Below are 57,671 nucleotides of genomic sequence, written 5' to 3'. Positions count from 1 at the left end.
GCTGCGCGGAGGAGAGACGAGCCACTTCGATGATGCCCGCCAGCGAGGCCAGCAGACCACAAAGCGAATAGACGATGATTTTGACTTTACTGACGCTGATACCCGACAGACGCGTTGCCGCTTCGTTGCCGCCCAGCGCATAGATATAGCGACCCAGGCGAGTATGATGCAGCATGTACCACGCCGCCAGGAAGACGATGCCCATAATCCAGACCGGCGTCGGAACGCCCAGCGGGCGGCCAATCCCGAACCAGCCGAAGAGATCGGCGTTATCCGTAAAGCCGGTATTCACCGGGCTTCCGTTGGTGTACACCATCGTGACGCCGCGCAGCAGAAGCATCATCACCAGCGTGGCGATAAACGCCTGCACGCGACCTTTTGCCACGATCACGCCGGTCACCGCGCCAATGGCGGCGCCTAACGCCAGCGCCGCCGCAACGGCCACCAGCGCATTCACTTCAATCCCTACAATTGAAGCGGCAACCGCGCCGGTAAGCGCCAGCAGGGAACCAACGGAAAGATCGATGCCTGACGTCAGGATAACCAGCGTCATCCCGACGGCCATGATAGCGTTGACGGACGTTTGCTGGAGAATGTTAAACAGGTTATTAACGGTAAAAAAGTTGGGACTCATGGTAGAAACAATCGCGATCAGCACCAGCAGAGCGATGAGCGATTTCTGCTCCATCAGCCACGCTTTAGTGAAATAACGGCGACCAGAAACAGCCTGGATAGTCATCTTTTTTACTCCTGATTCACGCGATTAAGCTTGCCCACAGCGGCAGCCATTAACACTTCCTGGGTGGCCTGCTCGCGAGTGAATTCACCGCCGAGATGCCCTTCATGCATGACGATAATGCGATCGCTCATACCCAATACTTCTGGCATCTCAGATGAGACCAGAATGATGCTCAGGCCATCGGCCTTAAACTGGTTGATAAGCTGATAAATTTCTTTCTTCGCGCCAACGTCCACGCCGCGGGTTGGCTCATCGAGGATCAGCACTTTGGGGCGGGTCATCAGTCCACGCGCAATGGCGACTTTCTGCTGATTGCCGCCAGAGAGCAACCCGATAGCCTGCTCCATCGACGGCGTTTTCACATTGAACAGACGGATAAAGTCACTCACCGCCTGCTGTTCATCTTTATGTTTCAGGTTGCCGCCAGCGCGGCTGAAATAACGCAGCGCGGTGAGCGACATATTCTCTTTTACCGACATGCCGAGCACTAAGCCGTCGCGTTTACGGTCTTCAGAGATATAAACAATACCGTTAGCCAGGCCATCCTGCGGTGAACGGGTAATCACTTCATGCCCGTCGAGCGTGACGTAACCGCTGGTGCGCGGCAGCGCGCCGTACAGCACTTTCATCAGTTCCGTACGCCCGGCGCCCATCAAACCGGAGATCCCCAGAATTTCCCCTTTGCGCAGAGTAAAGGAGACATTATTAACGCCGGGGCCGCACAGGTTATCGACTTTCAGGCGTACCTCGCCTGGCGCTTTATCCAGACGCGGGTACTGATCTTCAAGCTTACGTCCGACCATCATTTCAATCAGCGAATCTTCGGTCAGCGATGCCACTTCACGCTCGGCAATAAACTGCCCGTCGCGGAAAACCGTCACGTCATCGCAAATCTCGAAGATCTCTTTCATGCGGTGGGAGATATAGACAATGCCGCGTCCCTGCGATTTCAACTCGCGGATGACGCGGAACAGCGATTCCGTTTCGGTATCAGTGAGCGCATCCGTGGGTTCATCCATAATGATGACTCGGGATTCGAAGCTCAGTACCTTGGCGATTTCGACCATCTGCTGATCGCCGATAGAGAGTTCGCCCACCAGCCTGTCGCTTTTGAAGCGCAGATTGAGTCTGGCAAGCAGAACATCCGCTTCGGCATACATCTTTTTCCAGTCGATTTTGCCAAAGCGATTTACAAACTCACGCCCCAGAAAGATATTCTCGGCAATCGTGAGCTGCGGGATCAGGTTCAGTTCCTGGTGAATGATGCCAATCCCGGCTTCCTGCGAGGATTTTGGGCCATTGAAGGTCGTTTCTTTACCCAGCCACAATAACGATCCCGCATCACGGGTATAGATACCGGTCAGGACTTTCATCATGGTGGATTTGCCCGCGCCATTTTCGCCCACCAGCGCCATTACGCGGCCTGGATAGACATTTAACGCGGCGCCAGATAGCGCTTTCACGCCCGGGAACGCTTTATCGATCCCTTTGAGTTGCAGTAATGCGTCCATGATGGCCTCAGAACGTGACGCCGGCACAGAGAATAATATTCGCATACGGGGAGCACTCCCCGCTGCGAATCACCGCCTGACTGTCTGCGGTTAGTTTTTTAAAATGTTCATGCGTGGTGTAACGAATTTCTATGGTGTTTCCCTGGTGTTGTTGCAGTTGCTCAATATGGCTGAGCAACGTTTCGTGGAGTTGCGGATTATGTTCTTTGATTTCCGTCGCGAGAATAGCCGCCTCAACCTGCATTTCACGGGTCACGACATCCAGTACCTGCATAAAAGAAGGTACGCCCTGGGTTAACGCCATATCGATACGCGTTGTACTGGATGGAACAGGTAAACCTGCGTCACACACTACCAGCGTATCAGTATGCCCCAGACGGGAGATGACCGATGAAATATCAGAATTAAGTACCGCGCCTTTCTTCATTTTCTTTCCCCACTAGCGAAACGTTTCGCTGGTAATAAGTTTACTCCCGGAAGTGAGCAGAAAACCATCATGACGTAACGGAATTGTGATCGGGGTCGAAACGTTTCGCTAAGTGAAATGCGACGGGGATAATTGCTCGGCGGCGCAGCGCCGCCCGGCATTTTAAAAGGCTTAAATCTCGACCTGCGTTCCCAGTTCGATAACCCGGTTCGGCGGGATTTCAAACTGATCCGGCGCACGCAGCGCATTACGCTGCAACAGCAGATAGAGCTTGCCGCGCAAACGCAAATACCACGGGCGTTTGCCGAGGATCAGCGATTCATGCGACATAAAGAAAGAGGTTTCCATCATCCGGCAGCTCAGCCCTTCCAGCCCGCAGCGGTGGAACACTTCCTCAACGTTCGGCGTTTCGCGCCAACCGTAGCTGGCCACCACGCGCCAGAAGGTTGGCGACAGTTGCTCAATCTGCACCCGGCGAACATTGTGTACGTATGGCGCGTCTTCCGTGCGTAGCGTCAGCAGAATCACGCGTTCATGCAGCACCTTGTTGTGCTTGAGGTTATGCAGCAACGCAAACGGAATGACGTTCAGCGCGCGGGACATATACACCGCCGTACCGGGGACGCGTACCGGAGGCGATTTCTCCAGCGAGGCGATCAGGGCTTCCAGGGAGTTACCGTGCTCATGCATACGACGCAGCAGACGGAAACGCTCGCTCTTCCAGGTCGTCATAATGATGAACATCACGATCCCCAGCGTCAGCGGCAACCAGCCGCCCGACAGCAGCTTGTCGAGGTTTGCCGAGAACAGCGGAACATCAACGCACAAGAACGCCACCAGAATCAGCGCGACAAAATACTTATTCCAGTGCCAGTTTTTACGCGCCACGGTGGTAGAAAGAATCGAGGTCAGCACCATCGTACCGGTAACGGCAATACCGTATGCCGCCGCCAGGTTGCTGGAACGCTCAAAGCTGACAATAACAATAACCACCGCAAAATAGAGCATCCAGTTCACGAACGGAATATAGATCTGCCCGGACTCCATTTCGGAGGTGTGGATAATGCGCATGGGCGACAAATATCCCAGCCGCACCGCCTGGCGCGTCAGCGAGAAGACACCGGAAATCACCGCCTGAGAGGCGATAACCGTCGCCAGCGCGGCAAGAATCAGCAGCGGGATCAGCGCCCACTCTGGCGCCAACAGGAAGAACGGGTTCTTAATCGCTTCCGGGTGTTTGAGCAGCAATGCGCCCTGACCAAAGTAGTTTAACGTTAATGAAGGAAGAACAACCGAGAACCAGGCCAGACGAATCGGCAGTTTGCCGAAATGCCCCATATCCGCATACAGCGCCTCAACCCCGGTAATCGAAAGCACCACAGCACCCAGCGCAATAAACGACACCGTTTTGTACTCAAGGAAGAACTTCGCCGCCCACATGGGATTGAGGGCATGAAGCACATCCGGGTTAGCGATGATACTGCGCAGGCCGAGTCCGGCCAGAATCAAAAACCACGTCAGCATAATCGGCGCAAACAGCTTACCGACCATCCCCGTTCCGTGTTTCTGAATCATAAACAGCAGAGTAAGCACAATAATAGAAAGCGGGACGACCCAGGTATCCAGTTCCGGCGCCACAATTTCCAGACCTTCAATGGCCGACATGACTGAGATCGCGGGTGTAATCACCACTTCGCCGTAGAAGAAGCTACCGCCAATTAACCCCATAATGACCAGCGTGGACGTCATTCTCGCCGACGTATTACGCCCGGCTAGCGACATTAAGGTCAGAATCCCGCCCTCACCGGCGTTATCTGCGCGCATGACAAAAGTCAGATACTTGATGGAAACAACAAAGATCAGCAGCCAGAAAATCAGCGACAGAAAGCCAAATACGGCATCACGTTCAACACCAAAACCAAACTGACCGGACAAGCATTCACGAAGTGTATAAAGTGGGCTGGTACCAATATCACCATAGACAACCCCAATCGCTGCGAGAGTGATCGCAGACAATGATTGTTTATTATCAGTGCTCATAGACTCGTCTTTCGTTTATACATGGCATCTTTCAAACGACAAGGCTCCCGGGGATCCACTCCTTTGCCACCTTGATGCAGTTTGAATGATTTAGTGTATATATATGAAATGTGTGCGTAGTCCCTTGGCCCACAAAAAAGGCGCACAGTATGCACGATTAATCGCAAAATCGTACCCCTAATCGACGTCAGATTAACCTGGCGCAAAGAAAAAGAAACGATGCTTCAGTCTATTATTGCTTCGTGGCGAAACGTCTATACTCGCTGTTAACATGATACATCTGGCGGAAGGACGCCACCTTATTATGGCTCACCCACATTTATTAGCGGAAAGAATTTCCCGTCTGAGCAGCGCCCTGGAAAAGGGACTTTATGAACGTAGCCACGCCATTCGCCTTTGCCTGCTGGCAGCGTTGAGCGGTGAGAGCGTCTTTTTACTTGGCCCGCCAGGCATTGCCAAAAGCCTGATAGCCCGTCGTCTGAAGTTCGCCTTTCAGCACGCCCGCGCCTTTGAGTATCTGATGACGCGTTTCTCCACGCCCGAGGAGGTTTTTGGTCCTCTCTCCATTCAGGCGCTAAAAGATGAAGGTCGCTATGAGCGTCTGACCACGGGTTATCTTCCTGAAGCGGAAATCGTCTTTCTGGATGAGATCTGGAAAGCGGGCCCGGCAATCCTGAACACTCTGCTGACCGCCATTAACGAACGCCATTTCCGTAACGGCGCGCACGAAGAAAAAATTCCGATGCGCCTGCTGGTGGCGGCCTCAAACGAGCTTCCCGAAGCAGACAGCAGTCTGGAGGCGTTATACGACCGTATGCTCATTCGTCTGTGGCTGGATAAAGTACAGGATAAAGCGAATTTCCGCTCCATGCTGGTAAGCCAGCAGGACGAAAGCGACAACCCGGTGCCGGCCTCATTACAGGTGACTGATGAAGAGTATTATCAGTGGCAAAAGGATATTTCCGCCATTACGCTGCCCGATCATGTATTTGAACTGATTTTCACGCTGCGCCAGCAGCTTGATGCGCTACCGGACGCCCCCTATGTCTCCGACCGTCGCTGGAAAAAAGCCATTCGTCTGTTACAGGCCAGCGCGTTCTTTAGCGGACGCGACGCCGTAGCGCCAATCGATCTTATCCTGCTGAAAGATTGCCTGTGGTATGACGCGCAAAGCCTGAATCTGATGCAGCAACAGCTCGAAATATTGATGACCGGGCACGCCTGGCAGCAACAGGCAATGCTGACGCGCCTCGGCGGCATTGTGCAACGTCGCCTTCAGTTGCAACAGCAGCAAAGCGATAAAACAGCCTTTACCGTTGTTCGTCAGGGAGGAATGTTCAGCCGCCGTCCCCATTACGATCTGCCGCCAGAGGCGAGCGCGCCAGTGCTAACCTTGCTTTTGCAACAACCGCTTAAACTGCATGATATGGAAGTTATTCATATCGCTTTTGAACGCAGCGCCCTTGAGCAGTGGCTGGCAAAAGGCGGAGAGATCCGCGGCAAACTCAACGGGATCGGTTTTGCCCAGACGCTGAATATGGAAGTTGATAGCGCTCAGCATCTGGTGGTGCGCGACGTCAGCCTACAGGGCAGCCGTCTGGCGCTACCGGGCAGTTCAGAAGAGGGAATGCCCGGCGAAATCAAACAGCAGCTTGAGGCGCTGGACAGCGAATGGCACCAGCAGCACAGCCGGTTCAGCGAACAGCAAAAATGTCTGTTTATCCATAGCGACTGGTTAGGTCGTATTGAAGCCAGCCTACAGGATGTTGGTGCGCAGATCCGCCAGGCGCAGCAATGCTGACACTGGACACGCTGAATGTCATGCTGGCGGTCAGTGAAGAGGGGATTATCGAAGAGATTATCCTCACTTTGCTGGCCTCCCCGCAGCTGGCTATCTTCTTCGAGAAATTCCCCCGATTAAAGAGGGCCATTTCCGACGATCTTCCCCGCTGGCGCGAAGCGCTGCGCAGCCGTCTTAAAGACGCGCGCGTGCCGCCGGAACTCACGGAAGAGGTGATGTGCTATCAACAAAGCCAGCTTCTCGGAACAACGCAGTTTATTGTGCAATTGCCGCAGATATTAGCGTTGCTGCACCGGCTACATTCGCCCTATGCCGGGCAAGCCCAGCAACTGGTGGACAGTAACGCCACTTTTACGCCAGCGCTGCACACGCTTTTTCTGCAACGCTGGCGTTTAAGCCTGATCGTGCAAACCACGGCCTTAAATCACCAGTTGCTGGAAGAGGAGCGCGAGCAATTGCTGAGTGAAGTGCAGGAACGCATGACGCTCAGCGGGCAACTGGAGCCGGTCCTGGCGGAAAATGACCATGCAGCCGGCCGCCTGTGGGACATGAGCGCAGGGCAACTCAAACGCGGCGATTATCAGCTGATCGTAAAATATGGCGACTTCCTGGCAGAACAACCCGAACTGAAACGCCTGGCGGAACAGTTAGGCCGCTCCAGGGAAGCCAAATCGGTGCCGCGCAAAGATGCGCCGATGGAGACATTTCGTACGCTGGTGCGCGAACCGGCGACCGTTCCAGAACAGGTTGACGGCATTCAGCAAAGCGACGACATTCTGCGCCTGTTGCCGCCTGAGCTGGCAACGCTCGGCATTACCGAACTGGAATATGAATTCTACCGACGGCTGGTGGAAAAACAGCTGCTCACGTACCGTCTGCACGGCGAAGCGTGGCGTGAGAAAGTGACTGAGCGCCCGGTCGTTCATCAGGATTTTGACGAACAGCCGCGCGGGCCATTCATTGTTTGCGTGGACACCTCCGGCTCAATGGGCGGATTTAACGAGCAGTGCGCGAAAGCCTTTTGCCTGGCGCTGATGCGCGTCGCGCTGGCGGATAACCGTCGCTGCTTCATCATGCTGTTTTCCACAGAAGTCGTGCGCTATGAACTGTCTGGCCCAGAAGGCATCGAGCAGGCCATCCGCTTTTTGAGCCAGCGCTTTCGCGGCGGCACGGATATCGCCAGCTGTTTTCGCGCCATCATTGAGCGGATGCAGGGGCGAGAGTGGTTTGATGCGGATGCGGTAGTCATTTCAGATTTTATCGCCCAGCGCTTACCTGACGATGTTGTGAATAAAGTAGGGGAGTTACAGCGGGTACACCAGCACCGTTTTCATGCAGTGGCGATGTCGGCACATGGCAAACCCGGCATCATGCGCATTTTCGACCATATCTGGCGCTTTGATACCGGGATGCGAAGCCGCCTGCTACGACGCTGGCGGCGTTAGAGAATTACAGCAGGGAAGCGACGCTTTCACGAACCTGCGCAGGCCACACGCCGCACTGAACCTGACCAATGTGCGGCAGTTGCAGCAGCAGCATCGTCAGGCGAGACTGACCAATACCGCCGCCGATCGTTTGCGGCATCTCGCCGCGCAGCAGCGCCTGGTGCCACTCCAGACTCAGGCGATCTTCATCTCCGGTCAGAGCAAGCTGGCGTTTCAGCGCATCGGCGTCGACACGGATCCCCATTGAGGAAAGCTCAAACGCATCTTCCAGTACCGGGTTCCAGACCAGGATATCGCCGTTCAGACCAGCATGGCCCAGATCAGAAGCAGAACTCCAGTCATCATAATCCGGCGCACGCACGTCGTGGCGTTTACCGTCACTCAGTTTCCCGCCGATACCGACCAGGAAAACGGCGCCAAGCTCTTTCGCGATAGCGCGTTCGCGCCCTTTCGCATCCAGATCCGGGTAACGTGCCAGCAGCTCCTGGCTGTGAACAAAGTGGATCTGCTCCGGCAAGAACGGCGCCAGACCAAATTCTTTGCTTACCGCAGCTTCGGTTGCCTTAATGCCTTCCCAGATAGCCTCTACCGTGCTTTTCAGGGTGGCGAATTGACGCTCACCGTCGCCCATAACGCGTTCCCAGTCCCACTGGTCGACATAGACGGAGTGGAGCGGGGAGAGGCGGTCTTCGTCAGGGCGAAGGGCTTTCATGTGCGTGTACAGCCCTTCACCCGCGCTGAAGTCGTGTTGTCCCAGCGTCTGGCGTTTCCACTTTGCCAGTGAATGCACCACTTCAAACTGGGCATCCGGCAACGCTTTCACTTTTACCTGTACCGCTTTTTCACAGCCCGACAAGTTATCCTGCGTGCCATCTCCTACGCGGCTAAGGATCGGCGCCTGAACTTCAATCAGACCCAGACGCTCCTCCAGTTGACGGGAGAAGTGAGATTTCACGAAGCTAATTTGACGTTGTTTGGCGATGTAAGCGGTTTTCATTTTGTATACTCCTGCGTCCTGTTGCCTATGATTAAGCAACAGATTGAGGGTGATATTCAATAATCCACAAACAAAAAGCCGACTTCACTTTTGATTCGATAAAATAAGACGCTAAAATAGAGTGAATCACTAATCTACATAAGAAAAACCTATGGAAAATTATCAGATCGACAATCTGGATCGCGGCATCCTGGAAGCGTTAATGGCAAATGCGCGTACGGCATACGCTGAACTGGCCAAACAATTTAGCGTCAGCCCGGGGACGATTCACGTTCGCGTAGAAAAAATGAAGCAGGCGGGGATCATTACCGGCGCGCGGATTGACGTCAGTCCAAAACAGCTCGGATACGACGTCTGCTGTTTTATCGGCATTATTTTAAAAAGCGCGAAAGACTACCCATCCGCGCTGGCGAAGCTCGAAAGCCTGGACGAAGTGACCGAAGCGTATTACACCACCGGCCACTACAGCATCTTTATTAAGGTTATGTGTCGATCCATCGACGCCCTGCAACAGGTACTTATCAACAAGATCCAAACAATTGATGAAATTCAGTCCACCGAGACATTGATCTCCCTGCAAAACCCGATCATGCGTACTATCCGGCCGTGATCGGCTTTTTTAATCCCACATTTTTCCACAGGTAGATCCCAGCTCGCTCACAGCGTACAATAGCCCCTCTTTATAAGGATGGGCTCGTATGGCAGACATTACTCTTATCAGCGGCAGCACCCTTGGCGGTGCCGAATATGTTGCAGAACATCTGGCTGAAAAGCTGGAAGATGCAGGTTTTTCAACCGAAACCTTGCACGGTCCGCTATTAGAGGATCTGTCAGCGTCAGGAACCTGGCTGGTTATCAGCTCCACGCATGGCGCGGGCGATATCCCGGATAACCTTGCTCCTTTCTATGAAGCGCTTCAGTCGCAGAACCCCGATCTTTCTCAGGTTCGTTTCGGCGCCATCGGCATCGGAAGTCGTGAATATGACACATTCTGCGGCGCCATCGATAAAATAGAGGCCGCGCTCAAGACATCAGGCGCAAAACCGATCGGGGAACCCCTCAAGATCAACATCCTTGAACACGATATTCCTGAAGATCCGGCAGAGGTTTGGCTGGGATCCTGGATTAATTTACTCAAAATAGTGTAAAGATCGTGCGATCGAGTGTGGATAACTCTGGTAAGAAGCTTGGATCAACCAGTAGTTATCCAAAGAACAACCGGTGTTCAGTTTTTGAGTTGTGCATAACCCTTCATTCTGATCCCAGCTTATACGGGCCAGGATCACCGATCATTCACAGCTAATGATCCTCAACAACTTGTTGATCTTATTCAGCGGATCCTGGTTATCCACAGACAATCGCGATCCTAATAAGAGATCACAATAAAACAGATCTCTAAATAAAAAGATCTTCTTTTTAATACCCAGGATCCCGGGACTTTCTCCAGCGGCTAAAGTTGAGTAGAATCCACGACCCGGGCTTCAATCCACTTTCACACCGCCGTATGCGAGGCAATTACCATGTTTTATCCGGATCCTTTTGACGTCATCATCATTGGCGGGGGTCATGCAGGCACTGAGGCCGCAATGGCCGCAGCGCGTATGGGGCAACAGACCCTGCTTTTGACACACAATATCGACACGCTGGGGCAAATGAGCTGCAACCCGGCCATTGGCGGTATTGGGAAGGGACACCTGGTAAAAGAAGTGGATGCGCTCGGTGGGCTGATGGCGAAAGCGATCGACAAGGCGGGTATCCAGTTTAGGATACTAAACGCAAGCAAAGGTCCGGCCGTTCGTGCAACTCGCGCACAGGCGGATCGCGTGCTATATCGCCAGGCGGTGCGTACTGCGCTGGAGAATCAGCCGAACCTGATGATCTTCCAGCAGGCGGTCGAAGATCTGATTGTTGAAAACGATCGCGTCGTGGGCGCAGTTACCCAGATGGGCCTGAAATTCCGGGCTAAAGCGGTGGTTCTCACCGTCGGGACTTTCCTTGACGGCAAAATTCATATTGGTCTGGATAACTACAGCGGCGGCCGTGCTGGCGATCCGCCATCCATTCCACTGTCTCGTCGCCTGCGTGAACTTCCGCTGCGCGTCAGTCGTCTGAAAACCGGTACGCCGCCGCGTATTGATGCGCGCACCATTGATTTCAGCGTACTGGCGCAGCAGCACGGCGATAACCCGATGCCTGTGTTCTCGTTCATGGGCAACGCGTCCCAGCATCCGCAGCAGGTGCCGTGCTACATCACGCATACCAACGAAAAAACCCATGATGTGATCCGCAACAACCTCGATCGCAGCCCAATGTATGCCGGTGTGATCGAAGGGATCGGCCCGCGTTACTGCCCGTCGATCGAAGATAAAGTCATGCGCTTTGCCGATCGCAACCAACATCAGATCTTCCTGGAACCGGAAGGACTGACCTCTAACGAAATTTACCCGAACGGTATCTCCACCAGCCTGCCGTTCGATGTGCAGATGCAGATCGTCCGCTCAATGCAGGGGATGGAAAACGCGAAAATTGTGCGTCCAGGTTATGCCATTGAGTACGATTTCTTCGATCCGCGCGACCTGAAACCAACGCTGGAGAGCAAATTTATCCAGGGATTGTTCTTCGCCGGGCAAATCAACGGGACGACAGGTTACGAAGAAGCGGCCGCGCAAGGTTTGCTCGCCGGTCTGAACGCCGCCCGTCTGTCTGCGGACAAAGAAGGCTGGGCGCCTGCGCGTTTTCAGGCTTACCTCGGCGTGCTGGTGGACGATCTTTGCACGCTGGGCACCAAAGAACCGTACCGCATGTTTACCTCCCGCGCGGAATACCGCCTGATGTTGCGTGAAGATAACGCCGACCTGCGTCTGACGGAAATGGGCCGCGAGCTGGGCCTGGTGGATGATGAGCGCTGGGCGCGCTTCAACGAGAAGCTGGAGAATATCGAACGCGAACGTCAGCGTCTGAAATCCACCTGGGTAACGCCGTCGGCGGAATCGGCCGGCGAAGTGAACGCTCACCTGACTGCGCCGCTGTCGCGTGAAGCCAGCGGCGAAGATCTGCTGCGTCGCCCGGAAATGACCTACGCGCAGCTGACTTCGCTGACGCCGTTCGCTCCGGGTCTTGATGATGCGCAGGCCGCTGAGCAGGTTGAGATTCAGGTAAAATACGAAGGCTATATCGCCCGTCAGCAGGATGAGATCGAAAAACAGCAGCGTAACGAGAACACATTGCTGCCTGCAACGCTGGATTATCGCCAGGTTTCTGGTCTGTCGAATGAAGTTATCGCCAAGCTGAACGATCACAAACCGGTCTCTATCGGTCAGGCGTCGCGCATTTCCGGCGTTACGCCCGCGGCGATTTCAATTTTGCTGGTGTGGCTGAAGAAACAGGGAATGCTGCGTCGCAGCGCTTGATAACACTAATTTGGCGGGGGCGCTTCGCTTGCCCGCCCTACAAATTTGTAGGCCCGATAAGCGAAAGCGCATCGGGCATTTGATTATTAACAGGTAACGACCGTGCTTAACAAACTCTCCCGTCTGCTGGATGAAGCAGGCATTTCGCTTACCGATCACCAGAAAAATCAGCTGATTGCGTATGTCGATATGCTGCACAAATGGAACAAAGCCTACAACCTGACGTCAGTGCGGGATCCTAACGAGATGCTGGTACGCCATATTCTGGACAGCATCGTTGTAGCGCCGCACCTGCAAGGGGAGCGTTTTATTGACGTCGGTACGGGACCGGGGCTGCCGGGGATCCCGCTCTCCATTGTCCGTCCTGAATCGCATTTCACGCTGCTGGATAGCCTGGGCAAGCGGGTACGCTTTCTGCGCCAGGTTCAGCACGAACTCAAGCTGGAAAATATTACGCCAGTGCAGAGCCGCGTCGAGGAGTTCCCTTCTGAGCCGCCGTTTGATGGCGTGATCAGCCGTGCATTCGCCTCTCTCGATGACATGTTGAGCTGGTGTCGCCACCTGCCGGGGGAAAATGGCCGCTTTTATGCGTTAAAGGGTCAGTTGCCGGAAGAGGAAATCGCCTCACTGCCTGCGGCGTTCAGCGTCGAGTCCGTGGTTAAACTGCGTGTCCCGCAGCTGGAAGGCGAACGTCATTTGGTGGTCATTAAGCCAAACAAAATTTAATTTTTATCAAAAAAAATAGAAAAAAAACGGGCGCTCGCGTGTTAACAATCGCGAGGTAACGAATAGTTATACCTTGTTACTGTTAACCATGAGTTCACCGTTTTGTATCATTGCTACAACGTAGCTCTTTTTATTAAAAAATGAATTAATCAACATTGAAAATATCAGGTTGCTAAAAATTGAACCTAAGAATCACTCAGGTATGTTGAATTTTTATTATAAATGTCAATGAATGGTTTTTGGCTTGTAACCGGGTGTTTTTTAAATAGTGAGTGATTTTAGGCTTAAATATCAGAAAGATGAAAAGGCATCATTTGCCAAGTAAATAAATACTGCCGGGGCGAATATGCTCAATATGTGATCCGAAGCACGCTTTATCACCAGTATTTACGCGCCATTTGCAGTTTTGCATGATCGTTCACAGTTTGATGAAAAGTGATAAATGTGCACCAGGGAAAAATATTTAAACATTTATTCACCTTTTAGCTACTTATTGTTTGAAATCACGAGGGCGCACCGTATAATTTGACCGCTTTTTGATGCTTGACTCTAAGCCTTAAAGAACGTTTTATACGACACGCGGCATACCTCGAAGGGAGCAGGAGTAAAAACGTGATGTCTGTGTCGCTCTTGAGTCGAAACGTTGCTCGTAAGCTTCTGTTCATTCAGCTTCTGGCGGTAATAGCAAGTGGATTGCTGTTTAGCCTCAAAGACCCCTTCTGGGGCGCTTCCGCCTTATGCGGAGGCCTGGCAGTGTTGCTGCCTAACATGTTGTTTATGATATTTGCCTGGCGTCACCAGGCGCATACACCTGCGAAAGGCCGCGTGGCCTGGTCATTCGCCTTCGGCGAAGCCTTCAAGGTGTTAGCGATGCTGGTTCTACTGGTGGTGGCGTTGGCGGTTTTTAAGGCGGTATTTTTGCCGCTGATCGTTACGTGGGTTTTGGTGCTGGTGGTTCAGATACTGGCGCCGGCTGTAATTAACAACAAAGGGTAAAAGGCATCATGGCTTCAGAAAATATGACGCCGCAGGATTACATAGGACACCATCTGAACAACCTTCAGCTGGACCTGCGTACATTCTCGCTGGTGGATCCGCATAACCCCCCAGCCACCTTCTGGACGCTCAATATTGACTCCATGTTCTTCTCGGTGGTGCTGGGTCTGTTGTTCCTGCTTATGTTCCGCAGCGTAGCCAAAAAGGCGACCAGCGGCGTACCAGGTAAATTTCAGACCGCGATTGAGCTGGTCATCGGCTTTGTGCATGGTAGCGTGAAAGACATGTACCATGGCAAAAGCAAGCTGATTGCGCCGCTGGCCCTGACGATCTTCGTCTGGGTATTCCTGATGAACCTGATGGACTTACTGCCTATCGATCTGCTGCCGTATATCGGCGAGCATATCTTCGGTCTGCCGGCACTGCGTGTCGTTCCGTCCGCTGACGTGAACATCACCCTGTCGATGGCGCTGGGCGTATTTATCCTCATTCTGTTCTACAGCATCAAAATGAAAGGCATCGGCGGCTTCACGAAAGAGTTGACGCTACAGCCGTTCAATCACTGGGCGTTCATCCCTGTCAACTTAATCCTTGAAGGGGTAAGTCTGCTGTCCAAACCGGTATCACTCGGTCTGCGACTGTTCGGCAACATGTATGCCGGTGAGCTGATTTTCATTCTGATTGCTGGTCTGTTGCCGTGGTGGTCACAGTGGATTCTGAATGTGCCGTGGGCCATTTTCCACATCCTGATCATTACGCTGCAAGCCTTCATCTTCATGGTTCTGACGATTGTCTATCTGTCGATGGCGTCTGAAGAGCATTAATTTTACCAACACTACTACGTTTTAACTGAAACAAACTGGAGACTGTCATGGAAAACCTGAATATGGATCTGCTGTACATGGCTGCCGCTGTGATGATGGGTCTGGCGGCAATCGGTGCTGCGATCGGTATCGGCATCCTCGGGGGTAAATTCCTGGAAGGCGCAGCGCGTCAACCTGATCTGATTCCTCTGCTGCGTACTCAGTTCTTTATCGTTATGGGTCTGGTGGATGCTATCCCGATGATCGCTGTAGGTCTGGGTCTGTACGTGATGTTCGCTGTCGCGTAGTAAGCGTTGCTTGAATTAAGAGCAATATCAGAACGTTAACTAGATAGAGGCATTGTGCTGTGAATCTTAACGCAACAATCCTCGGCCAGGCCATCGCGTTTGTCCTGTTCGTTCTGTTCTGCATGAAGTACGTATGGCCGCCGTTAATGGCTGCCATCGAAAAACGTCAAAAAGAAATTGCTGACGGTCTTGCTTCCGCAGAACGAGCACATAAGGACCTTGACCTTGCAAAGGCCAGCGCGACCGACCAGCTGAAAAAAGCGAAGGCGGAAGCTCAGGTAATCATTGAGCAGGCGAACAAACGTCGCGCTCAGATCCTGGATGAAGCCAAAACTGAAGCAGAGCAGGAACGTACTAAAATCGTGGCCCAGGCGCAGGCGGAAATTGACGCCGAGCGTAAACGTGCCCGTGAAGAGCTGCGTAAGCAAGTTGCTATCCTGGCTGTTGCTGGCGCCGAGAAGATCATCGAACGTTCCGTGGATGAAGCTGCTAACAGCGACATCGTGGACAAACTTGTCGCTGAACTGTAAGGAGGGAGGGGCTGATGTCTGAATTTGTTACGGTAGCTCGCCCCTACGCCAAAGCAGCTTTTGACTTTGCCGTCGAACACCAAAGTGTAGAACGCTGGCAGGACATGCTGGCGTTTGCCGCCGAGGTAACCAAGAACGAACAAATGGCAGAGCTTCTCTCTGGCGCGCTGGCGCCGGAAACGCTCGCTGAGTCGTTTATCGCAGTCTGCGGTGAGCAGCTGGACGAAAACGGTCAGAACCTGATTCGGGTGATGGCTGAAAATAATCGTCTGAACGCGCTCCCGGATGTTCTGGAGCAGTTTATTCACCTGCGCGCCGCGAGTGAGTCCACCTCTGAAGTTGAGGTAACTTCCGCCACCGCATTGAGTGAAGAACAGCTTGCGAAAATTAGCGCTGCGATGGAAAAACGTCTGTCACGCAAAGTTAAGCTGAATTGCAAAATCGATAAGTCTGTAATGGCAGGCGTTATCATCCGAGCGGGTGATATGGTCATTGATGGCAGCGTACGCGGCCGTCTTGAACGCCTTGCAGACGTCTTGCAGTCTTAAGGGGACTGGAGCATGCAACTGAATTCCACCGAAATCAGCGAACTGATCAAGCAGCGCATTGCTCAGTTCAATGTTGTGAGTGAAGCTCACAACGAAGGTACTATTGTTTCTGTAAGTGACGGTGTTATCCGCATTCACGGCCTGGCCGATTGTATGCAGGGTGAAATGATCTCCCTGCCGGGTAACCGTTACGCTATCGCACTGAACCTGGAGCGCGACTCTGTAGGTGCGGTTGTGATGGGTCCGTACGCTGACCTTGCCGAAGGCATGAAGGTTAAATGTACTGGCCGTATCCTGGAAGTTCCGGTTGGCCGTGGCCTGCTGGGCCGTGTGGTTAACACCCTGGGCGCGCCAATCGACGGTAAAGGTCCGGTTGAGCACGACGGCTTCTCTGCTGTTGAAGCTATCGCGCCGGGCGTAATCGAACGTCAGTCCGTTGATCAGCCAGTTCAGACGGGTTATAAAGCCGTTGACTCCATGATCCCAATCGGTCGTGGTCAGCGTGAATTGATCATCGGTGACCGTCAGACCGGTAAAACCGCTCTGGCAATCGACGCCATCATCAACCAGCGTGATTCCGGCATCAAGTGCGTCTACGTGGCTATCGGCCAGAAAGCGTCCACCATCTCTAACGTGGTTCGTAAGCTGGAAGAACACGGCGCGCTGCAAAATACCATCGTTGTGGTTGCAACCGCATCTGAATCTGCCGCACTGCAATACCTGGCGCCGTATGCCGGTTGCGCAATGGGCGAATACTTCCGCGATCGCGGCGAAGATGCGCTGATCATCTACGATGACCTGTCCAAACAGGCTGTTGCTTATCGTCAGATCTCCCTGCTGCTCCGTCGTCCGCCAGGACGTGAAGCATTCCCGGGCGACGTATTCTACCTCCACTCTCGTCTGCTGGAGCGTGCTGCGCGTGTTAACGTTGAATACGTTGAAGCCTTCACGAAAGGTGAAGTGAAAGGGAAAACCGGTTCTCTGACTGCGCTGCCGATTATCGAAACCCAGGCGGGTGACGTTTCTGCGTTCGTTCCGACCAACGTAATTTCTATTACCGATGGTCAGATCTTCCTGGAAACCAACCTGTTTAACTCTGGTATTCGTCCTGCGGTTAACCCGGGTATCTCCGTATCCCGTGTTGGTGGTGCAGCGCAGACCAAGATCATGAAGAAACTGTCCGGTGGTATCCGTACCGCGCTGGCACAGTATCGTGAACTGGCGGCGTTCTCCCAGTTTGCATCTGACCTTGACGATGCAACCCGTAAACAGCTTGACCACGGTCAGAAAGTGACTGAACTGCTGAAACAGAAACAGTATGCGCCGATGTCCGTTGCGCAGCAGTCTCTGGTTCTGTTCGCGGCAGAACGTGGTTATCTGGCGGATGTAGAACTGGCGAAAATCGGTAGCTTCGAAGCCGCTCTGCTGGCTTACGTCGACCGTGATCACGCTCCGTTGATGCAAGAGATCAACCAGTCCGGTGGCTATAACGACGAAATCGAAGGCAAGCTGAAAGGCATCCTCGATTCCTTCAAAGCAACCCAGTCCTGGTAACGTCTGGTGGCCTGCCTTAAGGCAGGCCGCAAGGCATTGAGGAGAAGCTCATGGCCGGCGCAAAAGAGATACGTAGTAAGATCGCAAGCGTCCAGAACACGCAAAAGATCACTAAAGCGATGGAGATGGTCGCCGCTTCCAAAATGCGTAAATCGCAGGATCGCATGGCGGCCAGCCGTCCTTATGCAGATACCATGCGCAAAGTGATTGGTCACCTTGCGAACGGTAATCTGGAATATAAGCACCCCTATCTGGAAGAACGCGACGTTAAGCGCGTGGGCTACCTGGTGGTGTCGACCGACCGTGGTCTGTGCGGTGGCTTGAACATTAACCTGTTCAAGAAACTGCTGGCGGATATGAAAGCATGGTCCGATAAAGGCGTTCAGTGCGACCTCGCAATGATCGGCTCTAAAGGCGTGTCTTTCTTTAGTTCCGTAGGTGGCAATGTTGTCGCCCAGGTGACGGGTATGGGGGATAACCCATCCCTGTCCGAACTGATCGGCCCGGTAAAAGTGATGTTGCAGGCCTATGATGAAGGCCGTCTGGACAAGCTTTACATTGTCAGCAACAAATTTATTAACACCATGTCTCAGGTTCCGACTATCACTCAGCTGCTGCCGTTACCGGCTTCAGAAGATGATGAACTGAAACGTAAAACCTGGGATTACCTGTACGAACCCGATCCGAAAGCGCTGCTGGATACCCTCCTGCGTCGCTATGTGGAATCTCAGGTTTATCAGGGCGTGGTAGAAAACCTGGCCAGCGAGCAGGCCGCACGTATGGTGGCGATGAAAGCCGCGACCGACAATGGCGGTAGCCTGATTAAAGAGTTGCAGTTGGTATACAACAAAGCTCGTCAGGCCAGCATTACTCAGGAACTCACCGAAATCGTCGGTGGTGCATCCGCGGTATAACCAGGTTAATTCGTAGAGGATTCAAGATGGCTACTGGAAAAATTGTCCAGGTAATCGGCGCCGTAGTTGACGTCGAGTTCCCTCAGGATGCCGTACCGCGCGTGTACGACGCCCTTGAGGTGCAGAATGGTAATGAACATCTGGTGCTGGAAGTTCAGCAGCAGCTCGGTGGCGGTATCGTACGTACCATCGCCATGGGTTCTTCCGACGGCCTGCGTCGTGGTCTGGATGTGAAAGACCTTGAGCACCCGATCGAAGTCCCGGTAGGTAAAGCAACGCTGGGTCGTATCATGAACGTACTGGGCGAACCAGTAGATATGAAAGGCGAGATCGGTGAAGAAGAGCGTTGGGCTATCCACCGTGCGGCACCGTCCTACGAAGAGTTGTCAAACTCTCAGGAACTGCTGGAAACCGGTATCAAAGTTATCGACCTGATGTGTCCGTTCGCGAAGGGCGGTAAAGTGGGTCTGTTCGGTGGTGCGGGTGTAGGTAAAACCGTAAACATGATGGAGCTGATCCGTAACATCGCGATCGAACATTCCGGTTACTCCGTGTTTGCGGGCGTAGGTGAACGTACTCGTGAGGGTAACGACTTCTACCACGAAATGACCGACTCCAACGTTATCGACAAAGTATCCCTGGTTTACGGCCAGATGAACGAGCCGCCGGGAAACCGTCTGCGCGTTGCGCTGACCGGCCTGACCATGGCGGAGAAATTCCGTGACGAAGGTCGTGACGTTCTGCTGTTCGTCGACAACATCTACCGTTACACCCTGGCCGGTACGGAAGTATCCGCACTGCTGGGTCGTATGCCTTCAGCGGTAGGCTACCAGCCGACCCTGGCGGAAGAGATGGGTGTTCTGCAAGAACGTATCACCTCCACCAAAACCGGTTCTATCACTTCCGTACAGGCGGTATACGTACCTGCGGATGACCTGACTGACCCGTCTCCAGCCACCACCTTTGCGCACCTTGACGCAACCGTGGTACTGAGCCGTCAGATTGCGTCTCTGGGTATCTACCCGGCCGTTGACCCGCTGGATTCCACCAGCCGTCAGCTGGACCCGCTGGTTGTTGGTCAGGAGCACTACGACACCGCGCGTGGCGTACAGTCTATCCTGCAACGTTACCAGGAACTGAAAGACATCATCGCCATCCTGGGTATGGATGAACTGTCTGAAGAAGACAAACTGGTGGTAGCTCGCGCACGTAAGATCCAGCGCTTCCTGTCCCAGCCGTTCTTCGTGGCAGAAGTATTTACCGGTTCTCCGGGTAAATACGTCTCCCTGAAAGACACCATCCGTGGCTTTAAAGGCATCATGGAAGGCGAATACGATCACCTGCCGGAGCAGGCGTTCTACATGGTCGGTTCCATCGACGAAGCCGTGGAAAAAGCCAAAAAACTTTAACGCCTTAATCGGAGGGTGATATGGCAATGACTTACCACCTGGACGTCGTCAGCGCAGAGCAACAAATGTTCTCTGGTCTGGTCGAAAAAATCCAGGTAACGGGTAGTGAAGGTGAACTGGGTATTTACCCGGGCCACGCGCCGCTGCTCACCGCCATTAAGCCTGGTATGATCCGCATCGTTAAACAGTTCGGTCATGAAGAGTTTATCTACCTGTCTGGCGGCATTCTTGAAGTGCAGCCTGGCAGTGTGACCGTACTGGCTGATACCGCGATTCGCGGCCAGGATCTCGACGAAGCGCGAGCTCTGGAAGCGAAACGTAAGGCTGAAGAGCGCATTAAGAGCTCTCATGGTGACGTGGATTACGCTCAGGCATCTGCGGAACTGGCCAAAGCGATCGCCAAACTGCGCGTTATCGAGTTGACCAAAAAAGCGATGTAACACCGGCTTGAAAGCATAAAAACCAGTCTGAAATCAGGCTGGTTTTTTTTTGCCTGAATGTTATTCCGTGCTGTCTCATCTTTATTCATGGGTCAAAAAAATAGCAAAAACATTAACCTAAGCCTTTAATGAAAGGTAAGTCTGACTTTTCTGAAGACAAAAGGCAGGGTGATGAACGAAAATATCCCATTAACAAGCGGTGAAAACCCCGCGTTGAGCGTTTTCTCTTCTACCCATTTCACGATGAAAAAAATGTAGTATTTTCAATGTGAAACGGTATAAATTCGTTCTCAAATTACAGTCAGGACGCGTATGTTGAATAGTGCTATGAGCGTAGTGATCCTTGCCGCAGGCAAAGGCACGCGTATGTATTCCGATCTTCCTAAAGTGCTGCATACCCTTGCGGGAAAAGCGATGGTTCAGCATGTCATTGATGCCGCTAATGAATTAGGCGCATCTCAGGTGCATCTGGTCTATGGTCACGGCGGCGATCTGCTTAAAAACACCCTTAAAAATGACAACCTGAACTGGGTTTTGCAGGCAGAGCAACTGGGGACGGGTCATGCGATGCAGCAGGCGGCGCCGTTCTTTAGCGATGACGAAGACATTTTAATGCTCTATGGCGATGTGCCGCTGATCTCTGTGGAAACCTTACAGCGTCTGCGTGACGCCAAACCGCAGGGCGGCATTGGTTTGTTAACCGTGAAGCTGGATGATCCGAGCGGTTACGGTCGTATTACGCGTGAGAACGGTAAAGTGACCGGCATCGTTGAGCATAAAGATGCCACCGACGAACAGCGTCAGATCCAGGAAATTAATACCGGTATCCTGATCGCTAATGGTGCGGACATGAAGCGCTGGCTGGCGAAACTGACCAACAATAATGCTCAGGGTGAATATTACATTACCGACATCATTGCGCTGGCGTATCAGGAAGGCCGCGAAATCGCTGCTGTACACCCGGATCGTTTAAGCGAAGTGGAAGGCGTAAACAACCGTCTGCAACTCTCTCGTCTGGAACGCGTTTATCAGTCCGAGCAGGCTGAAAAGCTGCTGCTGGCCGGTGTGATGCTGCGCGATCCCGCGCGTTTTGACCTGCGCGGCGCTCTCACCCACGGGCGCGATGTTGAAATTGATACTAACGTTATCATCGAAGGCAACGTCACGCTGGGTCACCGCGTGAAGATTGGCGCGGGTTGCGTTATTAAAAACAGCGTAATTGGCGATGACTGTGACATCAGCCCGTACAGCGTGGTGGAAGATGCGCACCTGGAAGCGGCCTGTACTATTGGTCCGTTTGCCCGTCTGCGCCCTGGCGCGGAACTGCGGGAAGGCGCTCATGTCGGCAACTTCGTTGAAATGAAAAAAGCGCGTCTGGGGAAAGGTTCGAAAGCGGGCCACCTGAGCTATCTGGGTGATGCGGAAATTGGCGACAACGTGAATATCGGCGCGGGCACCATTACCTGCAACTACGATGGCGCAAATAAATTCAAAACGATTATTGGCGATGATGTGTTTGTCGGTTCTGATACTCAACTGGTGGCACCAGTTACCGTGGGTAAAGGTGCGACCATCGCCGCCGGCACAACCGTTACCCGCAATGTCGCGGATAACGAACTGGTGTTAAGCCGCGTGCCGCAGGTGCATAAGCAGGGCTGGCAGCGTCCGGTGAAGAAGAAGTAAGTCTTTTTGCCGGATGGCGGCTTTGCCTTATCCAGCCTACGTTCGATGATGTTCTGTAGGCCGGATAAGCATAAGCGCCATCCGGCAGATGAGGGATGAGGCGATAAAGATATATCGCTCGCCCAAAAGCAGTACCTATAAAAATAGCCCCACTCTCTACAAGGCTCGGGGCGCCCGGAATACGGGTATTAACAGGTCAGCGACAACGACAGGCTTAATGCCAAAATCGGAATTAAATACTATGTGTGGAATTGTTGGCGCTATCGCGCAACGTGATGTAGCTGAAATCCTTCTCGAAGGTTTACGTCGTCTGGAATACCGTGGTTATGACTCTGCCGGTCTGGCTGTGGTTGATGCGGAAGGTCACATGACCCGTCTGCGTCGCCTTGGTAAAGTACAGATGCTGGCTCAGGCAGCGGAAGACCATCCTCTGTCTGGCGGCACTGGTATTGCTCACACCCGCTGGGCGACCCACGGCGAACCTTCGGAAGCAAACGCGCATCCGCATGTTTCTGACCACATTGTGGTGGTGCATAACGGCATCATCGAAAACCATGAACCACTGCGTGAAGAACTAAAAGCGCGTGGTTATACCTTCGTTTCTGAGACCGACACCGAAGTGATTGCTCACTTAGTGCACTGGGAGCTGGAACAGGGCGGGACGCTGCGTGAAGCGGTTATGCGTGCGATTCCGCAACTGCGCGGTGCGTACGGCACGGTAATCATGGATACCCGTCACCCGGATACGCTGCTGGCGGCGCGCTCTGGCAGTCCGCTGGTTATCGGTCTGGGTATGGGCGAAAACTTTATCGCTTCCGACCAGCTGGCACTGCTGCCGGTAACCCGTCGCTTCATCTTCCTGGAAGAAGGCGATATTGCGGAAGTGACCCGTCGTTCGGTCTCCATTTTCGATAAATCCGGCGCGGAAGTGAAACGTCAGGATATCGAATCCAGTCTGCAATATGATGCGGGCGATAAAGGTATTTACCGTCACTACATGCAGAAAGAGATCTACGAACAGCCGAATGCGATTAAAAATACGCTGACCGGGCGTATCAGCCACGGTGAAGTGGATTTAAGCGAGCTGGGGCCAAAAGCGAACGAACTGCTGTCTCAGGTTGAACATATTCAGATTATCGCCTGCGGCACGTCGTATAACTCCGGTATGGTCTCTCGCTACTGGTTTGAATCGCTGGCCGGTATTCCGTGCGACGTCGAAATCGCCTCTGAATTCCGCTATCGCAAATCTGCCGTACGTCGTAACAGCCTGATGATCACCCTGTCTCAGTCTGGCGAAACGGCGGATACCCTTGCCGGTCTGCGCCTGTCGAAAGAGCTGGGCTATCTGGGTTCTCTCGCCATCTGTAACGTTCCGGGTTCTTCCCTGGTGCGTGAATCCGATCTGGCGATGATGACCAACGCCGGGACTGAAATCGGCGTGGCCTCCACCAAAGCGTTTACCACTCAGCTGACCGTTCTGCTGATGCTGGTGGCGAAGCTGGCGCGTCTGAAAGGTCTGGATGCGTCTATCGAGCACGATATTGTTCACGGTTTGCAGGCGCTGCCGAGCCGTATCGAACAGATGCTGTCTCAGGACAAGCGTATCGAAGCGCTGGCGGAAGATTTCTCTGACAAACACCATGCCCTGTTCCTGGGCCGTGGCGATCAGTATCCGATCGCGCTGGAAGGCGCGCTGAAGCTGAAAGAGATCTCTTATATTCACGCAGAAGCGTATGCGGCAGGTGAGCTGAAACATGGCCCGCTGGCGCTGATCGACGCAGATATGCCGGTTATCGTGGTGGCGCCGAACAACGAACTGCTGGAAAAACTGAAATCCAACATCGAAGAAGTCCGCGCCCGTGGCGGCCAGTTGTACGTCTTCGCCGACCAGGATGCCGGTTTTGTCAGCAGCGACAACATGCACATCATTGAGATGCCGCATGTGGAAGAGGTGATTGCACCGATCTTCTACACCGTTCCGCTGCAACTGCTGGCGTATCACGTTGCGCTGATCAAAGGCACCGATGTGGACCAGCCGCGTAACCTGGCGAAATCGGTTACCGTTGAGTAATCGTGATGATGCCCTGCGAAAGCGGGGCATTTTTTTCTGCGCTGTTCTGTTTTTAATCAATTCTCCCGTCGTTTTAATGTGACAAACCGTCATCTTCAGCTACTGTTTTCAGTGTCATAAAAAGAAAATTTTCATGAAATCGCATTGTCATGAAGTGAATTAACTGATTGTTTATAAATTATTTTTTCTGTGATTTATTTCATCAGTTTTCGTTGTCATAAAACTGTCATATTTCGTACATTTAACTGTCACCTGTTTGTCCTATTTTGCTCATCGTAGCCACTTAACAATGATTTACGAAAATCTTGCAGGAGACATTATGAAAGTCATGCGTACCACTGTCGCAACTGTTGTCGCCGCGACCTTATCCATGAGCGCGTTCTCTGCTTTCGCAGCAGCGAGCCTGACAGGTGCAGGTGCAACTTTCCCTGCGCCGGTGTATGCCAAATGGGCTGATACCTATCAGAAAGAGACCGGTAGCAAAGTAAACTACCAGGGTATCGGCTCCTCCGGTGGTGTAAAACAAATTACGGCTAACACCGTTGATTTCGGTGCATCCGACGCTCCGCTGTCTGACGAAAAACTGGAGCAGGAAGGTCTGTTCCAGTTCCCGACCGTCATTGGCGGCGTAGTGCTGGCGGTGAATATCCCGGGTCTGAAGTCTGGCGAACTGGTGCTGGATGGGAAAACCCTGGGTGACATCTACCTGGGTAAAATTAAGAAGTGGGATGATGAAGCCATCACCAAACTGAACCCGGGTCTGAAACTGCCTTCTCAGAACATCGCCGTTGTGCGTCGTGCAGATGGTTCCGGCACCTCCTTCGTTTTCACCAGCTACCTGGCGAAAGTGAACGAAGAGTGGAAATCTAAAGTCGGCGCTGGCTCTACCGTTAACTGGCCGACCGGTCTGGGCGGTAAAGGTAACGACGGTATCGCCGCATTCGTACAGCGTCTGCCGGGCTCTATCGGCTATGTTGAATACGCTTATGCGAAGCAAAATAACCTGGCTTACACCAAACTGATTTCAGCGGATGGTAAACCCGTAAGCCCGACCGAAGAGAGCTTTGCTAACGCCGCGAAAGGCGCTGACTGGAGCACCTCTTTCGCTCAGGATCTGACGAACCAGCAAGGTGACGATGCGTGGCCAATCACTTCCACCACCTTCATCCTGGTCCACAAAGAGCAGAAGAAACCTGAGCAGGGCGCTGAAGTGCTGAAGTTCTTCGACTGGGCATACAAAAATGGCGGCAAACAGGCGAATGACCTGGATTACGCCAGCCTGCCGGACAGCGTTGTTGAGCAGGTTCGTGCAGCATGGAAGACCAATGTGAAGGACAGCAGCGGTAAAGCGCTGTACTAATAGAATATCTTTAACGAACTGGCGGATGGCGCTACGCTTATCCGCCCTACAGTTCCGACTGTAGGCCCGATTTGTAGGCCGGATAAGCGTAGCGCCATCCGGCATGGGCAACTTCGTAAACGCGTTTAATGGAAAGAGTAATTTATGGCTGCAACCAAGCCTGCTTTTAACCCGCCGGGTAAAAAGGGTGACATGATATTCAGCGCGCTGGTAAAACTGGCTGCGCTGATTGTGCTATTGATGTTGGGTGGCATTATTGTCTCGCTGATTATCTCCTCCTGGCCAAGCATTGAGAAGTTTGGCTTCTCGTTCCTGTGGACTAAAGAGTGGGACGCGCCAAACGATATCTACGGCGCGCTGGTTCCCATTTATGGCACGCTGGTTACCTCGTTTATCGCTCTGCTGATCGCTGTTCCGGTGAGCTTCGGTATTGCCCTGTTTCTGACGGAACTGGCGCCGGGCTGGCTGCGTCGCCCGCTGGGCATCGCCATCGAACTGCTGGCGGCTATCCCCAGTATCGTCTACGGCATGTGGGGCCTGTTTATCTTCGCGCCGCTGTTTGCCACCTGGTTCCAGGAACCGGTCGGGAATATTCTTTCCAACATTCCGTTTGTTGGCGCACTGTTCTCCGGCCCGGCATTTGGTATCGGTATTCTGGCGGCGGGCGTTATTCTCGCCATTATGATTATTCCTTACATCGCGGCCGTTATGCGCGATGTCTTCGAACAAACCCCGGTGATGATGAAAGAGTCGGCCTATGGCATCGGCTGCACCACCTGGGAAGTTATCTGGCGTATCGTCCTTCCGTTCACCAAAAATGGGGTGATTGGCGGCGTTATGCTGGGACTGGGTCGTGCGCTGGGAGAAACCATGGCGGTGACCTTTATCATCGGTAACACCTACCAGCTCGACAGCGTTTCGCTGTACATGCCGGGCAACAGTATCACCTCTGCGCTGGCGAACGAATTTGCCGAAGCGGAGTCTGGTCTGCACGTTGCCGCGTTGATGGAACTGGGTCTGATTCTGTTTGTGATTACCTTCATTGTGCTGGCGATTTCTAAGCTGATGATTATGCGTCTGGCGAAGAATGAGGGGGCACGCTAATGGCTACGCTTGAAATGCAAACGACCGCAGAACTGGCGGAATCCCGCCGTAAAATGCAGGCTAAGCGCCGCACGAGAAACCGCATCGCATTGACGCTCTCAATGGCGACGATGGCGTTTGGGCTGTTCTGGCTCATCTGGATCCTGATGTCCACCATTACGCGTGGTTTCGACGGCATGTCGCTGGCGCTGTTTACTGAAATGACGCCGCCGCCGAATACCGCTGGCGGTGGTCTGGCGAACGCCCTGGCGGGGAGCGGACTGTTAATTTTGTGGGCGACGGTATTTGGTACGCCGCTTGGCATCATGGCGGGGATCTACCTGGCGGAATATGGCCGTAAATCCTGGCTTGCGGAAGTGATCCGTTTCATTAACGACATCCTGCTTTCCGCGCCGTCTATCGTGGTCGGTCTGTTTGTTTACACCATCGTGGTGGCGCAGATGGAGCACTTCTCCGGTTGGGCGGGCGTGATTGCGCTGGCGCTGCTACAGGTGCCTATCGTCATTCGTACCACAGAGAACATGCTGAAACTGGTGCCGGATAGCCTGCGTGAAGCGGCTTATGCGCTGGGGACGCCGAAATGGAAAATGATCTCGGCGATTACCCTGAAAGCCTCGATTTCCGGGATTATCACCGGCGTACTGCTGGCGGTTGCCCGTATTGCGGGTGAAACCGCGCCGCTGCTCTTTACTGCGCTTTCCAACCAGTTCTGGAGCACCGACATGATGCAGCCTATCGCTAACCTGCCGGTCACTATCTTTAAATTTGCGATGAGTCCGTTTGCGGAGTGGCAGCAACTGGCCTGGGCTGGGGTGTTGATCATTACCCTGTGCGTATTGTTGCTGAATATTCTGGCGCGCATCATTTTTGCGAAGAGTAAACACGGTTGATTTCAGGTGCCGGATGGCGGCGTAAACGTCTTATCTGGCCTACAGATGTGAACAGCGGTTAATTTTTTACGGCGCGGCCAACGGCGACGCCGAATGAGGAAGAGATTGAAATGAGTATGGTTGATACTGCTCCGGGTAAGATTCAGGTTCGTGATTTGAACTTCTACTACGGCAAATTCCATGCCCTGAAGGATATCAACCTGGATATCGCGAAGAACCAGGTCACGGCGTTTATTGGGCCGTCTGGCTGTGGTAAATCCACACTGCTGCGTACCTTTAACAAAATGTATTCGTTGTATCCAGAGCAGCGCGCGGAAGGCGAGATCCTGTTGGATGGCGATAATATCCTCACCAACACCCAGGATATCGCTCTACTGCGTGCCAAAGTGGGGATGGTGTTCCAGAAGCCGACGCCGTTCCCGATGTCTATCTATGACAACATCGCTTTTGGCGTGCGCCTGTTTGAGAAACTGTCTCGCGCCGATATGGACGAACGCGTTCAGTGGGCGTTGACCAAAGCCGCATTATGGAACGAAACCAAAGATAAATTGCACCAGAGCGGGTACTCTCTCTCGGGTGGTCAGCAGCAGCGTCTGTGCATTGCGCGTGGTATCGCCATTCGCCCGGAAGTTCTGCTGCTGGATGAGCCGTGTTCAGCGCTGGACCCGATTTCCACCGGGCGTATTGAAGAGCTGATCACTGAGCTGAAGCAGGACTACACCGTGGTGATCGTGACGCACAACATGCAGCAGGCTGCGCGTTGTTCCGACCACACGGCGTTTATGTATCTGGGCGAGTTGATTGAGTTCAGCAACACGGACGATCTGTTCACTAAGCCCGCGAAGAAACAAACCGAAGATTATATTACTGGCCGCTACGGTTGATTTGGAGCTAACCATGGACAACCTAAACCTTAACAAACATATTTCCGGCCAGTTCAACGCAGAACTGGAAAGCATCCGCACCCAGGTGATGACTATGGGCGGCATGGTGGAGCAACAGCTTTCTGATGCGATCACCGCGATGCATAATCAGGATAGCGAACTGGCGAAGCGCGTTATTGACGGCGATAAGCACGTCAACATGATGGAAGTGGCGATCGATGAAGCGTGCGTGCGCATCATTGCCAAACGCCAGCCGACAGCGAGCGACCTGCGCCTGGTGATGGCGATCATCAAAACCATCGCTGAACTGGAGCGCATTGGCGACGTGGCGGACAAAATTTGTCGTACCGCGCTGGAGAAATTCTCCCACCAGCATCAGCCGCTGCTGGTGAGCCTGGAGTCGCTGGGGCGTCACACCGTACAGATGCTGCATGACGTGCTGGACGCGTTCGCGCGAATGGATATTGACGAAGCGGTGCGTATCTACCGTGAAGATAAGAAAGTTGACCAGGAATACGAAGGTATCGTGCGTCAGCTGATGACCTACATGATGGAAGATTCGCGCACCATTCCAAGCGTGCTGACCGCGCTGTTCTGCGCACGCTCCATTGAGCGTATCGGTGATCGCTGCCAGAATATCTGCGAATACATCTTCTACTTCGTGAAGGGGCAAGACTTCCGTCACGTCGGCGGTGATGAACTGGATAAGCTGCTGGCGGGGAAAGATCCGAAGGAATAAGCGGCTTGTTGCGTTCGCCGGGATCCCCCGGCGTCGCTATTGTAGGCCGGATAAGGCGTTACGCCGCATCCGGCATTCTGCGCCATTCGCCTGATGGCGCTTTGCTTATCAGGCCTACGGTTTAATCGACGATATTCCAACCCCGCGCTTTCCACAATCCCGGCAACTGTGCCAGATCGGTAAACGTCGTTACTTTTGGATGATCGATCGGTTTGTTGTGCGGATCGGCGCAGAAGTAGAACACCTCCATTCCCGCATCGATTCCCGACCGGGCGCCGGCACTGGAGTCATCCACCAGAATGCAATTCTCCACGTTAACGTTCATGGCTTTTGCCGCGTGGAACATCAGAGCCGGATCGGGCTTCCAGCGTTGAATGTCATAGCCGCTGAACAATTTTTCTGGAAAATGATGCAACATGCCCAGCTTGCCCAGTGAATGCTGCATTTTGCTGACCGGGCCGTTAGAGACGACGCACATCGGCACCGTCATACTGTCCAGCAGCGCATTCGCCCCTGCGATTACCTCCAGTTCTGAGTCGAACAGGCGTGCGACCTCGGCGCGGTAAACGGGTTCTAAATCCGTTTTTGCTAACGACACACCCTGCTCCTCGTTAATGATATCGATGATTTCGTAGAGTTTTACGCCTTTAAAGCGTTTGAACACCTCTTCGAGATCGAGCGTGATGCCGAATTCCTGGAACATCGCGACATACGCGCGGGAGCAAATGACTTCACTGTCGACCAGCGTACCGTCGCAGTCGAAAAATACCGCTTGAATCTGGGACATGCTTTCTTTTCTCGCTAGTTTAACGTTTTCGTAATGCCTTATTGTGCGACGCAATCGTTGCCGTATAAGCAAATTCAATGAAAAAAGTGTCTCACAACTGCCCTTATTGTCGCATTTTGGTATAGGATAGCGACGAATTTTCCCTCCTTGTTCGGAAATAGATAATGAGTCAACAACACACCACCCAGACTTCTGGTCAGGGTATGCTGGAACGCGTGTTTAAACTGCGCGAACATGGCACGACGGCACGAACCGAAGTGATCGCCGGTTTTACCACCTTCCTGACGATGGTTTACATCGTTTTTGTTAACCCGCAGATTCTTGGCGTTGCTGGCATGGACACCAGCGCCGTCTTCGTTACTACCTGTCTTATCGCGGCGTTCGGCAGCATTCTGATGGGGCTGTTTGCTAATTTACCGGTCGCGCTGGCGCCGGCTATGGGTCTGAACGCGTTTTTCGCCTTCGTGGTTGTTGGCGCGATGGGGCTGTCCTGGCAGGTTGGTATGGGCGCAATCTTCTGGGGAGCGATCGGCCTGCTGCTGCTGACCATCTTCCGCGTGCGTTACTGGATGATTGCTAACATTCCGGTCAGTCTGCGCGTGGGCATCACCAGCGGTATCGGCCTGTTTATCGGCATGATGGGGCTGAAAAACGCAGGCGTTATCGTCGCGAACCCGGAAACCCTGGTGAGCATCGGTAATCTGACCTCTCACAGCGTACTGCTCGGCGTGCTGGGCTTCTTCATCATCGCTATTCTGGCATCACGTAACATTCATGCCGCCGTGCTGGTCTCTATTATTGTAACGACGCTGCTCGGCTGGATGATGGGTGATGTGCATTACAACGGCATTGTCTCTGCGCCGCCAAGCGTTAGCTCTGTGATCGGGCATGTGGATCTGGCGGGCTCGTTTAACATTGGTCTGGCTGGCGTGATTTTCTCCTTCATGCTGGTGAACCTGTTCGACTCCTCCGGTACGCTGATTGGCGTTACCGACAAAGCCGGTCTGGCTGATGAGAAAGGTAAATTCCCGCGGATGAAGCAGGCGCTGTTTGTCGATAGCGTCTCTTCTGTGACCGGGGCGTTTATCGGAACCTCGTCGGTTACCGCCTATATCGAGTCCTCATCCGGCGTATCCGTCGGCGGGCGCACGGGCCTGACCGCCGTTGTTGTCGGTTTGCTGTTCCTGCTGGTTATCTTCCTGTCGCCGCTGGCGGGAATGGTGCCGGGTTATGCCGCTGCCGGGGCGCTGATCTATGTTGGCGTACTGATGACTTCCAGTCTGGCGCGCGTGAAATGGCAAGACCTTACCGAGTCTGTTCCGGCGTTTATTACTGCCGTGATGATGCCGTTCAGCTTCTCGATTACCGAAGGTATCGCGCTGGGCTTTATCTCTTACTGTGTGATGAAAATCGGCACCGGACGTCTGCGTGAGCTGAGCCCTTGCGTGGTGGTTGTGGCGTTGTTGTTTGTGCTGAAGATTGTGTTTATCGACGCGCACTAATTGCCGCTGATACGGCGCTGCGCGAGGTGTCCTGGCCTGATAAGCGTAGCGCCATCAGGCAAATTTGATAGCCGGATGGCGGCCAAACGCCTTATCCGGCCTGCGGCCCTACGCGCGCGCTGTTATCACGCTTTAACGCGCTGAATGTAATCGCCAAACGCGGTTAGCTGGCCGGTAAGATGATCAATCGTGCTTTGATCAACCACTTCCCCGGTTTGCGGGTCAACTTTGTTCTGAATCACGCCGCCCATAAACTCCGGTTTGTTCATTACCATCGCATCAAGGAATACCAGAATCTGGCGCAGATGATACTGACAGCGAGCGCCGCCGATTGCCCCCATTGAGCTGGTCTGGATCAGCACCGGTTTCCCGGCTAACGGCTGTTCTGGCAGGCGGGACAGCCAGTCGATCGCGTTTTTCAGTCCGCCAGGCACCGAGTAGTTGTATTCCGGTGTGACGATGACGACGCCGTCCGCTTTACGGATTTGCTCCGCCAGCGCTTCAACGCTCGCCGGGAACCCCTCTTCCTGCTGCACATCAGCGTCATACAGCGGAATATCGCCAATCGAAGGTAATGCGCTGACCTCCATGCCTGCCGGGGCAATTTTCGGCAGCGTGCGGGCGACCATACCGTTAAATGAACCTTTGCGCAGGCTCCCCAGTAACGTAACAACATTCAACGTTTCGGACATGATTACTCCTTTTCATCATGGCGGCCGGGACAGGGCCGAATCAGCTAAGTGTATAAGATGACTTTGCTGTGGATAATTGAGCGAATCGCATCAGGCGACCAGTGGGTTCATTCGCCCGGGTCTGGATATCGGCCAGGCTTTTCCATCCTTGCTTACTATCAAACTCCCAAACATTCAGTTTTTCAATGGCTGGCGTAACCGCCACCGACCAGACCAGAATATCTTCCGCGTCGCATATTGCCTCCACCTGCGTAACGTGGGCGCATTTCAGGCGGCCTGCGCCGGGAAGGAGTTGGAGTTCACGCGGATCGTCATTCAGTACGTCACCGGTTAGCTTTAGCACGCTCTGGCGTAAGGTGATCAGTTGCGCGCGCGCTTCGTTGGGATCGCTCTGATTGTTGATCCACAGATTTTCGTTGCTGGAGAACGCCGGGCTCTCGGCTGAAAGTGGGCTATGGAATCCTCGTATGGCTCGCTGTAATTCCATATCCAGGCCGCATTCCCCCTCCGTTGTCAGCACCACGCCTACCATATTCCCGGCATATGAGATGGAGAACGCAGGCAGATTTTTATCGCGAAAGACAGGCTTCCCTTTGGCCTGAATAGCAATTTCCGGCAGCTCGCTGGTTCCGTAGAGCATAAACATCAGTTCAGCGAGTAAGCCGCGTGAAGCCAAAAAACGTGTCCGGCGGTGAGCGGGAAGGTTTCTGGCTTCGATGTGGCATGGAGAAGGCAGACGGACTGAAATCAGGTGTCCCTCCGTAAGAATCCCTCTGGCAAAATGTGTCGCCATTTTTCGCTCCGTGATTAATGGTCCGTGATTATTACGAGAGTAACATTTACGTAGATTATGGACAGGTTTTACTGGTCAAAAGTTCGACAAAAACAGCGGCGCTTACGCGACTTTTACATTTCTGACGCGGTCGTGGTTAATTTACCGTCAGGAGAGGTGGCTATAGAGCGTTTTGATGGTCTCTTTTAACCAGATAATTTTAGGGTTATGGCTGTTACGTTTATGCCAAAGGAGGGTAAAAGGCACCATCAGCTTTTCTCGCTGGGCGGCGTCAAAAGGGAGAGGACGCGCGGCCAACGGGAGCTGGTGGAGCTGGTTATAACGCTGGCAGTAGAGAGGCGCGGTCGCCAGCAGCGAGTGGTTCGGCTGGGCGGCCATAAACAGCGATTGTTCAAACCCCGGTAAACTTAAGGCGATGTTGCGTTTACGGCCCATCTCCTGCAATACATCATCCAGCGCCCAGGTGTCGCTTTGCTCCCAGCAAATGCTGATATGCGGATAGCGTAAAAATGTTTCCAGATTCCACTCTTCTTGTAGCGCCGGGTGATCTTCCCGCAGCCAGACCCAGGGGAGATCGCTGAACAGGACTTCAAAATCGATAGACAGCGGCAGCAGGCTGAGAAGCTCCCGCGAACGGGGATGGCTCTCCCTTCCGGTAAAGCCGAGATCCACCTCGCCGCGTGTGATGGCATCCAGCGAGTCGTAATCCCAGTTACGCACCTTGATTGTGGCCTGCGGATAGCGCTGATAAATCTGCTGCGACAGAGAATTGAACATGATCATTACCAGCGGCGACTCTGCCGCCAGTTCAAATTTCAGGCCGCGTGGCGATTCGTGATGTGGTTTATCAAGCAGCTGATTGCTCATCTGCATCCAGTCCGCCAGGCTTTGCTCCATATTGACCATCAGCGGCGTTGGCGTCAGCCCCAGCGGCGTGTTCACAAACAGCGGGTCATCAAACCATGTTCGCAGCTTTGACAGCGATTTACTCACCGCCGAGGGCGTGACGTTCATCCGCTTCGCCGCTTTGGTGACGCTGCGCTCCTGCATCAGAAGCTGCAAACATAACAACAGATTAAGATCGAGACTGGTGATGGATTTTTTCATAGTGCGCTGCGGGCTGTATGGTCATCAGTAACAGGATACAGACCATGCTACAGCCAATCAGAATCCCGATCAGCATATTCAGGGCGTTAAAGCCAATGACTGCCGCCAGCCATATCCACAGCGATGACCCGCAGACCTGTGCAATGCCGAGTACAGAGCTTGCGACGCCAGCACGCAGTGAGAATGGGCCTAATGCCTGGCTCATCGCCACGCCAAAGCCAACCGAAAAACCCGCGCAGATGAGCGTCAGGCCAAAGAGCGTGACGGCGTGAGAGGATGAGAGGCTGAGTACGATGCCCGCAGCCAGAAACAGCCCTTGCGACGTGAGCATCAGCGTGCGCGGTTTAAATACGCTCAGCGCAAAGGGCGTTGAGAACGACACCGCCATGCTGATGCCTGCCGTCAGCGCCATTGTGGTGGCGTATTCACCGCGATCAAAGCCCATCATTTCCATGAGCAACACCGGCGAGGTGTTTACAAATGTGAGGATCACCGACACGCTCAACGTGGTGATCGCCAGACGGCTGAGGAAAAAGCGGTTGAGCAGCGACTCTGCATTTTGCTGAGGGCGCGAGATCGATGAGCATGTTGCCGGGCGCGTTTCTTTCAGGATAAACACCGAGAGCAGGCATACCGCGATACCCATCGCTATCATCGTGTAAAACAGACTTTGCCACGGGAATTTAAGCATAATCAAATGCCCTAACACTGGCGCTAATACCGGTACAATGCAGGTAATTCCGTTTAATAGCGATAACACTTTCGCCCGGCGGCGATCGTCCAGCGTGTCGCGCAAAATCGCAAACGCCACCACATAACAGCACCCCGCCCCGATGCCCTGAATAAAGCGCCCGGTCAGGAACAGCGACCCGTCCGTTGCTCGTGAGCAAAGCATGGAGGCGATGATGAATATCACCGCGCCCGCTATCGCCACCGGTTTGCGCCCTGACTGGTCTGCAACTTTACCCGCAAACAGCATTGCGGTAGCCATCCCGGCCAGGTATACCGAAAACGCGATGTGCAGCTGCGCCTCGCTGGCGTTCAGATCGGCGGCAATACGGGGTAAACCGACCAGATACATGTCGATACCGGCTGGGTAGAGTAAAACAAGGGCAAAACTACAGATTAGAAAGCGGGTCATAGCGTCCTCACAATAAGCGTGGCGCTAAGAATACGGGGAGCTTTTCAGTGACGCGAGTTGCCATTTGGACAACGGTGATTTCCTGTGAGGAAATTTATTATTGCCGGATGGCGGCTTTGCCTTATCCGGCCTACAGATTTAGTCGGCCCGGTAAGCGTAGCGCCACCGGGCAAAACAACATCACTTGCCAATACAGAAGCTGGAGAAAATACGGCCCAGCAGATCGTCGGAGGTAAACTCGCCGGTGATCTCACTCAGCGCCTGCTGCGCCAGACGCAGCTCCTCCGCCAGCAGTTCGCCAGCCCAGGCGCCAAGCAGCTGTGATTTGCCCTGCTGGAGATGTTCTGCGGCTTCTGCCAGCGCCTGAAGATGGCGACGGCGGGCAAGGAAGCCGCCTTCCATATTGGTGTCAAAGCCCATGCTTTGTTTGAGATGGTTACGCAACACATCCACGCCTTCGCCGGTACGGGCGGAAAGACGGACAAGTGAGTGACCATTCACCTCGCTGATACCCAGCGTCTCGCCAGTGATGTCAGCTTTGTTGCGCACAACGGTGATCGGCAGTTTCGCCGGTAAACGGGCGATAAAGTCCGGCCAGATTTCCGCCGGATCAACGGCATCGGTGGTTGTGCCATCCACCATAAACAGCACGCGGTCGGCCTGTTCTATCTCCTGCCAGGCGCGCTCAATCCCAATACGTTCCACTTCATCGCTGGCATCGCGCAGACCGGCGGTATCGATGATGTGCAGCGGCATTCCGTCGATGTGAATATGCTCGCGCAGCACGTCGCGGGTGGTGCCAGCGATATCGGTGACAATGGCGGCCTCACGGCCCGCCAGGGCGTTCAGCAGGCTCGATTTCCCGGCGTTAGGGCGTCCGGCAATGACCACCTTCATCCCTTCACGCAGCAGGCTGCCCTGACGCGCTTCGGCGCGTACCGCATCGAGATCGGCGATCACGCCGTTGAGCTGGGCTTCAATTTTGCCGTCGGAGAGGAAGTCGATCTCCTCGTCCGGGAAGTCAATGGCCGCTTCCACATAGATGCGCAGGTGAGTGAGTGCTTCCACAAGATGATTCACACGCGCGGAAAATGCCCCCTGTAGCGAGTTCAGCGCCGAGCGTGCCGCCTGCTCGGAACTGGCGTCGATCAGGTCGGCAATCGCTTCTGCCTGGGCTAAGTCGAGCTTGTCATTGAGGAACGCGCGCTCGGAGAACTCGCCCGGTCTGGCAATGCGCAGGCCGGGGAGCGTCAGAATACGTTTTAACAGCAGGTCGAGAATGACCGGGCCGCCATGCCCTTGCAGTTCCAGTACGTCTTCACCAGTGAACGAGTTCGGGCCAGGAAACCACAGCGCGATCCCCTGATCCAGCGCCGTGCCATCGGCATCTTTAAACGGCAGGTAATCGGCGTAACGCGGTTTTGGTAGCTTGCCCAATACGGCTTCGGCCACCTCGCGCGCCTTGAGGCCGGAAATGCGCAGGATACCGACGCCACCGCGTCCCGGTGGGGTAGCCTGGGCGACGATAGTGTCGTTATGGCTCATGATCTTCTCTTTTTTGCTAATAAAAAAGGCGGTCAATTGACCGCCCTGTCATCGCTGTTCTGATTGCCGGGTGGCGCTACGCTTACCCGGCCTACATGGAATCAGGAGCTTTTCTTCTCGCGGCTATGCAGGCCACGTTTCTCCAGACCACGGTAAATCAGCTGCTGCTGGATGATGGTTACCAGGTTGCTGACGATATAGTACAGCACCAGACCTGACGGGAACCACAGGAAGAATACCGTGAAGATGACCGGCATAAAGGTCATGATCTTCTGCTGCATCGGGTCGGTCACGGTGGTCGGAGACATCTTCTGGATGAAGAACATCGTCACGCCCATCAGGATCGGCAGGATGTAGTACGGGTCCTGTGCGGACAAGTCATGGATCCACAGTGCGAACGGCGCATGACGCAGTTCAATGGAGCCCATCAGCATGTAGTACAACGCCAGGAAGATAGGCATCTGGATGATCAGCGGGAAGCAGCCGCCCAGCGGGTTAACCTTCTCAGCTTTGTACAGGGCCATCATTTCCTGGCTCTGACGCTGTTTGTCATCGCCCAGACGCTCGCGCATAGCCTGAATCTTCGGCTGTAGCATACGCATCTTCGCCATGGAGGTGTACTGCGCTTTCGTCAGCGGGTACATGATGCCACGAACGATAAAGGTGATAACGATGATGGAGAAGCCCCAGTTACCCAGGAAGCTATGAATCCATTTCAGCAGTTTGAACAGCGGCTGAGAGATGAACCACAGCCAACCGTAATCAACGGTCAGATCCAGGTGCGGTGCAACGGCCGCCATTTTATCCTGAATTTCCGGGCCAACCCACAGGGTGCTGGTCATTGCGCCAGTCTGACCCGGCTGTACCAGAACCGGCTGAGATTTATAGCCGATAGCGGCAATGCCGTTACCCAGATTAGCGGTATAGAAGTTATTGGTGCCGTCGTTACGCGGAATCCATGCCGTTGCGAAGTACTGCTGCAACATGGCGACCCAACCGCCGTTGGAGCTGACGTTCAGGTTTTCGTTATCGGCAATAGTGTCGAATTTGTATTTTTCGTACTTCTCATCCGGCGTGGAGTACGCCGCGCCACGGAAGGTATGCAGTGCAAAGTTGCTGCTACCGGTGTCGCGATGAGACGGCAGATTGATGGATTGCTTCAACTGACCAAAGGTGGAGATCTCCAGCGGTTTCTCACCGGCGTTCTGCACGCTGTAGTTGACGTTGACCGCATATTCACCGCGTTTGAGGACAAACGTTTTGGTGAAGGTGTTGCCAGCGGCGTCAGTCCAGGTCATCGGAACATGCAGTTCGTTCTGGCCATCCGCGAGGACAAACGTGTCGTTATCGACGCTGTACAGCGGACGCGGGCCGTTAGCCGGGTTATCCGGGCCGTCACGACCGGTCAGGCCGCTCTGCGCCTGGTAGATAAACTGCGGAGTCGTTTCCAGCAACTGGAACGGTTCTTTAGAACCCAACTCTTTCGGGTAAGTTGGCAGCAAGGCCTGCTCAACATCACCGCCACGGGTGTTGATGGTCAGATCAAGCACGTCGGTCTTAACCGTAATCAGTTTCCCCTGGCCACTGGCCGGTACGCCCTGGTCGGCGGCGCTACCCGCTGCGGTGGTCGTTGTCTGCGTGGTCTGTTGGGTCTGAGGCTGCGGATTTTTATCCTGCTCCCAGGCTTGCCAGATCATGAAAGACACGAACAGCAAAGCGATGACTAAAAGATTGCGTTGCGAATCCATCGTTAGTGTTCTCTGGTATCAAATGGTCCGGGCGGGACGGGATCGTCACCACCAGGGTGTAAAGGGTGGCATTTTAATACGCGTTTCACCGTCAACCAACTGCCTTTTATCACTCCAAACCTGCGCAATGCCTCAATTCCGTAGCTTGAGCAGGTTGGCGTGAAACGGCAATGCGGCCCAAGCAGCGGACTGATCAGGCGTTGATAGACCCGTATAAGGGCTATCAGGACCCGCGAGCCAGGCGACAGTGGCGGCGCCATAATTTTTCCAACGCTTCCGAGAGAGCACGGTTATCGAGGTCGGCAACCCCTTTTTTCGCCACCACCACGAAATCCATTGCAGGGAGTTCATGTTGACGCAGACGGAAGCTTTCACGCGTCAGACGTTTAATCCGATTGCGTTCATGCGCGCGTCGAACGTTTTTCTTGGCGACGGTTAGACCGATGCGGGGATGCCCCAGCGAATTCAGGCGGCCGAGAATGGTGATTTGCGGCGTGCCAGCCCGTTGTGGCTGCTGGAAGACAAATGTGAAATGACTGGGAGTTAACAAACGTAACTCCCTGGGAAATGCGAGCTTAACCACTCAGGGGTTAGCTTTTATTACTTGGAAACGGTCAGACGAGCGCGGCCTTTAGCACGACGACGTGCCAGAACCTGACGACCATTTTTAGTAGCCATACGAGCACGGAAGCCGTGAGAACGGTTGCGCTTCAGTACAGACGGTTGAAAAGTGCGTTTCATGGCGATTTCTACCTAAACTTGAATAAATTCACTGACTTTTGCGTATACCCGAACGATTATCGAACGACTTACGCCTCAGCGTGGGTGATTAAAGAGGCCGGATTGTAATAATTGTACACTCCAGAGTCAATTCTCTTTCCTTAAAACCCTGCGTTTTTCCGCACCTTTTCGCGCGAAAAACAAGCAGCGCTAACGCCGTACGATGGGCATTGTACAACGGGTGGAGGATTATACGGACTGCCGGGCAAAGCGCAAGGATCGCACGGGATCTTTATTAGATCGTTTATGCAGTATAGCGTCTTTACTCATTAATTTTTTCAATATGCGCGCGAAATCGTGCAGCACTTCGCCTGGATCGTTTACACTTACCCGGTTCTGGATCATCCTGTGGATAAATCGGGAAGAATCTGTGAGAAACAGAAGATCTCTTGCTCAGTTTAGGCTATGATCCGCGGTCCTGATCGTTTCAACGGATCCTGATCGGGTAAAATTGCAGATAGCAATTCGCACGTCACCCTTTTATGCACAGGGTCTTTTCGACGTGCGTCAACAATCATGAATGTTTCAGCCTTTGTCATTTATCGACTTTTGTTCGAGTGGAGTCCGCCGTGTCACTTTCGCTTTGGCAGCAGTGTCTTGCCCGATTGCAGGATGAGTTACCAGCCACAGAATTCAGTATGTGGATACGCCCGTTGCAGGCGGAACTGAGCGATAACACGCTGGCTTTGTATGCGCCAAACCGTTTTGTGCTCGATTGGGTAAGAGACAAGTACCTCAATAATATCAATGGACTGCTGAATAATTTCTGCGGAGCGGATGCCCCACAACTGCGTTTTGAGGTCGGGACGAAACCCGTCACTCAAACGCTCAAAACGCCGGTCAACAATGTTGTTGCACCTGCGCAGGTCGCTCAGGCGCAGCCACAGCGTGCGGTGCCAGCCGCGGCGCGCCCGGGCTGGGATAACGTGCCGGCTCCGGCAGAACCGACCTACCGCTCTAACGTCAACGTGAAACACACGTTTGATAACTTCGTCGAAGGTAAATCCAACCAACTGGCGCGCGCGGCGGCGCGTCAGGTGGCGGACAACCCTGGCGGCGCCTACAATCCCTTGTTCCTCTACGGCGGCACCGGTCTGGGTAAAACTCACCTGTTGCATGCGGTGGGCAACGGCATTATGGCGCGCAAACCGAATGCGAAAGTGGTGTATATGCACTCCGAGCGCTTTGTGCAGGACATGGTTAAAGCCTTGCAAAACAACGCGATCGAAGAGTTTAAACGCTACTACCGTTCCGTTGACGCACTGCTTATTGATGACATTCAATTCTTCGCCAATAAAGAACGATCCCAGGAAGAGTTTTTCCACACCTTTAACGCCCTGTTAGAAGGTAATCAGCAGATCATTTTGACGTCGGATCGTTATCCAAAAGAGATCAACGGCGTCGAAGATCGTCTGAAATCCCGCTTCGGTTGGGGGTTGACGGTGGCGATCGAACCGCCTGAGCTGGAAACCCGCGTGGCGATCCTGATGAAAAAAGCGGACGAAAATGATATTCGTTTGCCTGGCGAGGTGGCGTTCTTTATTGCCAAGCGACTACGCTCTAACGTGCGTGAGCTGGAAGGGGCGCTGAACCGCGTGATCGCTAACGCTAACTTTACCGGACGCGCTATCACTATCGACTTTGTGCGTGAAGCGCTGCGCGATCTGCTGGCGTTGCAGGAAAAGCTGGTCACCATCGACAATATCCAGAAGACGGTGGCGGAGTATTACAAAATTAAAATCGCGGATCTGCTTTCCAAGCGTCGATCTCGCTCGGTAGCGCGCCCGCGTCAGATGGCTATGGCGCTGGCAAAGGAGCTCACCAACCACAGTCTGCCGGAAATTGGCGACGCGTTTGGTGGACGTGACCACACTACCGTACTTCATGCCTGCCGTAAGATTGAGCAGTTGCGTGAAGAAAGCCATGATATTAAAGAAGATTTCTCAAACTTAATCAGAACATTATCTTCGTGACGCTATGAAATTTACCGTTGAACGTGAACATTTATTAAAACCGCTTCAGCAGGTCAGTGGCCCGCTGGGCGGTCGTCCTACGCTGCCCATTCTCGGTAACCTGCTGTTGCAGGTAGCTGACGGTACGCTGTCGCTGACGGGCACCGATCTTGAAATGGAAATGGTGGCGCGCGTTGCGTTGATTCAGCCTCATGAACCAGGCGCAACTACCGTCCCGGCGCGGAAATTCTTTGATATCTGCCGTGGCTTGCCGGAAGGGGCTGAAATCGCCGTCCAGCTGGAAGGCGATCGGATGCTGGTGCGCTCCGGGCGTAGCCGTTTCTCGCTTTCCACGCTGCCTGCCGCCGATTTCCCTAATCTGGATGACTGGCAGAGCGAAGTCGAATTCACCCTGCCGCAGGCAACGATGAAGCGCCTGATTGAAGCCACCCAGTTCTCAATGGCGCATCAGGACGTGCGTTACTACTTAAACGGCATGCTGTTTGAGACTGAAGGTGAAGAGTTGCGTACCGTCGCGACCGACGGTCACCGTCTGGCGGTCTGCTCTATGCCGGTCGGGCAATCTCTGCCTAACCATTCGGTGATTGTGCCGCGTAAAGGCGTGATTGAGCTGATGCGTATGCTCGACGGCGGCGAAACCCCGCTGCGCGTACAGATCGGCAGTAACAACATCCGTGCCCACGTCGGTGATTTTATCTTTACGTCCAAGCTGGTTGATGGTCGTTTCCCGGATTATCGCCGCGTATTGCCGAAGAACCCGGACAAAACGCTGGAAGCGGGTTGCGATATTCTCAAGCAGGCGTTTGCCCGCGCGGCGATTCTCTCCAACGAGAAATTCCGTGGCGTACGCCTGTATGTGAGCGAAAACCAACTCAAAATCACCGCCAACAACCCGGAACAGGAAGAAGCGGAAGAGATTCTGGACGTCACCTACGGCGGTACTGAGATGGAGATCGGCTTTAACGTCAGCTACGTGCTTGATGTGCTGAACGCGCTGAAATGTGAAACCGTGCGTATTCTGCTGACAGACTCCGTTTCCAGCGTACAGATTGAAGATGCGGCGTCTCAAAGTGCTGCGTATGTTGTGATGCCAATGAGACTGTAATGTCGCTCACCCGCCTGTTGATCCGCGACTTTCGCAATATTGAAAATGCGGATCTCGCTTTATCCCCCGGCTTTAACTTCCTGGTTGGCGCAAACGGTAGCGGCAAAACCAGCGTGCTGGAGGCCATCTATACGCTCGGCCACGGCCGGGCGTTTCGCAGTTTGCAGATTGGCCGTGTCATTCGTCACGAGCAGGAGTCGTTTGTCCTCCACGGACGTTTGCAAGGGGAAGAGCGCGAAACCGCCATCGGCCTGACGAAAGACAAGCTGGGCGACAGCAAAGTGCGTATCGACGGCACCGACGGTCACAAAGTGGCGGAGCTGGCGCACCTGATGCCGATGCAGTTGATTACCCCTGAGGGGTTTACTTTACTCAACGGCGGCCCCAAATACAGAAGAGCGTTCCTTGACTGGGGATGCTTTCACAACGAAGTCGGTTTTTTTACCGCCTGGAGCAACCTGAAGCGGTTGCTCAAGCAGCGCAACGCGGCGCTGCGCCAGGTAAGCCGTTATGAACAATTGCGTCCGTGGGATAAGGAGTTGATTCCTCTCGCGGAACAAATCAGTACCTGGCGTGCTGAGTACAGTGCTGGTATTGCGCAGGATATGGCGGATACCTGCCAGCAATTTCTACCGGAGTTCTCCCTCACCTTCTCTTTTCAGCGCGGTTGGGAAAAAGAGACGGATTATGCCGAGGTGCTGGAGCGGAGCTTCGAACGCGATCGCATGTTGACCTACACTGCGCATGGCCCGCACAAAGCGGATTTCCGCATTCGTGCTGACGGTGCGCCGGTGGAAGATACCTTATCGCGTGGGCAGCTTAAACTGCTGATGTGCGCTTTACGACTGGCGCAAGGGGAGTTCCTCACCCGTGAAAGCGGGCGGCGGTGTCTCTACCTGATAGATGATTTTGCCTCTGAACTTGATGATGCGCGTCGCGGGCTGCTGGCCAGCCGCTTGAAAGCGACGCAATCACAGGTCTTTGTCAGCGCAATCAGCGCTGAACACGTTCTGGACATGTCGGACAAAAATTCGAAGATGTTCACCGTGGAAAAGGGTAAAATAACGGATTAACCCAAGATAAATTGAGCGAGAAACGTTGATGTCGAATTCTTATGACTCCTCCAGTATCAAAGTCCTGAAAGGGCTGGATGCGGTGCGTAAGCGCCCGGGTATGTATATCGGCGACACGGATGACGGCACCGGTCTGCACCACATGGTATTCGAGGTGGTAGATAACGCTATCGACGAAGCGCTCGCGGGTCACTGTAAAGACATTATCGTCACCATTCATGCCGATAACTCCGTATCCGTGCAGGATGACGGGCGTGGCATCCCGACCGGTATTCACCCGGAAGAGGGCGTTTCTGCTGCGGAAGTGATCATGACCGTGCTGCACGCGGGCGGTAAATTCGACGATAACTCCTATAAAGTGTCCGGCGGTCTGCACGGCGTGGGTGTTTCCGTGGTTAACGCCCTGTCCCAGAAACTGGAACTGGTTATCCAGCGCGATAACAAAATCCACCGTCAGATCTATGAGCATGGCGTACCGCAGGCGCCGCTGGCGGTGACTGGCGAAACTGATAAAACCGGTACGATGGTGCGTTTCTGGCCGAGCCTGGAAACCTTCACCAACGTCACCGAATTTGAATACGAAATTCTGGCTAAGCGTCTGCGTGAGCTGTCCTTCCTGAACTCCGGCGTCTCTATTCGTCTGAAAGACAAGCGCGACGGTAAAGAAGACCATTTCCACTACGAAGGCGGCATCAAAGCGTTTGTTGAGTACCTCAACAAGAACAAAACGCCGATCCACCCGAATATCTTCTACTTCTCCACCGAAAAAGACGGTATCGGCGTGGAAGTGGCATTGCAGTGGAACGACGGTTTCCAGGAAAACATCTACTGCTTTACCAACAACATTCCGCAGCGTGACGGCGGTACGCACCTTGCAGGCTTCCGTGCGGCGATGACCCGTACCCTGAACGCCTATATGGATAAAGAAGGCTACAGCAAGAAAGCCAAAGTCAGCGCCACCGGCGACGATGCGCGTGAAGGCCTGATTGCCGTGGTTTCCGTGAAGGTGCCGGACCCGAAATTCTCCTCCCAGACCAAAGATAAACTGGTCTCTTCCGAGGTGAAATCGGCGGTGGAACAGCAGATGAACGAGCTGCTGAGCGAATACCTGCTGGAAAACCCGTCCGACGCTAAAATCGTGGTCGGCAAAATTATCGATGCGGCGCGTGCGCGTGAAGCCGCGCGTCGTGCGCGTGAAATGACGCGTCGTAAAGGCGCGCTGGATCTGGCGGGTCTGCCGGGTAAACTGGCGGATTGTCAGGAACGCGACCCGGCGCTGTCTGAACTGTACCTTGTGGAAGGGGACTCCGCGGGCGGCTCTGCTAAACAGGGTCGTAACCGCAAGAACCAGGCGATTCTGCCGCTGAAGGGTAAAATCCTCAACGTGGAGAAAGCGCGCTTCGACAAGATGCTCTCTTCCCAGGAAGTGGCGACGCTGATCACCGCGCTGGGCTGCGGCATCGGTCGTGACGAGTACAACCCGGATAAACTGCGCTATCACAGCATCATCATCATGACCGATGCGGACGTCGATGGCTCGCACATCCGTACGCTGCTGTTGACCTTCTTCTATCGTCAGATGCCGGAAATCGTCGAGCGCGGTCACGTCTACATTGCGCAGCCGCCGCTGTACAAAGTGAAGAAAGGCAAGCAGGAACAGTACATTAAAGACGATGAGGCGATGGATCAGTACCAGATCTCCATCGCTCTGGATGGCGCAACGCTGCACACCAATGCCAGCGCACCGGCACTGGCGGGCGAAGCGTTAGAAAAACTGGTTTCTGATTACAACGCGACGCAGAAAATGATTGGCCGCATGGAGCGTCGCTTCCCGAAAGCGCTGCTGAAAGAGCTGGTTTATCAGCCGACGCTGACGGAAGCCGATCTTAGCAACGAACAGGCTGTCACCCGTTGGGTGAACGCGCTGATTACCGAGCTGAACGAGAAAGAGCAGCACGGCAGCCAGTGGAAGTTTGACGTTCGCGAGAACGCCGAACAGCAGCAGTTCGAACCGATTGTTCGCGTGCGTACTCACGGCGTGGATACCGACTATCCGCTGGATCACGAGTTTGTTACCGGCGGCGAATACCGTCGCATCTGCACGCTCGGCGAGAAGCTGCGCGGTCTGATCGAAGACGATGCGTTCATTGAACGCGGCGAGCGCCGTCAGCCGGTTGCGAGCTTCGAGCAGGCGCTGGAGTGGCTGGTGAAAGAGTCCCGTCGTGGCCTGGCGATTCAGCGCTATAAAGGTCTGGGCGAGATGAACCCGGATCAGCTGTGGGAAACCACGATGGACCCGGAAAGCCGTCGTATGCTGCGCGTCACCGTGAAAGATGCGATTGCCGCCGACCAACTGTTCACTACGCTGATGGGCGATGCCGTTGAACCGCGTCGCGCCTTTATCGAAGAGAACGCCCTGAAAGCGGCAAACATCGATATCTAATCAGCTTGTAGGCCTGATAAGCGAAGCGCCATCAGGCAGTTCATCAGCCTAAGCTGCCGGATGGTGGCTTAGGCCTTATCCGGCCTACAACCGATCTGCAAAAGGGGAATCCCGGTTCTCCTTTCTATCCCCCTTTTCGTTGCTGTTTTTTGAGCGGAATCGCGTTAGCATGAGGACGGACTCATTTAATCCGGGGAACTCATGGCTATCAAACTCATTGCTATCGATATGGATGGCACCCTTTTGCTGCCCGATCACACCATTTCACCTGCGGTAAAAACGGCGATTGCCGCCGCGCGCGCCCGTGGCGTTAACGTGGTGCTGACCACTGGCCGTCCGTATGCGGGTGTCCATAGCTATCTGAAAGAGCTTCACATGGAACAACCCGGCGACTACTGCATCACCTACAATGGCGCGCTGGTGCAGAAAGCGGGCGACGGCAGTACCGTTGCGCAAACGGCGCTGAGCTATGACGATTACCGCTTTCTGGAGAAGTTGTCCCGCGAAGTCGGCTCACACTTCCACGCGCTGGATCGCAACACGCTGTACACCGCAAACCGTGATATCAGCTACTACACCGTACATGAATCCTATGTCGCCACCATTCCGCTGGTGTTCTGTGAAGCGGAGAAAATGGACCCGGCAACGCAGTTCCTGAAAGTGATGATGATTGATGAACCCGTCATCCTTGATCAGGCCATTGCGCGTATTCCGGCGGAAGTAAAAGAGAAATATACCGTGCTAAAAAGTGCGCCGTACTTCCTCGAAATCCTGGATAAACGCGTCAATAAAGGCACTGGCGTGAAGTCGCTGGCCGATACGCTGGGGATCAAGCCGGAAGAAATCATGGCGATTGGCGATCAGGAAAACGACATCGCGATGATCGAATATGCAGGCATGGGTGTGGCGATGGACAACGCGATTCCGTCGGTGAAAGAGGTGGCCAATTTTGTCACTAAATCCAACCTGGAAGACGGAGTGGCATACGCAATTGAGAAATTTGTGCTGAATTAAGTGGCTGGCCTGGATTAATCCGGCAAAACAGACGTTCCGTAACCCGCCTCTGCTGCGGGTTTTTTTACGCCCTCATTTTCCCTTCATAACATTCCCATTACCGATTGTCGTTTTTGTGATCTAAATTGTAGTACAACACATTTGTGTTGTACTACATTATCAACACAGCAACGATGAATGACATCACGTTAGTACTACAAAGTTGAGGCGAATTTCAGCGGTAACGGTAAAGTAGAGCGGTACATACAGAGCACAAGGACTCTCCATGACCCTCAATAAAACCGATCGCATCGTCATCACGCTGGGAAAACAGATTGTCAGCGGCAAGTACGTACCGGGTTCGGCACTGCCTGCGGAAGCGGATCTGTGTGAGGAGTTTGAAACCTCGCGCAACATCATTCGCGAAGTGTTCCGTTCGCTGATGGCGAAGCGGCTCATTGAAATGAAGCGTTATCGCGGAGCGTTTGTCGCACCACGAAACCAGTGGAACTACCTCGATACCGACGTGCTGCAATGGGTGCTGGAAAACGATTATGACCCGCGGCTGATCAGCGCGATGAGTGAAGTCCGTAACCTGGTGGAACCGGCTATTGCACGCTGGGCGGCGGAACGCGCGACGTCGAGCGATCTGGCCGAAATTGAGTCGGCGCTCAATGACATGATCGCCAACAACCAGAACCGGGATGCCTTCAACGAAGCGGATATTCGCTATCACGAGGCGGTATTGCAGTCGGTACATAACCCGGTTTTACAACAGCTTAGTGTGGCGATCAGTTCGCTACAGCGAGCGGTGTTTGAACGAACCTGGATGGGTGATGAGGCCAACATGCCAAAAACGCTCCAGGAACATAAGGCGCTATTCGATGCGATACGGCATCAGGATGGCGATGCGGCAGAGCAGGCGGCCTTAACGATGATCGCCAGCTCGACACGAAGGCTCAAGGAAATCACATGACAGCTCGCTACATCGCAATTGACTGGGGATCGACCAATTTGCGCGCCTGGCTTTACCAGGGCGACAAATGCCTGGAGAGCAGGCAATCAGAAGCAGGCGTAACGCGTCTGAAGGGTAAATCTCCTGAAGCGGTGTTAGCAGAAGTGACGCAAAACTGGCGCGACAGCGCCACTCCCGTGGTTATGGCGGGAATGGTCGGCAGCAATGTAGGCTGGAAAATCGCCCCCTATCTGCCGGTTCCTGCCCATTTCTCTTCCATAGGCGAGCAGTTAACCTCCGTTGGCGACAAGATCTGGATTATTCCCGGACTCTGTGTCTCACGCGACGATAACCACAATGTGATGCGCGGCGAAGAGACACAGTTGCTTGGCGCCCGCACGCTTTCTCCTTCTTCTGTCTATGTGATGCCCGGTACGCACTGTAAATGGGTACGGGCTGATAACGCGCAAATTCACGATTTTCGCACCGTGATGACGGGTGAATTACACCATCTGTTGCTGCGTTATTCACTGGTTGGCGCAGGGTTGCCTGAACAGGAAACCTCGCCTGTCGCCTTTACTGCCGGGCTGGAGCGTGGTCTCGCTACCCCCGCCATCCTGCCGCAACTTTTTGAGGTTCGCGCCTCGCACGTCCTGGGAACACTCCCGCGCGCGCAGGTGAGTGAATTTTTATCCGGTCTGTTGATTGGCGCTGAAGTCGCCACCCTTAGCGAAAGCTTTGACGCCCGGCAGATCACCATTGTTGCCGGAGACGCGCTGGCGGAACGCTACCAGCAGGCGTTCAGCGCCATTGGCCGTCATGCAACCGTCGTTTCCGGTGAGAAGGCATTTCAGGCAGGAATAAGGAGCATCGCTCATGCAGTGGCAAACTGATCTTCCGCTTATTGCGATATTACGTGGCGTGACGCCCGATGAAGCGCTGGCGCATGTTGGCGCGGTCATCGAGGCTGGCTTTGATGCGGTGGAAATCCCGCTTAACTCCCCGCAGTGGGAAAAAAGTATCCCGGCGATAGTGGATGCGTATGGCGATAAGGCGTTGATCGGCGCGGGCACCGTACTTCAGCCCGATCAGGTAGACCTGTTAGCGCAAATGGGCTGCAAGCTGATCGTCACGCCAAATATTCAGCCCGAGGTGATTCGTCGCGCGGTGAGTTATGGCATGACCGTATGCCCTGGATGCGCGACCGCCAGCGAGGCCTTTACCGCGCTGGATGCGGGTGCGCAGGCGCTGAAAATATTCCCCTCATCGGCATTTGGCCCGGACTACATCAAAGCGTTGAAAGCGGTGCTTCCGGCTGATGTCCCGGTGTTTGCCGTGGGGGGCGTGACGCCGGAAAACCTGGCGCAATGGATTAGCGCGGGTTGCGCAGGCGCCGGGCTGGGCAGCGATCTCTATTGCGCCGGGCAGTCCGTTGAGCGTACCGCGCAGCAGGCGACGGCATTTGTTAAAGCGTATCGAGAGGCAGTGAAATGAAAATAACCAAAATCACCACGTACCGTTTACCCCCGCGCTGGATGTTCCTGAAAATCGAAACGGATGAAGGCGTGGTTGGCTGGGGCGAACCGGTTATAGAAGGGCGCGCGCGTACCGTCGAAGCGGCGGTTCATGAGTTTGGCGACTATCTGATCGGTCAGGACCCGGCGCGTATCAACGATCTGTGGCAGGTGATGTACCGCGCCGGTTTTTATCGCGGCGGCCCAATAATGATGAGCGCCATCGCCGGTATCGACCAGGCGCTGTGGGATATCAAAGGCAAAGTGCTGAACGCGCCGGTATGGCAACTGATGGGCGGTCTGGTTCGCGACAAAATTAAAGCCTACAGCTGGGTGGGTGGCGACCGTCCGGCGGAAGTGATCGACGGCATCAGGAAACTGCGCGCTATTGGCTTCGACACCTTCAAACTGAACGGTTGTGAAGAGATGGGCGTGATTGATAATTCACGCTCGGTGGATGCGGCAGTCAATACCGTAGCGCAAATCCGTGAGGCTTTTGGTAACGAAATTGAATTTGGTCTCGACTTCCACGGTCGTGTCAGCGCCCCGATGGCGAAGGTATTAATTAAAGAGCTGGAACAATATCGTCCGCTGTTTATTGAGGAGCCGGTGCTGGCGGAGCAGGCGGAATATTATCCGAAGCTGGCGGCGCAGACGCATATTCCGATTGCCGCAGGCGAGCGCATGTTCTCACGCTTTGAGTTTAAACGCGTGCTGGAAGCGGGCGGGCTGGCGATTCTGCAACCGGATCTGTCGCACGCTGGCGGTATCACCGAATGCTACAAAATCGCCGGGATGGCGGAAGCCTACGACGTGGCGCTGGCGCCGCACTGTCCGCTGGGGCCGATTGCGCTGGCAGCCTGTCTGCACATCGACTTCGTATCGCGCAATGCGGTATTCCAGGAGCAGAGCATGGGCATTCACTACAACAAAGGCGCGGAGCTGCTCGACTTCGTGAAAAACAAGGACGATTTCAGTATGGAAGGCGGCTTCTTTAAACCGTTAACTAAACCGGGCCTTGGCGTGGACATTGACGAAGCTAAAGTCATTGAACTGAGTAAAAACGCGCCGGACTGGCGCAACCCGTTGTGGCGTCATGAAGATGGCAGCGTAGCGGAATGGTAATCGCCATCCCGTAGACCCGGTAAGCCACCGGGCAAAAACCTTACATACAAAAATATAACCCTCTGTAAATTACAGGGTATGGTGAGCGGTCTCGCTATGCCCAAAATCTGGAGACAGATTGCGATGGATATTTCAGTTACAGCTGCAAAACCCGGGCGTCGTCGTTATCTGACGCTGATTATGATCTTTATTACCGTGGTTATTTGTTATGTTGACCGCGCGAACCTCGCCGTGGCGTCGGCGCATATTCAGGAAGAATTCGGCATCACCAAAGCGGAAATGGGCTACGTCTTTTCGGCTTTTGCGTGGCTTTATACGCTATGCCAGATTCCTGGCGGCTGGTTCCTTGACCGTGTGGGATCGCGACTGACCTACTTTATCGCTATTTTGGGCTGGTCTGTTGCAACGCTATTTCAGGGGTTCGCCACCGGATTAATGTCGCTGATTGGTCTTCGCGCCATCACCGGGATTTTTGAGGCGCCCGCATTTCCGACCAATAACCGGATGGTTACCAGCTGGTTCCCGGAACATGAGCGCGCCTCCGCCGTCGGTTTCTACACCTCCGGGCAGTTTGTCGGCCTGGCGTTTCTGACGCCGCTGCTGATTTGGATTCAGGAGATGCTGAGCTGGCACTGGGTGTTCATCGTTACCGGGGGAATCGGGATTATCTGGTCGCTAATCTGGTTCAAGGTTTATCAGCCGCCGCGCCTGACCAAAAGCATCAGCCAGGCTGAGCTGGACTATATTCGCGATGGCGGCGGTCTGGTGGACGGCGATGCGCCAGTCAAAAAAGAGGCGCGTCAGCCACTGACCAAAGCTGACTGGAAACTGGTGTTTCACCGCAAACTTGTCGGGGTCTACCTGGGGCAATTTGCGGTTACTTCTACGCTGTGGTTCTTCCTGACCTGGTTCCCGAACTATTTAACCCAGGAGAAAGGGATCACCGCCCTGAAGGCGGGTTTTATGACGACCGTACCGTTCCTTGCCGCTTTCTTTGGGGTGCTGCTCTCCGGCTGGCTGGCGGATAAGCTGGTGAAAAAAGGGTTCTCGTTGGGTGTTGCGCGTAAAACGCCTATTATCTGCGGGCTGCTGATTTCTACCTGCATCATGGGGGCGAACTACACTAACGATCCCGTATGGATTATGACTCTGATGGCGCTGGCGTTCTTCGGCAATGGTTTTGCGTCTATCACCTGGTCACTGGTCTCTTCACTCGCACCGATGCGTCTGATTGGCCTGACCGGCGGCGTGTTTAACTTTGTTGGTGGACTGGGCGGCATCACCGTGCCGCTGGTGATTGGCTACCTTGCGCAGGATTATGGCTTTGGCCCGGCGCTGGTCTATATCTCCGCTGTTGCTCTGATTGGCGCGCTCTCTTATATCCTGCTGGTCGGCGACGTTAAACGGGTAGGCTAATTTCTTCCAATGCTATACCCTGATGCGAAAACCGCGCATCAGGGTATCTCCATGAAACAAATCACTTTCGCTTCGCGTCATCATCAGCTTACGAATACTAACACCTGGACGGCGGACAGCCAGTGGCTGGTTTTTGATGTGCGTCCGTCAGGCGCCTCGTTTACCGGTGAGACGATTGAGCGCGTCAACGTACGGACTGGCGAGGTTGAGGTCATTTATCGCGCTACGCAGGGCGCGCACGTTGGCGTGGTGACCGTTCATCCACAAGACGATCGCTATGTGTTCATTCATGGCCCGGAGAACCCGGACGAGACGTGGCATTATGATTTCCACCATCGTCGCGGCGTGATAGCGGCGCAAAACCGCGTGACGAATCTGGATGCAATGGACATCACCGTGCCGTATACGCCCGGCGCGCTGCGCGGCGGCAGCCATGTGCATGTGTTCAGTCCGAACGGCGAGCGTGTCAGCTTCACCTATAACGACCATGTACTGCGTGAGCGCGATCCGGCGCTGGACTTGCGCAATGTCGGCGTTGCGGTGCCGTATGGCCCGGTTACGGTGGCGGTTCAGCATCCTCGGGAGTACAGCGGCAGCCACTGGTGCGTGTTGGTGAGCCAGACCACGCCGGCGCCACGGCCGGGCAGCGATGACATTAACCGCGCCTACGAAGAGGGGTGGGTGGGCGATCATGCGCTGGCGTTTATTGGCGATACCTTGTCGGCGAAGGGTGAAAAAGTGCCGGAGCTGTTTCTGGTGGCGTTGCCGCAGGATGAAAAAGGCTGGAAACAGGCAGGCGATATGCCGCTGACCGGAACAGAATCAACGCTGCCTGCGCCGCCTGCGGGCGTTGTTCAGCGCCGTCTGACCTTTACGCACGATCGCGCTTTCCCTGGGCTGGTAAACGTTCCGCGCCATTGGGTGCGGAGTAACCCGCAAGCCACGGACATTGCGTTTTTGATGCGCGATGATCGCGGTATTGTTCAGCTCTGGCTGATCCCGGTGCAGGGGGGAGAGCCGCGCCAGCTTACGCATAACGCGACCGATATTCAGTCAGCGTTCAACTGGCACCCGTCAGGCCAGTGGTTGGGGTTTGTGCTGGAAAACCGCATTGCCTGCTGCGACGCGCAGAGCGGGGCAATCGCCTTTTTAACGGAGAGTCATGACAGCCCGCCTTCAGCGGACGCCGTTGTTTTTTCGCCGGATGGAGCGTTAATCGCGTGGATGGAAGAGGTTGACGGTTTCCGCCAGCTTTGGGTGACGGAAACCAAACGATAAATCAGTGAGCGGGCATTTTTGCCGGGGGGATAACAGCGTTGGTCATCTTTGTTTTCTCCTCGCTCTTTTCCACTCGCGACTTCACTGAGCTGTCTGTGCGGAAGAAGTCCCACGGCAAGAGTATCGTATCCATGACGGCGGTAAAGGGCATATCCAGGATTGCCAGCGATTTGGTGCCCCAGTTTGTATCACTGCTGCCGATCATTTCGGCGCTGGCGCGTGTGCCGGGGTAGGTCCCCTCTTTGCCGCCGGTATGTGACATTACGCTGGAGCAGCCACCCAGTAAAACCAATCCACTGCACATCATCAGCGTTAACAACACATTTTTTATCATGATTTATTCATCTGTTGATTATCGATGTTTGCATGATGAGTTATAGCGATCCGTCGCGAAAAATAACATCACCATCACGTCGCACTGTGGCGCTTATCGCACTTTAACAATGTGTGCTGTTCACCCAGTCTATGCGATAGACAACAAACTGCAAAAAAAGTCCCCTGCAAGCGCTTGAAAAGTTCATTTCCAGACCCATTTTTAGGGTGTAGGCAAATAAAGAGCACGCCTGATGGGTGTTCTGGCTACCTGACCTGTCCATGATGGAAGGTCCACTATTCTCGCTGATTTCAGGAGCTATTCATTATGCGTAACTTTGACTTATCCCCGCTGTACCGTTCTGCCATTGGTTTTGATCGTCTGTTTAACCTCTTAGAAAACAACCAGAGCCAGAGTAATGGCGGTTATCCTCCGTATAACGTCGAACTGGTGGATGAAAACCATTACCGCATTGCGATTGCCGTTGCAGGCTTTGCGGAAAGCGAACTGGAAATTACCGCTCAGGATAATCTGCTGGTGGTAAAAGGCGCTCATGCGGATGAGCAAAAAGAACGTACCTATCTCTACCAGGGCATCGCAGAGCGTAACTTTGAACGCAAATTCCAGTTAGCAGAGAACATTCATGTTCGCGGCGCTAACCTGGTGAACGGTCTGCTGTATATCGACCTGGAGCGCGTGATTCCAGAAGCGAACAAACCGCGCCGTATCGAAATTAACTGATTCAGTCAGGTCGCCGTCGGCGGCCTGTTATCCCCGTGCTCGCCGTCAGGGAGCATATGCGAATCTGAGGATTCGCTGGGTATTACTCGCTTCTTAGAAGGAGATTATTATCATGCGTAATTACGATTTATCCCCACTGCTGCGTCAATGGATCGGTTTTGACAAACTGGCCAACGCCCTGCAAAACACCGGTGAAAGCCAGAGCTTCCCGCCCTATAACATTGAAAAAAGCGATGACAACCACTACCGCATTACCCTCGCGTTAGCCGGTTTCCGTCAGGAAGATCTGGATATTCAACTGGAAGGCACGCGCCTGACCGTAAAAGGCACGCCAGCGCAGCCGGAAAAAGAAACCAAATGGTTGCATCAGGGGCTGGTGACACAGCCATTCAGTCTGAGTTTTACTCTGGCAGAAAATATGGAGGTCAGCGGCGCGACCTTCACCAATGGGTTATTGCACATTGATTTAACCCGCAACGAGCCGGAAACCATCGCTCCGCAGCGTATCGCTATTAGCGAACATCCCGCGTTAAATAGCTAATCCAGGACTACCTGTAGGCCGGATAAGGCGTAGCCGCCATCCGGCAAATCGCCCGGTGCGCTATGCTTACCGGGCCTACAAAGCGACGCAGAACCTGTAGGTCCGGCATCATGCTTTTCAACAAACCGCCCCGCCAGCAATGACGGGGCATTTTTGTGCTTTACCACCCATACATACCGCTTGTACTCTGCGAGAATCCATTTAATTAATAATGTTATTCACAGGGAAAAGAAGATGAGTGATATAGCATTGACGGTCAGCGTTCTGGCGTTGGTGGCGGTTGTCGGGTTGTGGATCGGCAATATCAAGGTGCGGGGTGTCGGTTTTGGCATTGGCGGCGTACTGTTCGGCGGGATTATCGTCGGCCACTTTGTCGATCAGGCCGGGATGACGCTGAGCAGTGACATGCTGCACTTTATCCAGGAATTCGGCCTGATACTCTTCGTTTACACCATTGGTATTCAGGTGGGCCCGGGGTTCTTTGCCTCTCTGCGCGTCTCAGGGTTGCGCCTTAATCTCTTTGCCATCCTGATTGTCATTATCGGTGGGCTGGTTACCGCCATTCTGCATAAAATCTTCGCTATCCCGCTACCGGTGGTGCTGGGGATTTTCTCCGGCGCGGTCACCAATACGCCAGCGCTGGGGGCCGGGCAGCAAATTCTGCGCGATCTGGGAACGCCAATGGAAGCGGTGGATCAGATGGGGATGAGCTATGCGATGGCCTATCCTTTCGGGATTTGCGGTATTTTGCTCACCATGTGGCTGATGCGGATGATTTTTCGCGTCAACGTGGAGGCGGAAGCGAAGCAGCATGAAGACACGCTTAGCAATGGACACTCGTTAATTCAGACCATGAATATCCGTGTTGAGAACCCGAATCTCAACAATATGGCGATCCAGGATGTGCCCATCCTGAACAGCGATAAAATCATCTGTTCGCGTCTGAAACGCGACGAGACGCTGATGGTGCCTTCACCGGGAACGATCATCCAGTCGGGCGACCTGTTGCATCTGGTGGGACAGCCCGCCGATCTGCATAACGCGCAGCTGGTCATTGGTCAGGAGGTGGACACCTCGCTCTCAACGCGAGGGACGGATTTGCGCGTTGAACGCGTCGTGGTCACTAACGAAAAGGTGCTCGGTAAACGCATTCGCGACCTCCATTTTAAAGAGCGCTATGACGTGGTGATCTCCCGTCTGAACCGTGCGGGCGTAGAGCTGGTAGCCAGTAGCGACGCCAGCCTGCAATTCGGTGACATCCTCAATCTGGTTGGCCGTCCCTCTTCAATTGATGCGGTGGCCAATGTTGTGGGTAACGCCCAGCAAAAGCTGCAACAGGTGCAGATGTTACCGGTGTTTATCGGTATTGGTCTGGGCGTGCTGTTGGGGTCGATTCCGTTGTTTGTCCCTGGATTCCCGGTAGCGTTAAAGCTGGGACTGGCGGGCGGGCCGCTGATCATGGCGCTGATTCTGGGACGTATCGGCAGCATCGGCAAGCTGTACTGGTTTATGCCGCCAAGCGCCAACCTGGCGCTGCGTGAGCTGGGGATCGTGCTGTTTCTTGCGGTGGTCGGGCTGAAATCTGGCGGTGACTTTATTGATACGTTGACTCAGGGTGATGGTCTGAGCTGGATTGGTTACGGCATCTTTATTACTGCCATTCCGCTGATTACCGTCGGTCTTCTGGCGCGTATCTTTGCCAAAATGAACTACCTGACGCTATGCGGGATGCTGGCGGGGTCAATGACCGATCCGCCTGCACTGGCGTTCGCTAACAACCTGCATGCCACCAGCGGCGCGGCGGCGCTATCTTACGCCACTGTTTATCCACTGGTAATGTTCCTGCGGATTATCACCCCGCAACTGCTGGCGGTGCTTTTCTGGGGGTTAGGCTAGGTCAGGTTTGCATCCGGGTGGACGCGCCGTAAATGGTAGTCCACCTGGTATTCGCTGGCATTTCTGAACATGACCGAATAATTCAAAAACTCCCCGCTGTCGCTGTAAGAAAGCGATGTGATCCGCAGTAGCGGCGTTTGCTCGGGGACATTCATTTGCGCGGAGAGCTGTTTATCGGCCAGTACGGGCGTCAGGCTTTCATAGTTGCCACTGATGGTGATGCCGCACTCTTTCTCAATATAATCAAATTTCGACCCTTCCAGGTGGATCAGCGAGAGGTTACGGAACAGCCTGACGGGCATATAGCTGTCCTCCAGCATCAGCGGTTTGCCATCCACATAGCGCACGCGGCGGGAAAAGTAGATACGTTCGTTGATCTGAATCCGCAACTGGCTGGCAATGGCGGGGGGCGCAGGCATCACTTCAAACACCAGCACCTGGCTGGTGACCTCTTTTCCCTGACGCCGCAGCACTTCCGCCAGTCCGGTCAGGTTGGTGGTTTCATGATGAACGTCTTTACGCGCCACGTATGTGCCGCTCCCGTGCCGCCGCACCACCAGTCCCCACCCCACCAGCATATCGACGGCTTTGCGGATGGTCATTCGTGACACAGCAAACTCTTCCGCCAGCTTTTTTTCACCAGGCAACGGGCTACCGATGTTGTAATCAGATGAGTTGAGCCGGATTCTTAGTCGTTCCGCTATTGATTTATAGATCACTACCAGACCTCTTTTTCCCTTTAATTTCCGCGCTACGAACCTTTTGATGTCTAACTTTTATGTAAAAAGTAGACATCATTGACTGAATTAAAACCATGAATGCGATCACGAATCGAAGCGGCGCGTCATGTTCTCAGAATCGCAACTACCTATTCTCGTATC

Annotated in this window: 54 protein-coding genes and 1 other annotated feature (1 of these 55 cut by a window edge); of the genes, 37 read left to right on the top strand and 17 right to left on the bottom strand. The window is 54.0% G+C overall.

What is annotated here, in order from left to right:
• The 4 genes from rbsC to kup all read right to left on the bottom strand — a co-directional run.
• Nucleotides 1–739, bottom strand: the 5' portion of a protein-coding gene (gene rbsC / locus OGV83_RS09980; protein WP_012131107.1) for a ribose ABC transporter permease. It extends 227 nt beyond the left edge of the window; the window shows 739 of its 966 coding nt (coding positions 1–739); it begins with the start codon at nt 737–739; the stop codon falls past the left edge of the window.
• Nucleotides 740–744: 5 nt separating this feature from the next.
• Nucleotides 745–2,250 (bottom strand): ribose ABC transporter ATP-binding protein RbsA, encoded by a 1,506-nt coding sequence (gene rbsA, locus OGV83_RS09975; RefSeq protein WP_012131106.1) that lies wholly within the window; start codon nt 2,248–2,250, stop codon nt 745–747.
• 7 nt (nt 2,251–2,257) lie between these two features.
• Nucleotides 2,258–2,677: a D-ribose pyranase gene (gene rbsD / locus OGV83_RS09970; RefSeq protein ID WP_058668327.1), complete on the bottom strand. Its 420-nt coding sequence runs from the start codon at nt 2,675–2,677 to the stop codon at nt 2,258–2,260.
• 171 nt (nt 2,678–2,848) lie between these two features.
• Nucleotides 2,849–4,717, bottom strand: a complete 1,869-nt coding sequence (kup, locus tag OGV83_RS09965) for a low affinity potassium transporter Kup (RefSeq protein WP_012131104.1) — start codon at nt 4,715–4,717, stop codon at nt 2,849–2,851.
• 304 nt (nt 4,718–5,021) lie between these two features.
• On the opposite strand from kup, the gene ravA reads away from it, so the two are divergent.
• Together ravA and viaA are read left to right on the top strand one after the other, a co-directional pair.
• Nucleotides 5,022–6,518 (top strand): ATPase RavA, encoded by a 1,497-nt coding sequence (ravA, locus tag OGV83_RS09960; protein WP_024130087.1) that lies wholly within the window; start codon nt 5,022–5,024, stop codon nt 6,516–6,518.
• Nucleotides 6,512–7,963 carry an ATPase RavA stimulator ViaA gene (gene viaA, locus OGV83_RS09955; protein WP_012131102.1) on the top strand — a complete coding sequence of 484 codons (1,452 nt, stop codon included), beginning with the start codon at nt 6,512–6,514 and terminating at the stop codon, nt 7,961–7,963. The genes ravA and viaA overlap by 7 nt, the downstream gene beginning before the upstream one ends.
• 4 nt (nt 7,964–7,967) lie before the next feature.
• Here the strand turns inward: viaA and asnA are convergent, their stop codons facing one another.
• The gene (gene asnA, locus OGV83_RS09950; protein WP_024130086.1) at nt 7,968–8,960 is read right to left on the bottom strand and encodes an aspartate--ammonia ligase; all 993 of its coding nucleotides are present in this window, start codon (nt 8,958–8,960) and stop codon (nt 7,968–7,970) included.
• Between the two features lie 151 nt (nt 8,961–9,111).
• On the opposite strand from asnA, the gene asnC reads away from it, so the two are divergent.
• From asnC to phoU, 20 genes are all read left to right on the top strand, one after another.
• Nucleotides 9,112–9,570, top strand: coding sequence for a transcriptional regulator AsnC (asnC, locus tag OGV83_RS09945; RefSeq protein WP_012131100.1), 459 nt, complete (start codon nt 9,112–9,114; stop codon nt 9,568–9,570).
• A gap of 88 nt (nt 9,571–9,658) precedes the next feature.
• Nucleotides 9,659–10,108 carry an FMN-binding protein MioC gene (gene mioC, locus OGV83_RS09940; RefSeq protein WP_200074121.1) on the top strand — a complete coding sequence of 150 codons (450 nt, stop codon included), beginning with the start codon at nt 9,659–9,661 and terminating at the stop codon, nt 10,106–10,108.
• A 372-nt stretch (nt 10,109–10,480) separates the two neighbouring features.
• On the top strand, nt 10,481–12,370 hold the full coding sequence (gene mnmG, locus OGV83_RS09935) for a tRNA uridine-5-carboxymethylaminomethyl(34) synthesis enzyme MnmG (protein WP_286463510.1): 1,890 nt from the start codon (nt 10,481–10,483) through the stop codon (nt 12,368–12,370).
• Nucleotides 12,371–12,472: 102 nt separating this feature from the next.
• Nucleotides 12,473–13,096 carry a 16S rRNA (guanine(527)-N(7))-methyltransferase RsmG gene (gene rsmG / locus OGV83_RS09930; RefSeq protein ID WP_047460080.1) on the top strand — a complete coding sequence of 208 codons (624 nt, stop codon included), beginning with the start codon at nt 12,473–12,475 and terminating at the stop codon, nt 13,094–13,096.
• 615 nt (nt 13,097–13,711) lie between these two features.
• Nucleotides 13,712–14,092 (top strand): F0F1 ATP synthase subunit I, encoded by a 381-nt coding sequence (gene atpI, locus OGV83_RS09925; protein ID WP_012131096.1) that lies wholly within the window; start codon nt 13,712–13,714, stop codon nt 14,090–14,092.
• Nucleotides 14,093–14,100: 8 nt separating this feature from the next.
• Nucleotides 14,101–14,916 carry a F0F1 ATP synthase subunit A gene (gene atpB, locus OGV83_RS09920; protein WP_047460083.1) on the top strand — a complete coding sequence of 272 codons (816 nt, stop codon included), beginning with the start codon at nt 14,101–14,103 and terminating at the stop codon, nt 14,914–14,916.
• 47 nt (nt 14,917–14,963) lie between these two features.
• Nucleotides 14,964–15,203, top strand: coding sequence for a F0F1 ATP synthase subunit C (gene atpE / locus OGV83_RS09915; RefSeq protein ID WP_000429386.1), 240 nt, complete (start codon nt 14,964–14,966; stop codon nt 15,201–15,203).
• Nucleotides 15,204–15,262: 59 nt separating this feature from the next.
• Nucleotides 15,263–15,733 carry a F0F1 ATP synthase subunit B gene (atpF, locus tag OGV83_RS09910; RefSeq protein ID WP_003827022.1) on the top strand — a complete coding sequence of 157 codons (471 nt, stop codon included), beginning with the start codon at nt 15,263–15,265 and terminating at the stop codon, nt 15,731–15,733.
• 14 nt (nt 15,734–15,747) lie between these two features.
• A complete protein-coding gene (gene atpH / locus OGV83_RS09905; protein ID WP_012000833.1) occupies nt 15,748–16,281 on the top strand; it encodes a F0F1 ATP synthase subunit delta in 534 nt (177 codons plus the stop codon).
• A gap of 12 nt (nt 16,282–16,293) precedes the next feature.
• A complete protein-coding gene (atpA, locus tag OGV83_RS09900; RefSeq protein ID WP_012000831.1) occupies nt 16,294–17,835 on the top strand; it encodes a F0F1 ATP synthase subunit alpha in 1,542 nt (513 codons plus the stop codon).
• Between the two features lie 50 nt (nt 17,836–17,885).
• The gene (gene atpG / locus OGV83_RS09895) at nt 17,886–18,749 is read left to right on the top strand and encodes a F0F1 ATP synthase subunit gamma (protein WP_047460091.1); all 864 of its coding nucleotides are present in this window, start codon (nt 17,886–17,888) and stop codon (nt 18,747–18,749) included.
• Nucleotides 18,750–18,775: 26 nt separating this feature from the next.
• Nucleotides 18,776–20,158: a F0F1 ATP synthase subunit beta gene (gene atpD / locus OGV83_RS09890; protein ID WP_012000829.1), complete on the top strand. Its 1,383-nt coding sequence runs from the start codon at nt 18,776–18,778 to the stop codon at nt 20,156–20,158.
• 20 nt (nt 20,159–20,178) lie between these two features.
• Nucleotides 20,179–20,598, top strand: coding sequence for a F0F1 ATP synthase subunit epsilon (locus tag OGV83_RS09885; protein WP_012000828.1), 420 nt, complete (start codon nt 20,179–20,181; stop codon nt 20,596–20,598).
• A 312-nt stretch (nt 20,599–20,910) separates the two neighbouring features.
• Nucleotides 20,911–22,281 (top strand): bifunctional UDP-N-acetylglucosamine diphosphorylase/glucosamine-1-phosphate N-acetyltransferase GlmU, encoded by a 1,371-nt coding sequence (glmU, locus tag OGV83_RS09880; protein WP_058668322.1) that lies wholly within the window; start codon nt 20,911–20,913, stop codon nt 22,279–22,281.
• Between the two features lie 241 nt (nt 22,282–22,522).
• Nucleotides 22,523–24,352: a glutamine--fructose-6-phosphate transaminase (isomerizing) gene (glmS, locus tag OGV83_RS09875; protein ID WP_012000825.1), complete on the top strand. Its 1,830-nt coding sequence runs from the start codon at nt 22,523–22,525 to the stop codon at nt 24,350–24,352.
• Nucleotides 24,353–24,671: 319 nt separating this feature from the next.
• A complete protein-coding gene (pstS, locus tag OGV83_RS09870) occupies nt 24,672–25,712 on the top strand; it encodes a phosphate ABC transporter substrate-binding protein PstS (protein ID WP_024130085.1) in 1,041 nt (346 codons plus the stop codon).
• A gap of 144 nt (nt 25,713–25,856) precedes the next feature.
• Nucleotides 25,857–26,816, top strand: coding sequence for a phosphate ABC transporter permease PstC (gene pstC / locus OGV83_RS09865; protein WP_012000823.1), 960 nt, complete (start codon nt 25,857–25,859; stop codon nt 26,814–26,816).
• Nucleotides 26,816–27,706 carry a phosphate ABC transporter permease PstA gene (gene pstA / locus OGV83_RS09860; RefSeq protein WP_012000822.1) on the top strand — a complete coding sequence of 297 codons (891 nt, stop codon included), beginning with the start codon at nt 26,816–26,818 and terminating at the stop codon, nt 27,704–27,706. Before pstC ends, pstA begins: the two co-directional genes overlap by 1 nt.
• A 110-nt stretch (nt 27,707–27,816) precedes the next feature.
• Nucleotides 27,817–28,590: a phosphate ABC transporter ATP-binding protein PstB gene (gene pstB / locus OGV83_RS09855; RefSeq protein WP_012000821.1), complete on the top strand. Its 774-nt coding sequence runs from the start codon at nt 27,817–27,819 to the stop codon at nt 28,588–28,590.
• 13 nt (nt 28,591–28,603) lie between these two features.
• Nucleotides 28,604–29,329 carry a phosphate signaling complex protein PhoU gene (gene phoU / locus OGV83_RS09850; protein ID WP_012000820.1) on the top strand — a complete coding sequence of 242 codons (726 nt, stop codon included), beginning with the start codon at nt 28,604–28,606 and terminating at the stop codon, nt 29,327–29,329.
• Nucleotides 29,330–29,450: 121 nt separating this feature from the next.
• Here phoU and yieH read toward each other — a convergent pair whose 3' ends face one another.
• Nucleotides 29,451–30,116, bottom strand: a complete 666-nt coding sequence (yieH, locus tag OGV83_RS09845) for a 6-phosphogluconate phosphatase (RefSeq protein WP_153257974.1) — start codon at nt 30,114–30,116, stop codon at nt 29,451–29,453.
• Between the two features lie 164 nt (nt 30,117–30,280).
• Here yieH and adeP point away from each other — a divergent pair, with 164 nt between their 5' ends.
• Nucleotides 30,281–31,618 (top strand): adenine permease AdeP, encoded by a 1,338-nt coding sequence (adeP, locus tag OGV83_RS09840; protein WP_012000818.1) that lies wholly within the window; start codon nt 30,281–30,283, stop codon nt 31,616–31,618.
• A gap of 125 nt (nt 31,619–31,743) precedes the next feature.
• On the opposite strand, the gene OGV83_RS09835 is transcribed toward adeP, so the two are convergent.
• The 9 genes from OGV83_RS09835 to rpmH all read right to left on the bottom strand — a co-directional run bounded on the left by OGV83_RS09835 (nt 31,744) and on the right by rpmH (nt 39,385).
• Nucleotides 31,744–32,310 carry an NADPH-dependent FMN reductase gene (locus OGV83_RS09835; protein WP_012000816.1) on the bottom strand — a complete coding sequence of 189 codons (567 nt, stop codon included), beginning with the start codon at nt 32,308–32,310 and terminating at the stop codon, nt 31,744–31,746.
• Nucleotides 32,311–32,350: 40 nt separating this feature from the next.
• The gene (locus OGV83_RS09830; protein ID WP_049008775.1) at nt 32,351–33,103 is read right to left on the bottom strand and encodes a 4'-phosphopantetheinyl transferase family protein; all 753 of its coding nucleotides are present in this window, start codon (nt 33,101–33,103) and stop codon (nt 32,351–32,353) included.
• Nucleotides 33,104–33,250: 147 nt separating this feature from the next.
• Complete coding sequence (yidZ, locus tag OGV83_RS09825) at nt 33,251–34,210, bottom strand: HTH-type transcriptional regulator YidZ (RefSeq protein WP_199972331.1); 960 nt, start codon at nt 34,208–34,210, stop codon at nt 33,251–33,253.
• On the bottom strand, nt 34,179–35,351 hold the full coding sequence (locus tag OGV83_RS09820; RefSeq protein ID WP_114848143.1) for an MFS transporter: 1,173 nt from the start codon (nt 35,349–35,351) through the stop codon (nt 34,179–34,181). The genes yidZ and OGV83_RS09820 overlap by 32 nt, the downstream gene beginning before the upstream one ends.
• Before the next feature lie 180 nt (nt 35,352–35,531).
• The gene (mnmE, locus tag OGV83_RS09815; RefSeq protein ID WP_024130083.1) at nt 35,532–36,896 is read right to left on the bottom strand and encodes a tRNA uridine-5-carboxymethylaminomethyl(34) synthesis GTPase MnmE; all 1,365 of its coding nucleotides are present in this window, start codon (nt 36,894–36,896) and stop codon (nt 35,532–35,534) included.
• Between the two features lie 101 nt (nt 36,897–36,997).
• Nucleotides 36,998–38,644 (bottom strand): membrane protein insertase YidC, encoded by a 1,647-nt coding sequence (gene yidC / locus OGV83_RS09810; RefSeq protein WP_012000810.1) that lies wholly within the window; start codon nt 38,642–38,644, stop codon nt 36,998–37,000.
• 2 nt (nt 38,645–38,646) lie between these two features.
• Nucleotides 38,647–38,904, bottom strand: coding sequence for a membrane protein insertion efficiency factor YidD (gene yidD / locus OGV83_RS09805; protein ID WP_001307474.1), 258 nt, complete (start codon nt 38,902–38,904; stop codon nt 38,647–38,649).
• On the bottom strand, nt 38,868–39,227 hold the full coding sequence (gene rnpA, locus OGV83_RS09800; RefSeq protein ID WP_012000809.1) for a ribonuclease P protein component: 360 nt from the start codon (nt 39,225–39,227) through the stop codon (nt 38,868–38,870). Before rnpA ends, yidD begins: the two co-directional genes overlap by 37 nt.
• Before the next feature lie 17 nt (nt 39,228–39,244).
• Nucleotides 39,245–39,385, bottom strand: coding sequence for a 50S ribosomal protein L34 (rpmH, locus tag OGV83_RS09795; protein ID WP_000831330.1), 141 nt, complete (start codon nt 39,383–39,385; stop codon nt 39,245–39,247).
• A 608-nt stretch (nt 39,386–39,993) separates the two neighbouring features.
• On the opposite strand from rpmH, the gene dnaA reads away from it, so the two are divergent.
• The 11 genes from dnaA (at nt 39,994) to OGV83_RS09740 (ending at nt 53,299) form a co-directional block, all read left to right on the top strand.
• Complete coding sequence (dnaA, locus tag OGV83_RS09790) at nt 39,994–41,397, top strand: chromosomal replication initiator protein DnaA (RefSeq protein WP_024130081.1); 1,404 nt, start codon at nt 39,994–39,996, stop codon at nt 41,395–41,397.
• Between the two features lie 4 nt (nt 41,398–41,401).
• Nucleotides 41,402–42,502: a DNA polymerase III subunit beta gene (gene dnaN / locus OGV83_RS09785; RefSeq protein WP_012000806.1), complete on the top strand. Its 1,101-nt coding sequence runs from the start codon at nt 41,402–41,404 to the stop codon at nt 42,500–42,502.
• Nucleotides 42,502–43,575: a DNA replication/repair protein RecF gene (gene recF, locus OGV83_RS09780; RefSeq protein ID WP_012000805.1), complete on the top strand. Its 1,074-nt coding sequence runs from the start codon at nt 42,502–42,504 to the stop codon at nt 43,573–43,575. The genes dnaN and recF overlap by 1 nt, the downstream gene beginning before the upstream one ends.
• A 28-nt stretch (nt 43,576–43,603) precedes the next feature.
• Nucleotides 43,604–46,018, top strand: a complete 2,415-nt coding sequence (gene gyrB, locus OGV83_RS09775; protein WP_012000804.1) for a DNA topoisomerase (ATP-hydrolyzing) subunit B — start codon at nt 43,604–43,606, stop codon at nt 46,016–46,018.
• A gap of 201 nt (nt 46,019–46,219) precedes the next feature.
• Complete coding sequence (gene yidA, locus OGV83_RS09770) at nt 46,220–47,032, top strand: sugar-phosphatase (RefSeq protein ID WP_286463508.1); 813 nt, start codon at nt 46,220–46,222, stop codon at nt 47,030–47,032.
• Nucleotides 47,033–47,297: 265 nt separating this feature from the next.
• Complete coding sequence (gene dgoR, locus OGV83_RS09765) at nt 47,298–47,987, top strand: D-galactonate utilization transcriptional regulator DgoR (RefSeq protein WP_049008770.1); 690 nt, start codon at nt 47,298–47,300, stop codon at nt 47,985–47,987.
• A complete protein-coding gene (locus OGV83_RS09760; RefSeq protein WP_104867978.1) occupies nt 47,984–48,859 on the top strand; it encodes a 2-dehydro-3-deoxygalactonokinase in 876 nt (291 codons plus the stop codon). Before dgoR ends, OGV83_RS09760 begins: the two co-directional genes overlap by 4 nt.
• The gene (locus tag OGV83_RS09755) at nt 48,843–49,460 is read left to right on the top strand and encodes a 2-dehydro-3-deoxy-6-phosphogalactonate aldolase (RefSeq protein WP_130028773.1); all 618 of its coding nucleotides are present in this window, start codon (nt 48,843–48,845) and stop codon (nt 49,458–49,460) included. The genes OGV83_RS09760 and OGV83_RS09755 overlap by 17 nt, the downstream gene beginning before the upstream one ends.
• Nucleotides 49,457–50,605, top strand: a complete 1,149-nt coding sequence (dgoD, locus tag OGV83_RS09750) for a galactonate dehydratase (RefSeq protein ID WP_130028772.1) — start codon at nt 49,457–49,459, stop codon at nt 50,603–50,605. The genes OGV83_RS09755 and dgoD overlap by 4 nt, the downstream gene beginning before the upstream one ends.
• Before the next feature lie 78 nt (nt 50,606–50,683).
• Complete coding sequence (locus tag OGV83_RS09745; protein ID WP_075203724.1) at nt 50,684–52,021, top strand: MFS transporter; 1,338 nt, start codon at nt 50,684–50,686, stop codon at nt 52,019–52,021.
• A 51-nt stretch (nt 52,022–52,072) separates the two neighbouring features.
• A complete protein-coding gene (locus tag OGV83_RS09740; protein ID WP_286463505.1) occupies nt 52,073–53,299 on the top strand; it encodes a YidR family protein in 1,227 nt (408 codons plus the stop codon).
• A gap of 1 nt (nt 53,300) precedes the next feature.
• On the opposite strand, the gene OGV83_RS09735 is transcribed toward OGV83_RS09740, so the two are convergent.
• On the bottom strand, nt 53,301–53,633 hold the full coding sequence (locus tag OGV83_RS09735) for a YceK/YidQ family lipoprotein (RefSeq protein ID WP_058668313.1): 333 nt from the start codon (nt 53,631–53,633) through the stop codon (nt 53,301–53,303).
• Nucleotides 53,634–53,873: 240 nt separating this feature from the next.
• Nucleotides 53,874–53,946, top strand: a sequence feature (ROSE (Repression Of Heat Shock gene Expression) occurs in the 5'-region of heat shock genes and acts as an RNA thermometer to modulate expression.).
• Here OGV83_RS09735 and ibpA point away from each other — a divergent pair.
• From ibpA to OGV83_RS09720, 3 genes are all read left to right on the top strand, one after another.
• Nucleotides 53,940–54,353, top strand: coding sequence for a small heat shock chaperone IbpA (gene ibpA / locus OGV83_RS09730; RefSeq protein ID WP_006687722.1), 414 nt, complete (start codon nt 53,940–53,942; stop codon nt 54,351–54,353). (Overlaps the previous feature by 7 nt.)
• Before the next feature lie 112 nt (nt 54,354–54,465).
• Nucleotides 54,466–54,894 (top strand): small heat shock chaperone IbpB, encoded by a 429-nt coding sequence (gene ibpB / locus OGV83_RS09725; RefSeq protein WP_286463504.1) that lies wholly within the window; start codon nt 54,466–54,468, stop codon nt 54,892–54,894.
• 234 nt (nt 54,895–55,128) lie between these two features.
• Nucleotides 55,129–56,790 carry a putative transporter gene (locus OGV83_RS09720; protein WP_101744157.1) on the top strand — a complete coding sequence of 554 codons (1,662 nt, stop codon included), beginning with the start codon at nt 55,129–55,131 and terminating at the stop codon, nt 56,788–56,790.
• On the opposite strand, the gene OGV83_RS09715 is transcribed toward OGV83_RS09720, so the two are convergent.
• Nucleotides 56,787–57,509 (bottom strand): GntR family transcriptional regulator, encoded by a 723-nt coding sequence (locus OGV83_RS09715; protein ID WP_012000790.1) that lies wholly within the window; start codon nt 57,507–57,509, stop codon nt 56,787–56,789. The two genes, OGV83_RS09720 and OGV83_RS09715, sit on opposite strands and share 4 nt — an antisense overlap.
• Between the last annotated feature and the right edge of the window lie 162 nt (nt 57,510–57,671).

The organism is Citrobacter sp. CK189 (assembly GCF_030333505.1).
GTDB classification, from domain to species: Bacteria; Pseudomonadota; Gammaproteobacteria; order Enterobacterales; family Enterobacteriaceae; genus Citrobacter_B; species Citrobacter_B koseri.
Note: the sequence above shows the minus strand (reverse complement) of the source record. Positions and strands in the feature narration are given on the sequence as shown.

Bases quoted from the DNA above. Each gene is read 5' to 3' on its own strand.
- OGV83_RS09885 (WP_012000828.1), top strand. From the start codon at position 20,179: ATGGCAATGACTTACCACCTGGACGTCGTCAGCGCAGAGCAACAAATG.
- pstS (WP_024130085.1), top strand. From the start codon at position 24,672: ATGAAAGTCATGCGTACCACTGTCGCAACTGTTGTCGCCGCGACCTTA.
- phoU (WP_012000820.1), top strand. From the start codon at position 28,604: ATGGACAACCTAAACCTTAACAAACATATTTCCGGCCAGTTCAACGCA.
- atpH (WP_012000833.1), top strand. From the start codon at position 15,748: ATGTCTGAATTTGTTACGGTAGCTCGCCCCTACGCCAAAGCAGCTTTT.
- atpB (WP_047460083.1), top strand. From the start codon at position 14,101: ATGGCTTCAGAAAATATGACGCCGCAGGATTACATAGGACACCATCTG.
- mnmG (WP_286463510.1), top strand. From the start codon at position 10,481: ATGTTTTATCCGGATCCTTTTGACGTCATCATCATTGGCGGGGGTCAT.
- kup (WP_012131104.1), bottom strand. From the start codon at position 4,717: ATGAGCACTGATAATAAACAATCATTGTCTGCGATCACTCTCGCAGCG.
- asnA (WP_024130086.1), bottom strand. From the start codon at position 8,960: ATGAAAACCGCTTACATCGCCAAACAACGTCAAATTAGCTTCGTGAAA.
- ibpB (WP_286463504.1), top strand. From the start codon at position 54,466: ATGCGTAATTACGATTTATCCCCACTGCTGCGTCAATGGATCGGTTTT.
- adeP (WP_012000818.1), top strand. From the start codon at position 30,281: ATGAGTCAACAACACACCACCCAGACTTCTGGTCAGGGTATGCTGGAA.
- rpmH (WP_000831330.1), bottom strand. From the start codon at position 39,385: ATGAAACGCACTTTTCAACCGTCTGTACTGAAGCGCAACCGTTCTCAC.
- atpG (WP_047460091.1), top strand. From the start codon at position 17,886: ATGGCCGGCGCAAAAGAGATACGTAGTAAGATCGCAAGCGTCCAGAAC.
- pstC (WP_012000823.1), top strand. From the start codon at position 25,857: ATGGCTGCAACCAAGCCTGCTTTTAACCCGCCGGGTAAAAAGGGTGAC.
- OGV83_RS09830 (WP_049008775.1), bottom strand. From the start codon at position 33,103: ATGGCGACACATTTTGCCAGAGGGATTCTTACGGAGGGACACCTGATT.
- mnmE (WP_024130083.1), bottom strand. From the start codon at position 36,896: ATGAGCCATAACGACACTATCGTCGCCCAGGCTACCCCACCGGGACGC.
- dnaN (WP_012000806.1), top strand. From the start codon at position 41,402: ATGAAATTTACCGTTGAACGTGAACATTTATTAAAACCGCTTCAGCAG.
- rbsA (WP_012131106.1), bottom strand. From the start codon at position 2,250: ATGGACGCATTACTGCAACTCAAAGGGATCGATAAAGCGTTCCCGGGC.
- ravA (WP_024130087.1), top strand. From the start codon at position 5,022: ATGGCTCACCCACATTTATTAGCGGAAAGAATTTCCCGTCTGAGCAGC.
- dgoR (WP_049008770.1), top strand. From the start codon at position 47,298: ATGACCCTCAATAAAACCGATCGCATCGTCATCACGCTGGGAAAACAG.
- OGV83_RS09820 (WP_114848143.1), bottom strand. From the start codon at position 35,351: ATGACCCGCTTTCTAATCTGTAGTTTTGCCCTTGTTTTACTCTACCCA.
- recF (WP_012000805.1), top strand. From the start codon at position 42,502: ATGTCGCTCACCCGCCTGTTGATCCGCGACTTTCGCAATATTGAAAAT.
- asnC (WP_012131100.1), top strand. From the start codon at position 9,112: ATGGAAAATTATCAGATCGACAATCTGGATCGCGGCATCCTGGAAGCG.
- glmU (WP_058668322.1), top strand. From the start codon at position 20,911: ATGTTGAATAGTGCTATGAGCGTAGTGATCCTTGCCGCAGGCAAAGGC.
- yidD (WP_001307474.1), bottom strand. From the start codon at position 38,904: ATGGCGCCGCCACTGTCGCCTGGCTCGCGGGTCCTGATAGCCCTTATA.
- mioC (WP_200074121.1), top strand. From the start codon at position 9,659: ATGGCAGACATTACTCTTATCAGCGGCAGCACCCTTGGCGGTGCCGAA.
- atpI (WP_012131096.1), top strand. From the start codon at position 13,712: ATGTCTGTGTCGCTCTTGAGTCGAAACGTTGCTCGTAAGCTTCTGTTC.
- OGV83_RS09740 (WP_286463505.1), top strand. From the start codon at position 52,073: ATGAAACAAATCACTTTCGCTTCGCGTCATCATCAGCTTACGAATACT.
- atpE (WP_000429386.1), top strand. From the start codon at position 14,964: ATGGAAAACCTGAATATGGATCTGCTGTACATGGCTGCCGCTGTGATG.
- yieH (WP_153257974.1), bottom strand. From the start codon at position 30,116: ATGTCCCAGATTCAAGCGGTATTTTTCGACTGCGACGGTACGCTGGTC.
- atpA (WP_012000831.1), top strand. From the start codon at position 16,294: ATGCAACTGAATTCCACCGAAATCAGCGAACTGATCAAGCAGCGCATT.
- glmS (WP_012000825.1), top strand. From the start codon at position 22,523: ATGTGTGGAATTGTTGGCGCTATCGCGCAACGTGATGTAGCTGAAATC.
- atpD (WP_012000829.1), top strand. From the start codon at position 18,776: ATGGCTACTGGAAAAATTGTCCAGGTAATCGGCGCCGTAGTTGACGTC.
- ibpA (WP_006687722.1), top strand. From the start codon at position 53,940: ATGCGTAACTTTGACTTATCCCCGCTGTACCGTTCTGCCATTGGTTTT.
- OGV83_RS09835 (WP_012000816.1), bottom strand. From the start codon at position 32,310: ATGTCCGAAACGTTGAATGTTGTTACGTTACTGGGGAGCCTGCGCAAA.
- gyrB (WP_012000804.1), top strand. From the start codon at position 43,604: ATGTCGAATTCTTATGACTCCTCCAGTATCAAAGTCCTGAAAGGGCTG.
- pstB (WP_012000821.1), top strand. From the start codon at position 27,817: ATGAGTATGGTTGATACTGCTCCGGGTAAGATTCAGGTTCGTGATTTG.
- dgoD (WP_130028772.1), top strand. From the start codon at position 49,457: ATGAAAATAACCAAAATCACCACGTACCGTTTACCCCCGCGCTGGATG.
- OGV83_RS09720 (WP_101744157.1), top strand. From the start codon at position 55,129: ATGAGTGATATAGCATTGACGGTCAGCGTTCTGGCGTTGGTGGCGGTT.
- OGV83_RS09745 (WP_075203724.1), top strand. From the start codon at position 50,684: ATGGTGAGCGGTCTCGCTATGCCCAAAATCTGGAGACAGATTGCGATG.
- viaA (WP_012131102.1), top strand. From the start codon at position 6,512: ATGCTGACACTGGACACGCTGAATGTCATGCTGGCGGTCAGTGAAGAG.
- OGV83_RS09760 (WP_104867978.1), top strand. From the start codon at position 47,984: ATGACAGCTCGCTACATCGCAATTGACTGGGGATCGACCAATTTGCGC.
- rbsD (WP_058668327.1), bottom strand. From the start codon at position 2,677: ATGAAGAAAGGCGCGGTACTTAATTCTGATATTTCATCGGTCATCTCC.
- yidA (WP_286463508.1), top strand. From the start codon at position 46,220: ATGGCTATCAAACTCATTGCTATCGATATGGATGGCACCCTTTTGCTG.
- OGV83_RS09735 (WP_058668313.1), bottom strand. From the start codon at position 53,633: ATGATAAAAAATGTGTTGTTAACGCTGATGATGTGCAGTGGATTGGTT.
- OGV83_RS09755 (WP_130028773.1), top strand. From the start codon at position 48,843: ATGCAGTGGCAAACTGATCTTCCGCTTATTGCGATATTACGTGGCGTG.
- pstA (WP_012000822.1), top strand. From the start codon at position 26,816: ATGGCTACGCTTGAAATGCAAACGACCGCAGAACTGGCGGAATCCCGC.
- yidC (WP_012000810.1), bottom strand. From the start codon at position 38,644: ATGGATTCGCAACGCAATCTTTTAGTCATCGCTTTGCTGTTCGTGTCT.
- yidZ (WP_199972331.1), bottom strand. From the start codon at position 34,210: ATGAAAAAATCCATCACCAGTCTCGATCTTAATCTGTTGTTATGTTTG.